50 protein-coding genes and 2 pseudogenes (2 of these 52 only partly in view) are annotated in these 57,671 nt (G+C 42.5%); 42 read left to right on the top strand and 10 right to left on the bottom strand.

Annotated elements, in window-relative coordinates; all coding sequences use genetic code 11:
* On the bottom strand, positions 1-563 hold the beginning of the coding sequence (locus K5J94_RS08145) for a dihydrolipoyl dehydrogenase family protein (protein ID WP_221912857.1). It extends 787 nt beyond the left edge of the window; only the first 563 of its 1,350 coding nucleotides appear in the window; the start codon lies at positions 561-563; its stop codon lies off the left edge, out of view.
* Positions 564-751: 188 nt separating this feature from the next.
* Between K5J94_RS08145 and K5J94_RS08140 the strand changes: the two genes are divergently transcribed.
* The 4 genes and pseudogenes from K5J94_RS08140 (at position 752) to K5J94_RS08125 (ending at position 6,387) form a co-directional block, all read left to right on the top strand.
* Positions 752-1,192, top strand: a complete 441-nt coding sequence (locus tag K5J94_RS08140; protein WP_221912855.1) for a MarR family winged helix-turn-helix transcriptional regulator — start codon at positions 752-754, stop codon at positions 1,190-1,192.
* 896 nt (positions 1,193-2,088) lie between these two features.
* Complete coding sequence (locus K5J94_RS08135) at positions 2,089-4,647, top strand: pneumococcal-type histidine triad protein (RefSeq protein ID WP_221912853.1); 2,559 nt, start codon at positions 2,089-2,091, stop codon at positions 4,645-4,647.
* Positions 4,648-5,066: 419 nt separating this feature from the next.
* Positions 5,067-5,566 (top strand): annotated as a pseudogene (locus K5J94_RS08130) (phage tail protein).
* A gap of 101 nt (positions 5,567-5,667) precedes the next feature.
* Entirely contained in the window at positions 5,668-6,387 is a 720-nt protein-coding gene (locus tag K5J94_RS08125) for an alpha/beta fold hydrolase (protein WP_221912851.1), read from the top strand.
* Between the two features lie 170 nt (positions 6,388-6,557).
* On the opposite strand, the gene K5J94_RS08120 is transcribed toward K5J94_RS08125, so the two are convergent.
* Complete coding sequence (locus K5J94_RS08120) at positions 6,558-8,270, bottom strand: catalase (RefSeq protein WP_269437326.1); 1,713 nt, start codon at positions 8,268-8,270, stop codon at positions 6,558-6,560.
* A 200-nt stretch (positions 8,271-8,470) separates the two neighbouring features.
* On the opposite strand from K5J94_RS08120, the gene K5J94_RS08115 reads away from it, so the two are divergent.
* The 7 genes from K5J94_RS08115 to K5J94_RS08085 all read left to right on the top strand — a co-directional run bounded on the left by K5J94_RS08115 (position 8,471) and on the right by K5J94_RS08085 (position 13,530).
* The gene (locus K5J94_RS08115) at positions 8,471-8,659 is read left to right on the top strand and encodes a helix-turn-helix transcriptional regulator (RefSeq protein WP_159545133.1); all 189 of its coding nucleotides are present in this window, start codon (positions 8,471-8,473) and stop codon (positions 8,657-8,659) included.
* A 1-nt stretch (position 8,660) separates the two neighbouring features.
* Complete coding sequence (locus K5J94_RS08110) at positions 8,661-9,176, top strand: hypothetical protein (protein ID WP_159564851.1); 516 nt, start codon at positions 8,661-8,663, stop codon at positions 9,174-9,176.
* A gap of 42 nt (positions 9,177-9,218) precedes the next feature.
* Positions 9,219-9,668 (top strand): GNAT family N-acetyltransferase, encoded by a 450-nt coding sequence (locus K5J94_RS08105; RefSeq protein WP_159564853.1) that lies wholly within the window; start codon positions 9,219-9,221, stop codon positions 9,666-9,668.
* 219 nt (positions 9,669-9,887) lie between these two features.
* On the top strand, positions 9,888-10,301 hold the full coding sequence (locus K5J94_RS08100; RefSeq protein ID WP_159545138.1) for a PaaI family thioesterase: 414 nt from the start codon (positions 9,888-9,890) through the stop codon (positions 10,299-10,301).
* 160 nt (positions 10,302-10,461) lie between these two features.
* Complete coding sequence (locus K5J94_RS08095; RefSeq protein WP_159548755.1) at positions 10,462-11,118, top strand: ABC transporter ATP-binding protein; 657 nt, start codon at positions 10,462-10,464, stop codon at positions 11,116-11,118.
* Positions 11,115-11,888 carry an ABC transporter permease gene (locus K5J94_RS08090; protein WP_159564855.1) on the top strand — a complete coding sequence of 258 codons (774 nt, stop codon included), beginning with the start codon at positions 11,115-11,117 and terminating at the stop codon, positions 11,886-11,888. The genes K5J94_RS08095 and K5J94_RS08090 overlap by 4 nt, the downstream gene beginning before the upstream one ends.
* A 400-nt stretch (positions 11,889-12,288) precedes the next feature.
* Complete coding sequence (locus tag K5J94_RS08085; protein ID WP_221912849.1) at positions 12,289-13,530, top strand: MFS transporter; 1,242 nt, start codon at positions 12,289-12,291, stop codon at positions 13,528-13,530.
* Between the two features lie 315 nt (positions 13,531-13,845).
* Here K5J94_RS08085 and K5J94_RS08080 read toward each other — a convergent pair whose 3' ends face one another.
* Positions 13,846-14,217, bottom strand: coding sequence for a thioesterase family protein (locus K5J94_RS08080; protein WP_159545146.1), 372 nt, complete (start codon positions 14,215-14,217; stop codon positions 13,846-13,848).
* Positions 14,218-14,344: 127 nt separating this feature from the next.
* Here K5J94_RS08080 and K5J94_RS08075 point away from each other — a divergent pair, with 127 nt between their 5' ends.
* Positions 14,345-15,064: a pseudouridine synthase gene (locus K5J94_RS08075; RefSeq protein WP_159564859.1), complete on the top strand. Its 720-nt coding sequence runs from the start codon at positions 14,345-14,347 to the stop codon at positions 15,062-15,064.
* A gap of 358 nt (positions 15,065-15,422) precedes the next feature.
* Here the strand turns inward: K5J94_RS08075 and K5J94_RS08070 are convergent.
* Positions 15,423-16,664, bottom strand: a pseudogene (locus tag K5J94_RS08070) (aminopeptidase).
* 161 nt (positions 16,665-16,825) lie between these two features.
* Between K5J94_RS08070 and K5J94_RS08065 the strand changes: the two are divergent.
* The 3 genes from K5J94_RS08065 (at position 16,826) to K5J94_RS08055 (ending at position 18,563) form a co-directional block, all read left to right on the top strand.
* Positions 16,826-16,954, top strand: coding sequence for a DUF4044 domain-containing protein (locus tag K5J94_RS08065; protein ID WP_159545152.1), 129 nt, complete (start codon positions 16,826-16,828; stop codon positions 16,952-16,954).
* Between the two features lie 62 nt (positions 16,955-17,016).
* Positions 17,017-18,330, top strand: coding sequence for a GTPase ObgE (gene obgE / locus K5J94_RS08060; RefSeq protein WP_159545153.1), 1,314 nt, complete (start codon positions 17,017-17,019; stop codon positions 18,328-18,330).
* 68 nt (positions 18,331-18,398) lie between these two features.
* The gene (locus K5J94_RS08055; RefSeq protein ID WP_159561496.1) at positions 18,399-18,563 is read left to right on the top strand and encodes a hypothetical protein; all 165 of its coding nucleotides are present in this window, start codon (positions 18,399-18,401) and stop codon (positions 18,561-18,563) included.
* A gap of 143 nt (positions 18,564-18,706) precedes the next feature.
* Here K5J94_RS08055 and K5J94_RS08050 read toward each other — a convergent pair whose 3' ends face one another.
* Complete coding sequence (locus K5J94_RS08050) at positions 18,707-19,447, bottom strand: amino acid ABC transporter ATP-binding protein (protein WP_159545157.1); 741 nt, start codon at positions 19,445-19,447, stop codon at positions 18,707-18,709.
* On the bottom strand, positions 19,447-21,624 hold the full coding sequence (locus K5J94_RS08045) for an ABC transporter substrate-binding protein/permease (protein ID WP_159564863.1): 2,178 nt from the start codon (positions 21,622-21,624) through the stop codon (positions 19,447-19,449). The genes K5J94_RS08050 and K5J94_RS08045 overlap by 1 nt, the downstream gene beginning before the upstream one ends.
* Before the next feature lie 258 nt (positions 21,625-21,882).
* Between K5J94_RS08045 and K5J94_RS08040 the strand changes: the two genes are divergently transcribed.
* The 7 genes from K5J94_RS08040 (at position 21,883) to dltD (ending at position 30,419) form a co-directional block, all read left to right on the top strand.
* A complete protein-coding gene (locus K5J94_RS08040) occupies positions 21,883-23,628 on the top strand; it encodes an IS1634 family transposase (RefSeq protein WP_221912771.1) in 1,746 nt (581 codons plus the stop codon).
* A 117-nt stretch (positions 23,629-23,745) separates the two neighbouring features.
* A complete protein-coding gene (uvrB, locus tag K5J94_RS08035; protein ID WP_221912847.1) occupies positions 23,746-25,737 on the top strand; it encodes an excinuclease ABC subunit UvrB in 1,992 nt (663 codons plus the stop codon).
* Positions 25,738-25,946: 209 nt separating this feature from the next.
* Positions 25,947-26,090 carry a teichoic acid D-Ala incorporation-associated protein DltX gene (locus K5J94_RS08030; protein ID WP_159545163.1) on the top strand — a complete coding sequence of 48 codons (144 nt, stop codon included), beginning with the start codon at positions 25,947-25,949 and terminating at the stop codon, positions 26,088-26,090.
* 11 nt (positions 26,091-26,101) lie between these two features.
* The gene (gene dltA / locus K5J94_RS08025; RefSeq protein WP_221912844.1) at positions 26,102-27,640 is read left to right on the top strand and encodes a D-alanine--poly(phosphoribitol) ligase subunit DltA; all 1,539 of its coding nucleotides are present in this window, start codon (positions 26,102-26,104) and stop codon (positions 27,638-27,640) included.
* On the top strand, positions 27,637-28,896 hold the full coding sequence (dltB, locus tag K5J94_RS08020; RefSeq protein ID WP_159565193.1) for a D-alanyl-lipoteichoic acid biosynthesis protein DltB: 1,260 nt from the start codon (positions 27,637-27,639) through the stop codon (positions 28,894-28,896). Before dltA ends, dltB begins: the two co-directional genes overlap by 4 nt.
* Positions 28,897-28,912: 16 nt before the next feature.
* Positions 28,913-29,152: a D-alanine--poly(phosphoribitol) ligase subunit DltC gene (gene dltC, locus K5J94_RS08015; RefSeq protein ID WP_159545169.1), complete on the top strand. Its 240-nt coding sequence runs from the start codon at positions 28,913-28,915 to the stop codon at positions 29,150-29,152.
* Complete coding sequence (dltD, locus tag K5J94_RS08010) at positions 29,145-30,419, top strand: D-alanyl-lipoteichoic acid biosynthesis protein DltD (RefSeq protein WP_159565195.1); 1,275 nt, start codon at positions 29,145-29,147, stop codon at positions 30,417-30,419. The genes dltC and dltD overlap by 8 nt, the downstream gene beginning before the upstream one ends.
* Before the next feature lie 300 nt (positions 30,420-30,719).
* On the opposite strand, the gene K5J94_RS08005 is transcribed toward dltD, so the two are convergent.
* The 3 genes from K5J94_RS08005 to K5J94_RS07995 all read right to left on the bottom strand — a co-directional run bounded on the left by K5J94_RS08005 (position 30,720) and on the right by K5J94_RS07995 (position 34,387).
* Positions 30,720-31,556 (bottom strand): sugar ABC transporter permease, encoded by an 837-nt coding sequence (locus tag K5J94_RS08005; RefSeq protein ID WP_159561506.1) that lies wholly within the window; start codon positions 31,554-31,556, stop codon positions 30,720-30,722.
* Positions 31,556-32,917 (bottom strand): carbohydrate ABC transporter permease, encoded by a 1,362-nt coding sequence (locus K5J94_RS08000; RefSeq protein ID WP_221912842.1) that lies wholly within the window; start codon positions 32,915-32,917, stop codon positions 31,556-31,558. Before K5J94_RS08000 ends, K5J94_RS08005 begins: the two co-directional genes overlap by 1 nt.
* 219 nt (positions 32,918-33,136) lie before the next feature.
* Positions 33,137-34,387 (bottom strand): extracellular solute-binding protein, encoded by a 1,251-nt coding sequence (locus tag K5J94_RS07995; RefSeq protein WP_221912840.1) that lies wholly within the window; start codon positions 34,385-34,387, stop codon positions 33,137-33,139.
* Positions 34,388-34,637: 250 nt separating this feature from the next.
* On the opposite strand from K5J94_RS07995, the gene K5J94_RS07990 reads away from it, so the two are divergent.
* The 4 genes from K5J94_RS07990 to trhO all read left to right on the top strand — a co-directional run bounded on the left by K5J94_RS07990 (position 34,638) and on the right by trhO (position 41,156).
* Complete coding sequence (locus tag K5J94_RS07990) at positions 34,638-35,693, top strand: LacI family DNA-binding transcriptional regulator (RefSeq protein WP_159544920.1); 1,056 nt, start codon at positions 34,638-34,640, stop codon at positions 35,691-35,693.
* Positions 35,694-36,203: 510 nt separating this feature from the next.
* Positions 36,204-37,694 (top strand): 4-alpha-glucanotransferase, encoded by a 1,491-nt coding sequence (gene malQ / locus K5J94_RS07985; protein ID WP_159544918.1) that lies wholly within the window; start codon positions 36,204-36,206, stop codon positions 37,692-37,694.
* Positions 37,695-37,731: 37 nt separating this feature from the next.
* The gene (gene glgP / locus K5J94_RS07980) at positions 37,732-39,996 is read left to right on the top strand and encodes a glycogen/starch/alpha-glucan family phosphorylase (RefSeq protein WP_159564207.1); all 2,265 of its coding nucleotides are present in this window, start codon (positions 37,732-37,734) and stop codon (positions 39,994-39,996) included.
* 173 nt (positions 39,997-40,169) lie between these two features.
* Positions 40,170-41,156, top strand: coding sequence for an oxygen-dependent tRNA uridine(34) hydroxylase TrhO (gene trhO / locus K5J94_RS07975; RefSeq protein WP_159564209.1), 987 nt, complete (start codon positions 40,170-40,172; stop codon positions 41,154-41,156).
* A 242-nt stretch (positions 41,157-41,398) separates the two neighbouring features.
* Here trhO and K5J94_RS07970 read toward each other — a convergent pair whose 3' ends face one another.
* Entirely contained in the window at positions 41,399-41,593 is a 195-nt protein-coding gene (locus tag K5J94_RS07970; protein ID WP_159544912.1) for a DUF3042 family protein, read from the bottom strand.
* A gap of 98 nt (positions 41,594-41,691) precedes the next feature.
* Here K5J94_RS07970 and miaA point away from each other — a divergent pair, with 98 nt between their 5' ends.
* The 16 genes from miaA to K5J94_RS07890 all read left to right on the top strand — a co-directional run.
* Entirely contained in the window at positions 41,692-42,594 is a 903-nt protein-coding gene (gene miaA / locus K5J94_RS07965; RefSeq protein WP_221912837.1) for a tRNA (adenosine(37)-N6)-dimethylallyltransferase MiaA, read from the top strand.
* A gap of 75 nt (positions 42,595-42,669) precedes the next feature.
* Positions 42,670-43,914, top strand: a complete 1,245-nt coding sequence (hflX, locus tag K5J94_RS07960) for a GTPase HflX (protein WP_221912836.1) — start codon at positions 42,670-42,672, stop codon at positions 43,912-43,914.
* Positions 43,907-44,548, top strand: coding sequence for a cystathionine beta-lyase (locus K5J94_RS07955; protein ID WP_221912833.1), 642 nt, complete (start codon positions 43,907-43,909; stop codon positions 44,546-44,548). The genes hflX and K5J94_RS07955 overlap by 8 nt, the downstream gene beginning before the upstream one ends.
* Positions 44,549-44,569: 21 nt before the next feature.
* A complete protein-coding gene (gene rnz, locus K5J94_RS07950; protein WP_159544904.1) occupies positions 44,570-45,499 on the top strand; it encodes a ribonuclease Z in 930 nt (309 codons plus the stop codon).
* Positions 45,499-46,263, top strand: coding sequence for an SDR family NAD(P)-dependent oxidoreductase (locus tag K5J94_RS07945; protein ID WP_221912831.1), 765 nt, complete (start codon positions 45,499-45,501; stop codon positions 46,261-46,263). The genes rnz and K5J94_RS07945 overlap by 1 nt, the downstream gene beginning before the upstream one ends.
* Entirely contained in the window at positions 46,260-48,494 is a 2,235-nt protein-coding gene (gene recJ / locus K5J94_RS07940; RefSeq protein WP_221912828.1) for a single-stranded-DNA-specific exonuclease RecJ, read from the top strand. Before K5J94_RS07945 ends, recJ begins: the two co-directional genes overlap by 4 nt.
* A 76-nt stretch (positions 48,495-48,570) precedes the next feature.
* The gene (locus K5J94_RS07935; RefSeq protein ID WP_159548701.1) at positions 48,571-49,089 is read left to right on the top strand and encodes an adenine phosphoribosyltransferase; all 519 of its coding nucleotides are present in this window, start codon (positions 48,571-48,573) and stop codon (positions 49,087-49,089) included.
* Positions 49,090-49,148: 59 nt separating this feature from the next.
* Positions 49,149-49,841, top strand: coding sequence for a DnaD domain-containing protein (locus K5J94_RS07930; protein WP_221912825.1), 693 nt, complete (start codon positions 49,149-49,151; stop codon positions 49,839-49,841).
* Positions 49,841-50,503 carry an endonuclease III gene (gene nth, locus K5J94_RS07925; RefSeq protein WP_159544894.1) on the top strand — a complete coding sequence of 221 codons (663 nt, stop codon included), beginning with the start codon at positions 49,841-49,843 and terminating at the stop codon, positions 50,501-50,503. The genes K5J94_RS07930 and nth overlap by 1 nt, the downstream gene beginning before the upstream one ends.
* Positions 50,504-50,925: 422 nt before the next feature.
* Positions 50,926-51,612, top strand: coding sequence for a tRNA (adenine(22)-N(1))-methyltransferase (locus tag K5J94_RS07920; protein WP_159583940.1), 687 nt, complete (start codon positions 50,926-50,928; stop codon positions 51,610-51,612).
* Positions 51,599-52,390 carry a Nif3-like dinuclear metal center hexameric protein gene (locus K5J94_RS07915; protein ID WP_221912823.1) on the top strand — a complete coding sequence of 264 codons (792 nt, stop codon included), beginning with the start codon at positions 51,599-51,601 and terminating at the stop codon, positions 52,388-52,390. Before K5J94_RS07920 ends, K5J94_RS07915 begins: the two co-directional genes overlap by 14 nt.
* 180 nt (positions 52,391-52,570) lie before the next feature.
* Positions 52,571-53,668, top strand: a complete 1,098-nt coding sequence (locus tag K5J94_RS07910; RefSeq protein ID WP_159544888.1) for an NAD(P)/FAD-dependent oxidoreductase — start codon at positions 52,571-52,573, stop codon at positions 53,666-53,668.
* A gap of 182 nt (positions 53,669-53,850) precedes the next feature.
* The gene (gene rfbA / locus K5J94_RS07905; protein WP_159544886.1) at positions 53,851-54,720 is read left to right on the top strand and encodes a glucose-1-phosphate thymidylyltransferase RfbA; all 870 of its coding nucleotides are present in this window, start codon (positions 53,851-53,853) and stop codon (positions 54,718-54,720) included.
* Positions 54,720-55,313, top strand: coding sequence for a dTDP-4-dehydrorhamnose 3,5-epimerase family protein (locus K5J94_RS07900; protein WP_159583934.1), 594 nt, complete (start codon positions 54,720-54,722; stop codon positions 55,311-55,313). Before rfbA ends, K5J94_RS07900 begins: the two co-directional genes overlap by 1 nt.
* 351 nt (positions 55,314-55,664) lie before the next feature.
* Positions 55,665-56,711 carry a dTDP-glucose 4,6-dehydratase gene (gene rfbB / locus K5J94_RS07895; protein ID WP_159564227.1) on the top strand — a complete coding sequence of 349 codons (1,047 nt, stop codon included), beginning with the start codon at positions 55,665-55,667 and terminating at the stop codon, positions 56,709-56,711.
* On the top strand, positions 56,708-57,671 hold the 5' portion of the coding sequence (locus tag K5J94_RS07890) for a glycosyltransferase family protein (RefSeq protein ID WP_231700351.1). Its footprint extends 776 nt past the window's final position; the window shows 964 of its 1,740 coding nt (coding positions 1-964); the start codon lies at positions 56,708-56,710; its stop codon lies beyond the right edge, outside the window. The genes rfbB and K5J94_RS07890 overlap by 4 nt, the downstream gene beginning before the upstream one ends.

Here is a 57,671-nt window from a genome sequence, read left to right as displayed (position 1 = left end):
GTGCCTAATTTGGTTGCCATAGTAGCAAACTCTAAGGAAATAATCCCAGCTCCGATGATAGTCATGCGTTTTGGCATCTTATCTAGACTCAAAAAGTCACGACTGTCATGAAATTGCTCATTGCCAGGCACATTGAGACGCGCAGAGCGTTGACCTGTCGCAATAACGATTTTATCACTGGTGATTTCTTGCTTGTCCACACCGACCGTATGGTCATCAATCAGATGTCCTTTGCCTTTGATCAAATCAATGCCTTGCGCCGCAAATAGTTGTTCCATAGCTGGTGCGTAGCTATTGATCTCTTGCTTCTTATAGTCCATTAATTTTTCCCAAGAAATGTGACCAGAAGTTGCGATACCAGCTTTTTCATAACGAGAAAGTCCATCTAGATACTCAAAGGGGCTCTCTAGCAAGAACTTGGCATTACAACCATAGTTGGTACAGGTACCAGCCGTTAAGTCGCTTTCAATAATCGCAACTTTTTTACCAAATTTTCTAAGCAAAATGGCAGCGTGCCATGATGCATGTCCAGAACCTATAAAAGTAACGTCATATTGATACATATCTTTCTCCTTTTTTTGAAATGGTGGTCCCTTAAGAGTTGTTTAAACACTCAAGAGATGGTAATATTAAATGCGTACATAAGTCGTGCACGATTTATTTAACACAAATTTTAGTATAGTTAAGATTTTTTGTCAACGATTAGACATTTCTGCTATGATATATCCTATATAAAGACCAGGAGGGGCGTATGACATCAGATTTAAAACTTTCACAGCAACTCTGTTTCTCATTTTATACTATTAATAAACTGTTTCACCAACTCTACAAGCAGGTGTTAATGCCTTATGATTTGACCTATACCCAATATTTGGTTTTATTAGTATTATGGGAGAAAAATGACCGGCAACTACACGAAGTGGGAGAATGCCTCAATCTGGCGAGCAATACGTTAACACCATTGCTTAGGCGGCTCGAACAAAAGCAGCTCATTACAAGAGTACGCTTAGAGACCGATAAGCGCCACCTGCACATTCACTTGACCAGTCAGGGGTTACAATTATACCAGCAGCTGCAACCAGAAATCACTAATTTTTTTGCACAACTCCAGGTACTAGAGGATTATCAGCATGATCAGCTACTGCAAAATAACCAAAAACTGATTAAACTATTAGAAAATCGTTTAAGCTAGTCCCGAGCTAGAAAGAGCTTAGCTATTACCTAAAAGCAGTAAGAACCTGCGAGGAGCTTTTCTCTCTTAGGAATCAAGCTCTCAGAGCACAAAAAGGCCAAGAGCTTCCATGAGGTGCTTGGCTAAAAGGTGGTACGTCTGCTAGCTGGTGTGGGGCTGCCTGTTTACCAGTCAAGGGCAGTGTCTTTTTTAGACAAAGCACGTGTGTCACTGTCGCTGGCCACTGATTTTTCCGCTGATTTTGCAGCTTAAAGTTCTACTAGTATGTGCTTTCTAGGTGTCTGGCAGTGTTCAGACAATGAAGTACTAGTAGGCAAAGCTGACATTAAAAAACGCTTTCAAAAGACTAAAAAATCTCTGGCGAAATTGGAATGAGATGGTTAAAAAATAAGATAAGTTGCTCATCTAAGCCGCTATTTTATGGTCATTTCCTTATTTAGTTTGAATTTTTCAGAATTGTCTTATGATTACGGGCCTGGTCTGGCTGTTTCTGCTGGGCGTGCTGGTTGGCAGGAAGGGGAGAATTTCCTTATTTTTTCTCTGTTTTTCTACTTGTCAAAGTGGTTTTGGAGTGATATAATTAACCAGTAAAACGTTAACTAGTTAATTACAAAACCACTTATCTCGCTATTGACATTTAGTTGGCCTGCCAATTTCCTTAGGAAATTGACGTGGTTTGTAAGCAATAATATTTAATTTTTAGCATTCATTTAGTTAATCTTATTTTTAATTAATAACAAACAATCTAAAAGTTCCTTGCCTTGTGCCCTTTTAATTAGCAATGGCCGGGCCTGCGCAGCTATTTTTGCTAGAAAACCTTTGTTACAAACCAATGAATGAGACCAAGTTTTTGACCCTAATTAACGACATTACTTATTATATTAAGGAGATTTTAATTGAACAAAACGTCACGACACAAGCGTCTTTTGTACTTGGCTGGAGTGCTCTTGAGCTGTAACCTTGCTTTGACAGCTTGTTGGTCACCTAATCAAAAGCAAAATACACAGGAGCCTAAAAAGCACCAAAAAGTTTCCAAAGCTAAAAAAACTAAGCAAAAGAAGAGCACAAAAAAATCTTCCCGTAAAGAAGTTGCTGGGATTGATAAACCAACTGATGATGGTTTTTTATTAACCAGTGAATCGCAGATTGAAGGAAGAACAGATCTAGGAATCATTGTTAAACATGGTGATCACCAACATTTCTTCTTTTATTCTGATTTGAAAGGGACCAAGTGGGCCTACTTAATTCCTAAAGATTATAAAGAAGGACCAAAAGCTAGTTATGCACAGTCTCATCACAGCAATGCTCATGCTGGATTTGGGCAAACAGGAGACGGCTACGTCTTTAATCCTAAAGATATTGTCGCTGAAGATGCTAATGGCTATACTGTTCGTCATGGTGACCATTATCACTATATCCTTAAATCTAGTCTTGGTGTACCAACCTTGCAGCAGATCGCGTCTAGCAACCGTCATATCCCGGCAGCGCCACCAATCCTTTATCGTAAGGGCGGTATACCAGGAATTGATTTTAAAACAAGTGATGGCTTTTTATTTGATGGCAAAAACATCAGTGGGATAACGTCAACGGGGATCTTGGTCAAGCATGGTCAACACTACCACCCAATTAGCTTTGAAGAGCTAAAACATAGTAAGTGGTCACACCTGGTCGATCGCTATAAGCCAAACAAACCAGCTGTTAAGCCAGCAGCTAATGCTGACGAAGCAGATTATCAAGCTAAGCGTGCTTACTTGGCCAAAGAGCTGCATATCGATCCATCACGGATTACCAAGGTGGTGACCGATGGTCAGGTTGGTTTAGAATATCCGCATGAGGATCATAAGCACGTTGTGCTACTCAAGGATCTTGATATTCATAAGCCTTTTGAGACGCCAGAAGATCATATTCTGCGTCAGGAAAAGGGTGAAAGCTTTGAGCAACGTAAGGAACGCCTCATCAAGGAATACATGGAGCACTTCAAAGTTAAACGTGAAGACATTACCGTTGATGGCAACTACATGAGTGTGCGTCATGGTGACCACGCTCATGTCTACAAGATTGACCCAAATCTACCAGATGACCCTGAACGGGATGTCAAAACAGAAACTACTAACCTTGAAGCGGAAGACCAATTGGTTTATGGGCCACTTTATAGTCCAAATTCCACCGAAAATCTCAGCCGTAATGGCGTGTATGCCAAATACAAACCAGCTGGTATCAAAAACATCAAGAACTTTGTCTTGTTAACCTTTAACACCAATAGTCATGATGGGGACTTGCTGGTAAATGGCCAAAAGACCAAGCGTGTCTATTATCTGGTGCGTAAGGATTTGGACTGGAGTACTCTCAAAATCCAACGTCCACAAACCATTACACATGATGGCCGGATCTTTAAGGGCTGGAGTGAGGACCTACCAACCTCTGGTATCATGGCGCGTGAAAATAAAGGCTACTATGCTGACTTTTCAAAAGAACTGAATAAGCCAACCAAGGAAGTCTACGGACCTAATGACAATACAAAAGACATTGATCTGTCCAACTATGTGCCGATCCGTTACACGACCTTAGCCAATGGTAAACTGCAACTTGGGGATAAGTTACAGGGTGGTTTTATCTACTTTGTCAACCCTGAATTGACTTGGCGTCAAGCAAAAATTAAGGGTCTTGTGCTACCAAAACCAGTACCAAATGCGGGCTATGAATTTATTGATTGGCGGACAACATCTATCGGCGATGATGGCGATGATAGCAAGGTCAGCGTGACAAATAGCTTAGCAGCTTTTGGCTCAACTGCTCCATACTTAGGCCCATACCAGGCTAAAAATCCTGCTAATCCAACAGATAAGCATGACCCAAGTCGTCACCGCAATTACTACTGGCATAATCCAGACCACTATGTGGCTGTGGCCTTTAAGGTAGATGGTGATGGACAGTTAGTCAGCTCAGCTGGTCGAGGTAAGACCTTGGTTTATCTGGTTCGCAAGGGCATGAGCCTGACGCAAGCTGGTATTTTGGCTCCAGCTTCCCAAGGTCAAAATGGTGCAAGACTTGATCCAAATGCTTCAAGCAAGATTGATTATTCAGCGCCAGTCAACCAAGACACCACCTATACATTTACCTTTAAAAAGACTGTAGACAAACCGGCTGCGAAAAAACGCGAAACGGTTAAACCAGCTGCTCCGGCTGAGCCAGCTAACAAGGCAGCAAAAGCCGATGAAGCCAAAGAAGCAGATAAGCCTAAGGCAGCTGAAACCTCTCCTTCAAAAGCACCTGCAGCGCAAAGCCCAGCGGCACCAGCGGACTCTCCTCTTAAACCCGAAGTGCCTCAAGTGACTGAGCCAAAAGGCGATGCTAAGGAAGAAGAAGGTCATTATCCAACTTTTGAAGACTTAGCCGGTGGCCCTGTTGATATTAATCTAAATAATATTGATCCAAACAATCCATTCTTTTCCTAAGCTAGTCTAAGCTAAAAAGCTTGTTAACCATGTCTAACACCATGGTTGATAAGCTTTTTTTGCTTGCCTCAGCTGCCAGCCGGGCCCCTGTCATTGCAAGCTTTGCTGCTCAGGCATACGAAACAGCCACCTGCAGTTTCAGACATTGAGGTCTGGTTCAAAACGGTGCAGGCCGATTTTTGCTGTCTCCTGACCTTGCTAATTTTTTTGCTGGCACTTGGGAAACAAAATGGTGCAGGGCTATAGCAGGCTGTCTCCTCAAGCTGGCTATCACAGCGCAGCGATTTCCCTTCAAAAAGGCACCCTTTTTGCGAATGGGCGCTGGGATTAGCTAAAAAGTCAGGCATCATGCGGAGTATCGGTGGTGTTTTAGTGTATAATGGGTCTATTAAAGATTTTGAAATTTATGGAGAACTGAGATGAGAATTGATTTTAAGCAGGTTTCGGCCCAAGGTCTAGAGAGCTCGCCGGTGGCTTAGGCTTTAGCGGGCCTACGCGCCAATGAGGCACGCTATTTTTGGAATAAATTTAAGCTGCCCTTTGAGACTGGCCCAGTGAGTGAGCAGCCTGAGGTGATGGCAGATATTGCTAGGCTTCTAAAAGAGGAGCGGGATTTGGTTTTTGCGGCTAGACCTTTGGAAATTGCCCAGCAGTTAGTGGAGGGCGGATTCTATGGACGCATGTATTTTATGAAGATGGCTTAGCCATCAATGTTCTGTATGAATTAGACAATCCTAAAAAGCGGGCAGTTGGTTTGAAGCTGTCCGATGGGATGGCTATTCCGACTGAATTAGTGGAGACATTTAAGTTTGCCCGCCAAAAATCAAAGCTAGCAGGAACGATTCGTGGCTCTTACTTTACCTTGAAGGGGGATCATCAAGCCATGATTGATCGCTGGCTCGAGCACTTAAAAAAATAAGACCGTACGTGACCTGCTAAAGTATTAGAGGTTGGGATTTCTGGGCCTGTTAGTGGTATAATAAGGTGAGTAAAGGCTTATGCTCAGGGAGGATGATCACCATGAAAGAGCGATTTGAAGACGGGGAGTTTTTTATCTTGTCTGATGGGACGCCGCTATATTATCAGCAGCTTGGTCAGGGTCACCCGCTTTTGATGCTGCATGGTAATGGAGGGAGCCATCATTATTTTCGTGGGCAAATAGCCGCCCTAGCCCAGCACTTTCGGCTGATTTTGGTGGATTGTCGCGCCCGCGGTGCCAGTGGCAACTACAAGCATGCCCTGACCTTTGCCATGATGGTCGAAGATATGCGGGAGCTTTTAGATTTTTTAGGAATCGCAGAGCTGTCTATCTTAGGCTTTTCTGATGGTGCCAATATTGCCTTGCTTTTTGCGCACCGCTATCCCAAACGCATCAAAAAACTAGTCCTGAATGCACCAAACACCCGCTTTAGCAATCAATACCATGCTTATCTTAAGGTTGGTCTAGCCTTTTGCCAACGCTGGCTTTCTGAAAGCCACTACCAGCGTTACCTCATTAGTCGGCTCTTGCTGGCTAATCTGCCTCTGGGTAAGAAAGACTTGCAAGCATTGAATCGGCCCTGTCTCTTAATCGTCGGTCAAAAGGACATGATTAAAAAAAGCCATAGTCAACGATTAGCGACTAGTTTGCCTAACTGCCAGTTTATTGAAGTACCTGCAGCTAGGCATACTTTTGCAAAGGCTAAGCCTGAGCTCTTTAATCAATTGCTAGTGCCGTTTTTGCTTGATCAACAAACGTAAATGGCAGCAAGGCTATCATGTAATGAAAGCTTGAGTTGATAGCCATTTACAGATATGTGATGTCTACTATCTAAAACCAGGATACCAGTTTCGTTTTTGAAGACGAAGCTGGTATCCTGGTTTGTTTTGTCTTGCTCTGGCTGAAGCTTATCTGCTTATCAGTTCAGGCTTTATAAGAGATAGGGGTCGTTTTCCCAAGAGCTGAGGTCTTTAGGGTTTGCCACATTGGTATCACGCCCTTGGATTGGTAAGTCCTTGGCAGATTCGGGGTTGGCTGGTTGACTTGGTTTTTGCAAGTGTTGGTAACGAGCATTGTCTTGGTCGTGCTCTTTGCGTGATTTGTGTTCCATTGGTGTTAAATCAATATCCTCAAGTTTGATGCCAAGGGCCTTAGCTAGTCCTTGACCATAGGCTGGATCAGCTTGGTAACAATGGTTAATGTGACGGTACTTAATTTGCAGACTGGCATCACCCATGTTACGTGCCGTATTTTCACATAGGACTAATTGCTGTTCAGGGGTCATAGCCCGAAAGAGTTGGCCAGGTTGAGTGAAGTAATCATGGTCATCTTCGCGAAAATCATAGGCAAAAACATCACCGCCTTCTTGTGGGGGTTCTTTTAGCTCAGGGTGATCAAGCCAGTTTTCATAAGAATTGGGCTGATAGTGGTTTTCTGAGCCCAAGTTGCCATCAACTCGCATTTGACCATCACGATGGAAGGAGTGGTAGTGCTTAACACCTCGTGGGTAATTGACGGGAATCTGATGATGATTGACGCCTAAGCGGTAACGTTGAGCGTCAGCATAGGCCATTAAACGTGCCTGGAGCATGCGATCAGGTGAAAAGCCAATGCCAGGAACGATATTAGCTGGAGAAAAGGCGGCCTGCTCAACATCGGCAAAGTAGTTTTCTGGATTACGGTTGAGCTCAAACTCCCCAACTTCGATCAAAGGAAAAGCTTTTTTGTACCAAATTTTGGTTAGATCAAAGGGGTTATAAGGTAGGGCGCGTGCTTCTTCTTCGGTCATAACCTGAATGTACATTTTCCATTTTGGATATAGGCCCTTTTCAATGGCCGTATAGAGATCGCGCTGTGCTGCTTCGCGGTCTTTGGCCACGACTAGTTCTGCTTCTTGATCGGTGAAATTTTGAATTCCTTGTTGAGAACGAAAGTGGAATTTCACCCAGACGCGCTCATTTTGAGCATTAATGAGGGAATAAGCGTGGGAAGAAAAGCCGTGCATATAACGAAAAGAAGAAGGGATGCCACGATCAGACATGGTAATTGTTACCTGGTGGAGCGCCTCAGGTAGTGAGGTCCAAAAGTCCCAGTTGGTATTTGGTGAGCGCATGTTAGTCCTTGGGTCACGCTTGATGGCATGATTAAGATCAATGAAATGCTTGCCATCTCTAAAGAAGAAAACTGGAGTATTATTACCAACCATATCCCAGTTGCCTTCTTCGGTATAGAATTTAAGGGCAAAGCCACGAATATCACGTTCTGTATCAGCGGCGCCTCGTTCGCCAGCGACAGTGGAAAAGCGGGCAAACAGTTCAGTCTGCTTACCAAGCTCTGAGAAAATGCTGGCTTTGCTATAGTGACTAATGTCATGGGTTACGGTAAAGGTCCCAAAGGCGCCTGAACCTTTGGCGTGCATCCGACGTTCTGGGATGACTTCGCGATTAAACTGAGCTAGTTTTTCCTGTAACCAGACATCTTGTAACATGGCGGGACCACGCTTTCCAGCAGTCATGGTATCTTGGTTATCTTCGACGGGTCGGCCAGCAGCAGTGGTCATGCCTGGATATTTGCCAGTGCGGGGATTTTCTGAAGCTAAGGGATCGCCGAGCCCATTTTTGGTTCTTGGATCATATGATGTCATTATTTACCTCCTTTGTGACGTCTTAACAAGGTATTTAACATCAACATCAGTTGTCACCTTGATTATAACAAAAGAAAGCGATTACTTGAAAAATAAAGCTGCTTATTTTTAGCGTGCAATCAGATGTCGCTTATAATTGACAGGCTTAGCCTAAAGCGTTATACTGGATATGTCAATTATATTTGACAGGAAAGATGAAAATGAATCGTGTAAGAGAATATCGTCAAGCTCTAGGCTTGTCACAACTACAGTTAGCTAGGATGATTGCAGTATCACGGCAGACGATTAATATGATTGAAAATGCTAAATACAACCCGTCATTGGACTTATGTTTACGGCTTGCAAAGGCCTTACAGACAGATTTAAATAGACTATTTTGGGAGGAGTAATATGCAAGAGCGTAATTGGTATCTGACACTGTTAACCTTATTTTATGACATTTCAGCTGATCTTGATGAGCTGACGCAAAGAGAATTAATGACCTTTGGTCATAATATGTACCTGCTATTTTCTGTGGTGATTTTCCTGCGCCTGGTCTGTGAGCTCTTTGGTTATGGCCAATACATTGATTTACTGCTGGTCTTAGTTTTTGTTTATGCACAGTTTAAACAGGAACGTTTAATTAAAAGCTTGCACTTAGACCGGCTAGAAGTCAGCCAAGCAGAGCTTTTGTCTGCCAAGAAAAAACAGACAAAACGAGCTTTTTACAAGGCTCTTGTTGTTGGCAGTCTGACCTTCTTGCTCTCTTTGCTCTTTTGGCATACGACAGTTATCGTGGATAGCGAGATGGATAAGAACAGCTTCTTTCTTGTTTTCACACCGCTTGCCACACTCTTGTTCACCTTGGCTAGCTTTTGGCTTTTTGTTCGTGAGTTGCAAAAAAAGATTGTTGTTATTGAAGACTAGTCCTGGTTTAGAGCAGGTGTTACATAGTAGTGAGGTAGTGATATGATTCGTTTAGCTCAAGTTGCAGATGCTCCTCAGTTGCAACGCATCTGTGAACAGGCGCTTGGCTACCCAGCCAGCCTTGAATTGGTCGAGCAGCAACTGTTGAAATTATTGCAAGATAGGGATAATCATATGATTTTTGTTGCGACAAAAGGATGTGACGGGACAGAGCAAGTGCTTGGCTTTGTCCATGCGCAGCGCTATGAGACTTTTTATACTGAGAGTGGTGTCAATATCCTTGGTTTAGCCGTTTTACCGACCCATCACCATCTGGGAATTGGTCGCGCCTTAATGGCTAAGATTGAGCACCTAGCAAGCCAAAAAGGCTTGGCCTTTGTTCGGCTTAATTCTGGTTCACAGCGCAAGCAAGCCCATCATTTTTACCAGCGGTTGGGGTATCGTTCAGATAAGCTGCAAAAGCGGTTCCTTAAGAAGCTGCCTATGGATTGATGATGGTGGTTCTTGTGGTCTAGCTAATGCTGTTAGCTAGGCTTATGCTTGAGCTAGGCTTAAGTCTGTAAAGGCTTGGCCCATGTCAGGCTCGTTTAGAAGATAGGAGGCGTTTTTGGACGCCTTTTTTGGTGCCTGGCGTGAGCGATTTAAGAAAAAACAGGGGCTTTGTAGTATAATAACTTTTGGGCTTTTTTGAGCCAGAAATGGAGGAGAGAGATGAAAAAGACCTTTACTTTTTCAGAAATTATTGCTTTTGATAACTATGAGATTGAAGCGGTTACACCCGGTGATGTCATGGTTAAGACTAAGGTAACAGCCAGTGCTTTGAATTACCATCATACCGCGCATGGCGGCTATTTATTTGCCTTGAGTGATCAGATTGCAGGTTTGGCTAGTGTGTCAACGGGCTATGATGCTGTGACACAACAGGCCAATATACATTATTTACGACCTGGTAAGCTTGGTGATTGTCTGCATATTCACGGGATCTGTCTTCACAATGGCCGTACGACTAAGGTTGTGGAGGTAACGATTACTAATCAGGCCCAAAAAACCTTAAGTAAGGCTAGTTTTACCATGTTTGTAACAGGTAAGCGGCAAGAAGAGACTGGAGTAACTCAGCAAAGCTAGTGTTTCGTTTTTTTAGCAATTAAGCAAGGAAGCTGGAAATTTTCTGGCTTTTTTGGCTATTTATAAGGCGTCAAACCTGACAATTTGGTTAAATGGTGTTAAACTATTATTGAGAATGATTATAAATAAGCAATTTGCTATCTCTAGGTAAGGAGTCAATATGTCTTTTTTAGAATTTAAACAAGTCCAATTTGACGCCGACGATAAACAAATCCTAAAGGATATTTCCTTTACAGTAGATCAGGGGGATTTTGTTTCGATTGTTGGCCCTTCAGGAAGTGGGAAAAGTACCCTTTTGAAATTGGCCAGTGGCCTGATTAGCCCAACCAGTGGTCAGGTGCTTTTTAAAGAGCAGTCCTTGGAAGCACAAGACCCGATTGCTACTCGAAAGACTATTTCTTACTGCTTTCAAGCACCAAATCTATTTGGTGACACAGTAGAAGATAACATTGCCTTTCCTTTTACTATTCGCCATCAAGAAGTTAATCAGACCCGTGTTGCTGAGCTCTTTAAGCTCTTACAAATGGATACTTCCTATTTGAAGCAAGAGGTGACAAAGCTCTCTGGTGGTGAGAAGCAGCGGATCGCTCTGATTAGACAGCTCTTGTTTGAACCTAAGGTTTTGCTTTTAGATGAGGTGACCTCTGCGCTTGATGCCGCCAATAAGGGCATTGTGGAAGAGGTCATTCAGTCTTTGCATGATAAGGGCTTAACCATTCTTTGGATAACCCATGATGAGGAGCAAAGTCATAAGTTTGCTAATAAGTTGTTAACGATTAAAGAAGGCCAAGTGGCATCTATGGAGGTACTTAAATGAGCGGCGCAAATTCAATTTCAGTAACGTCACTTCTTATGGCTTCATCGCTGGTTTTGATTACCCTCTTTTTCTCATACTGGCAAAAGCTACGTTTGGAAAAAGAAATCCTTGTCGGTGCGGTGCGAGCAGTCGTCCAATTGCTCTTAGTCGGCTTTGTCTTGAATTATGTATTTGGCTATGAAAATCCGATTTTTACGACCTTATTATTGCTCTTTATGATTATTAATGCTTCCTACAATGCTGCTAAGCGTGGTAAAGGGGTGGCACATGGTTTTCAGATTTCCTTTGTGGCTATCACACTAGGTACGGTCATTACCCTTTCAATGCTCATTTTTTCAGGCATCCTTAGGTTTGTGCCCAACCAAATGATTCCTGTTGGGGGGATGATTATCAGTAATTCCATGGTTGCGATTGGCTTGTGCTATAAGCAATTATTAGCAGACTTTAAAAGCAGACAAGAAGAAGTGGAAACCAAGTTAGCCTTAGGAGCAGATATTTTGCCAGCTTCTATTGATATTATTCGTGATGTCATTAAGACTGGGATGGTGCCTACTATTGATTCAGCAAAAACGTTAGGGATTGTTTCTTTGCCAGGTATGATGACCGGGCTAATTCTTGCTGGGACATCGCCCATTCAGGCAGTGAAGTACCAAATGGTAGTTACCTTTATGTTGCTTGCGACCACATCAATCGCCTCCTTTATCGCTACCTATCTGGCCTACCGTCTTTTCTTCAACAAGCGCAAGCAATTGTCCATAAAACACCAGTAAGTAGCCAAAACCAAGCTTAGGGGTGGAGGTGGCAACTCGACAGGTCAAGAATAACTGAAACATTGAGTAGTTTTCATAAGCTATTAGGCAGTTTAAGCAGGCGAAGGCCACAAAAACATGCAGCGAGAAACTTCTCTGCGGATGGTGTGGTGTAATTGTCTAATTCGCTTGACAATTCACAGAAAATAAACTATACTAAAAACAATTAAATACTGCTTTAAACATGTTCCGTGAGACGTGAAAGCCCAAAAAAGAGGACTGCTTTTTGCTGTACTCTGATTAGTTGTAACTGGAGTGACTCATGGAAAAAACTTTTTTCGTGGGTCTTTTTTTGGTCTTTGCTAAAGCGTATTCAATTAATTAAGGTAGTCAGAGAGCTACTATTAAAGGAGAAAAGTATATGCTAAACTTGTCTTTAGACAGAAACAACCAGCGAGCCTTGGCAGCAGCCATTGTTGCCTCAGGCACAGATGACCTCAATGTCATGTTCCTGGCTTTTTCGATGTCGTCAATCATTGCTGAATTGGGCATAACAGGAGCCCAAGCTGGCTGGATTGCAACAATTACTAATCTAGGCATGTTGGCTGGCGGTCTGTTTTTTGGCTTATTAGCCGATCGCTACCAAAAATTTAAAGTATTCAAATGGACCATCCTTGTCTTTTCCTTGGCAACGGGCTTGATTTTCTTTAGCACATCGATCCAATCACTCTATCTTTTGCGGTTCTTGGCAGGAGTAGGAGTTGGTGGTGAATATGGCGTAGCCATCGCGATTATGGCAGGCATCGTTCCACCCCATAAGATGGGCCGTATCTCATCACTAAATGGCATCGCAGGCCAAATTGGTTCGATCAGTTCAGCACTCTTAGCTGGCTTTATTGCGCCGGCACTTGGCTGGCGCGGCCTCTTTCTTTTTGGACTTTTGCCCATCCTACTGGTTCTTTGGATGTGGCTGGCTATTGATGACAATGCTATCTGGGACCGTGGAGCTATGACTCAGGAGCAGGACCAACCGATCAAAATGAGTCAGCTGTTTAAAACCCCTACTTTAACCGCGCAAACTTTGGCTTTAATGGTGATGACAACAGTCCAGATTGCTGGGTATTTTGGAATGATGAATTGGTTACCAACGATTATCCAAACTAGTCTGAACGTTTCAGTCAAAAATTCTTCCTGGTGGATGGTAGCGACCATCCTGGGCATGTGCTTGGGGATGCTCACCTTTGGGCAAATCTTAGATCGGTTTGGTCCTCGCTTGGTTTACAGTCTGTTTCTCTTGACCTCTGCTGTCAGTGTTTATCTCTTTCAGTATGCTAATTCCCTTATCAGTATGGTGATTGGCGGAGCTATTGTGGGTTTCTTTGTGAATGGCATGTTCGCAGGTTATGGCGCAATGATCACCCGACTCTATCCACATCATATTCGCGCAACAGCCAATAATCTCATCTTAAATGTAGGCCGGGCCCTTGGTGGCTTTTCCTCAGTCATTATTGGGCAAATTCTTGATGTTTCGGGTGTTGCGACTGTCATGGTTTTTTTAGCAACGCTGTATGTGATTAGTTTTATGGCTATGCTAACCATCAAGAACTTAAAGCCCAGCACCTATGCCTCTTTAGGACAAGAAGGAGCTGTGCTGCATTCCTAGTACTGAGGGCTTGCTCATCAGCATAAGCTAGCAGGGCTTTTCAAAAACAAACAATAAATAACTGACGCCAAGCTGTCTTTAGGCATTTAATCTCCAGCCTCAAGCAGTTTGCGCCAGTCATTAACGCTTATCGCCTTTTTCTTGCAGGCATAGCTGACAGCTGACTGGCTTGTAAGCAATCAGCTATAATACAATAAAAGCCCCTTAGGAGCAACTGTTACAGACGTTAGGCCGGGACAAAAAAGCCTAACGTTTTTTGCTTAAAGCAGTCGCTTTCTTTGGGGACTTTTGCATGAGTCGGTTACGGTGTCGTTTTTAATCGTTTGAGTTGAGGCGCTGCATAAACCGCTGCCGGTTGACCCTGACACGTGTATGGCAGGCTTTGGCAACTAATCGGTCATGGACATAGGCCTCCAAACGAAAATCATATTTATGGCCTTCTTCTTTGAGGGCGATGATGACAATGGTGACTGTTTCGCCAATAGCAGATGCTGCTAAATGTTGTAGTCCTAATTCGCTCCCAACCGTTGTATGTGCTTCATCCAATTGCTGACTGGCAAATTCAAAGGCTGTATTTTCCATAAAGGCTGCCAGTGCTGGCGTAGCTAAAACGTTTAGGTCACCAGACTTTACAGCGTTAGCAGCGTGTTCTGAGTGAGTATCAAAGGTTTTTGAAAAGATAGCCATGGTGTTTCCCCCTTAATGTGTTACTATCATTATAATATATTAAACGCTTACAGTCATCTCCTGGCCGTCACGTATGGTATACTAATAAAAGTATCAAACAGGAAAGAGAAAGAGTCAACAACTAGCTATGCGATTAGACAAATGTTTAACAGATCTAGGCTTAGGTACCCGAAGTCAGGTCAAACTTCTCTTGAAGCGAGGCGAGATTGCGGTGAATGGTCGCACAGAAAAATCAGCCAAGTTTCAACTGGATCCAGAAAAAACCGAGATTAGCTACCAAGGGCAGGTGTACCGTTATGAAAGCTTTTTATATTACTTGCTTAACAAGCCAAAAGGAGTTGTCTCTGCAACCGAAGATAAGGTGCACAAGACTGTTTTAGAGTTGCTTGATCAGCAAGCTAGGCACCGGCAGGTCTTTCCGGTGGGGCGTTTGGATAAGGATACCCATGGGCTTTTGCTGCTTACAAATGATGGCCAGCTGGCGCACCAACTCTTGTCACCTAAAAAACATGTTGCTAAGGTTTATCGTGCCTTGGTTTCTGGCATCATGACCCAAGCAGACCAAGAACATTTTGGCTCTGGGATAAGGCTCAAGGATCATCATTGCTTGCCTGCTCGACTGAGCATTTTAGCAACTGATCAGGCTAAGCAACAATCAAGTGTAGAGATTGTCATTCAAGAAGGTAAGTTTCACCAAGTTAAGCGAATGGTGCAAGCTTGTGGTAAGGAAGTCCTGGATTTACAACGCACCCAAATGGGGCCGTTAAAGTTAGACCCTGCTTTGGCTTTAGGGGAATACCGTCGGTTAACCCCTCATGAATTAGCTCAACTGAAAAATACGCTGTAAAAAAGAGAGCTCCTCTGTTATGAATACCTTAGCTTGTGAAAAAGAGCTAGTCTCATCAAAGGCACTTGTTGCAATCATTTTTTATAGTGAAAAAGGCTATTGCAGATGCAAAAATAGTGATCGCTCCCAAAAATAATCACAGGATAGCCGTAGGGATGATTTAATTTAGGCATGTATTTACAGTTCATACCATATCAGCTAACTAAGAGTGCTAAAGGCATGCACCATGTCGTTACGATAGGAAGGGCAGGATTTTATATTGCTTGAGCTCTGCTTGGCTAGTTGCTCTGCTTAAACAGCAAAAAAGCTTGAAACAAAGCGTTTTTTGCCTCAAGCGGGATTTACTGATAAGCGTTTCTTATAGGGCCCATTCGCCAGCACGGAAAATCGGAATAACTCGGCCATCTTTGGTAATACCATCAAGGTCCATATGTTCAGATCCAATCATAAAGTCCACATGAGCTGTAGAGCGATTAAGCCCAGCAGCTTTTAATTGGTCTTGACTCATTTCAGTGCCTCCTTTAATACTAAAGCCATAGGCTGCGCCAATAGCAAGATGGTTAGAGGCATTTTCATCAAAAAGTGTATTAAAGAAGGTTAAGCCAGATAGTGAGATAGGAGTTTTATGCGGTACAAGGGCTACCTCACCAAGGGATTGTGCTCCTTCATTTTCTGCGATTAAGCGTTTAATGGTTTCTTGCCCTTTTTTAGCTGTCACATCAACGATTTGGCCATCTTTAAAGGTGAAGGTCATATCTTCAATGACTACACCAGCATAGGATAAAGGTTTGGTTGAAGTCACATAGCCATCAGCACGTCGATAATCTGGTGCTGAAAAGACCTCTTCTGTTGGCATATTGGCGATAAAGGCTTCGCCCTGAGCATTAAGACTTCCTGGCCCTTCCCAGATATGATTTGCTGGCATGCCCAGCCTCAGGTCGGTCCCTTTGGCCTTGTAGTGCAACTGGTCGAATTGATAGCTATTGAGCAGCTCAGCTTTTTTAGACAGCTTGGCCTGGTGTTCTTCCCAAGCTTTAATGGGATCGGCCTCGTAGATGCGGTTCATTTTGAAAATGGCATCCCAAAGAGCATCAACTTGTTCTTCTTGACTTGTTAACTCGGGAAAGACCATAGCCGCCCAGTCAGGGCTTGCTGCTGCCGCGAGATTCCAGCTGACCTGATTAGCTTGGGTGGCTGTCCGCTGTTCAGCTAGAGCCACTGTATTGGCTTTGGTTGCTGCGGCAAGTCGTTTAGCATCCACACCTGCAAAGGCATTGGGGTCACTTGAGCGCACCACTAGACGGCTAGCTTTTTTCCCTAGGTAATAACGGGAGCGTTCAACCACGTAATCTGGTATCTGAACCAAGCGATCAAAGTCAGCATGTAAGAGTTTTTCTTTGGTTATAATGTCATCGATGTAATCAACAACAACCTCAGCCGCTCCCGCTTCATAGGCTTTTTTAGTTAAGAGACGTGCCAAAGGAAATTGGTCAACAGCAATAGTAATCAATAAGGTATGTCCTTTTTATACATTGACCCCTTTTTTAATTAAGAGGTCAGCATATTTCGCTAGGTAGCGACCAAAGTCAGCAAGCACCATAGTCTATCTCCATCATTTCATTTTGTCGTTCCTAAATGTAGCATAAATGGCTTAAAAGTACAAGTTAACCTGGGGCCTTCTAAAGGGAGATTGGCATTTGCGTATTCTGTTATTTCGTGTTAAGATAAGTAGAGAAAAAATCAATGAAGAGGTAAGATAAAGTGGCATTTGGTGACAATGGACCACGCAAAAAAACAACATTTGAAAAAATGACATTGTTTGTGGTTGTCTTAATGGTTTTAGTAACTGTTGGTGGACTGATTGCAGGAGCACTTGCAGTATTAGTGTAAAAAAACGCTGTCAGGCGTTTTTTTAGAATATTAGAATTAATGAAAGTAAGAGATAAGTAAGTATGAGTATGTTTTTAGACACGGCTAAAATTAGCGTTCAGGCAGGCCGTGGTGGCGATGGAATGGTTGCCTTTCGCCGGGAAAAATATGTCCCAAACGGTGGCCCTTGGGGAGGTGATGGCGGCAAAGGTGGCTCTGTTATCTTTAGAGTTGATGAGGGTCTTCGCACCTTGATGGATTTTCGTTATAATCGCAAATTTAAGGCCAAAGCTGGTGAAAAAGGCATGACCAAAGGCATGCATGGTCGTGGCTCGCAAGACTTAATTGTGCCTGTGCCACCAGGAACAACGGTTAAGGATGCTACAAGTGGCAAAGTCATCACCGACTTGGTGGAAAACGGCCAAGAGTTTGTTGTGGCACATGGTGGCCGTGGTGGGCGTGGTAATATTCGTTTTGCCACCCCTCGCAATCCTGCTCCAGAAATCGCTGAAAATGGTGAACCTGGTGAAGAGCGTGAACTAGCATTAGAATTAAAGATTCTCGCGGATGTGGGACTTGTTGGCTTTCCTTCTGTTGGCAAATCCACCTTGTTGAGCGTGGTTTCGGCAGCAAAACCTAAAATTGGAGCCTATCATTTCACCACTATTGTGCCTAATATTGGCATGATTAGAACTAAAACGGGTGATAGCTTTGCAATGGCTGATTTACCTGGTCTCATCAAAGGCGCTAGCCAAGGCATTGGACTTGGCACCCAATTTTTACGGCATATTGAGCGTACTCGTGTTATCCTTCATGTGATTGATATGTCTGCTAGTGAAGGTCGTGATCCGTACGAGGACTACCTTGCTATTAATAAGGAGCTTGAGACCTATAATTTGCGGCTTCTGGAACGCCCACAGATTATTGTAGCTAATAAGATGGACATGCCTCAAGCACAGGAGAACTTGGAGAAGTTTAAACAAAAGCTGGCTGCCAATTATGATGAATTTGCGGAGCTGCCGCTGATTTTTCCAGTGTCAACTTTGGCCAAACAAGGTTTGGATAATCTCATGAATGCTACCGCAGAGCTTCTTGAAAAGGCGCCTGAGTTTCTCCTTTATGATGAAAGTGACATGGAAACCGAAGAAGTTTATTACGGTTATGAGGCACAGGAGCGTCCCTTTGTTATTAGTCGCGCTGATGATGCTTCTTGGGTCTTATCTGGTGAGAAGCTGGAGAAACTTTTTGTCATGACCAATATGGAGCGTGATGAGTCCATCATGAAATTCGCCCGCCAATTGCGCGGAATGGGTGTTGACGATGCTCTGCGCGAGCGCGGTGCTAAGGATGGCGATCTTGTGCGGATTGGTAAATTTGAATTTGAGTTTGTGGATTAATTGGCTGCCTAGCAATGGTTCTATGGCAAAGCCAGCTTAGCTCATCATTTCTTTAAGTGGAGGTGTTTATGGGAGATAAACCAATATCGTTTCGAGATGAAAATGGTCATTTTGTCTCAGCAGCCGATGTTTGGAATGCTGAAAAGCTAGAAGAATTATTCAATACGCTTAATCCCAATCGTAAATTACGGTTGGAGCGCGAGCGTTTAGCCAAAGAACAGAAGTCGACCTAGGTCACTTCGCTGAGATTGAGGTTGGGTACCCAAAAGGTGCCTTGCCTCAATCTTTTTTTGTTTGCCCTCGCTGTTTTTAAGCATTACGGGACCACAAAAAGACGCAACGAAAGCCTTTAGGCTTAGCTGCGTCTTTTGGTTGATTATACATTTAACACTTTGTCGAGAAATTCAATCAAACGCGGGTGTTTTGGGGCATCAAAAACCTCTTCAGGGCTACCATCTTCTAAGAATTGACCGCCATCCGTAAAGATAACCCGGTTGGCTACTTGTCTTGCAAAGCCCATTTCGTGCGTGACAATCAGCATGGTCATGCCTTGCTTGGCGAGGTCACGCATGACGTTTAAGACATCACCAACCATTTCGGGGTCAAGAGCTGAAGTTGGCTCGTCAAATAGCATAATGTCAGGATTCATTGCTAGACTGCGGGCTATCGCCACCCGTTGTTTTTGACCACCTGAAAGACTGGCAGGGTAGGCATCTGCCTTTTCACTTAGTCCAACCTTTTCCAGTAAACTTAAGCCATGTTTACGGGCCACTTCTGGTGTTTCCTTACCCAGTTCGGTTGGAGCAAACATGATATTTTCCAGAACAGTCATATGGGGAAAGAGATTGAAGTGTTGGAAAACCATGCCAATATTCTCACGCGCCTTATCAATATTGGTGTGAGGGTCTGATAACTCATAACCATCCACGACAACTTTACCACTAGTAATGGTTTCTAATAAGTTGAGTGTTCGAAGGAAGGTTGATTTACCAGAGCCTGATGGGCCAATGATACAAACCACATCTCCTTCATAGAATTTGGCGTTGATTCCTTTGAGTACTTCATTATGGCCATAGGATTTATGAAGGTCTTGAACATCAATTTTTAATTCTGCCATTAGTTAAGCCTCTTTTCTAAGCGTTTTGCTAAGCGTGTTAAGAGCGTAATCATAATTAAATAGATAATTGCTAAAATTGCGTACATCCGGAAAGATTGATAGTTACGGGCAATAATAATCTTTCCTGTTTGGAAAAGTTCAACCAAGCCAATTGCAGAGACAATCGTTGTGTCTTTTAGGGAAATGACAAACTGATTGATGAAGTTTGGCAGCATGACCTTGACTGCCTGTGGTAGGATGACCTTTTGCATGGTTTTGTGGTAGGGGATACCAAGGCTACGGCTTGCTTCCATTTGCCCTTTAGAGATAGCGTCAATACCACCACGAACTATCTCAGCGATGTAGGCTCCTCCATTTAGGGAAAGAGCAATGGTTGAAGCAACAAAATCATTAATCGGTGATTGGTGACCTGTTAGGGTTTCAATCAGATTAGGTAAGCCCCAAAAGATAAAGGCTGCCACAATCATTAGGGGAATACCGCGGACAAGATCAACAAAAATCGTGGAGGTTAAGCGAAGCCCTTTACTTGGAGACACTGCCATCATACCAAATAAAATCCCAATCAGCATGGCAATGGCAAATGAAATTAAGGTTAGGCTAAGGGTTGTTCCCAAACCTTGAAGGAGTTGTCTATAGTTGTTGGAAAGCAAACCAAAGATGGTTGACTCATCAGCGTTTTTGGCATGGGCATCGGTCTTGTCTTCACTTGCTAAGTATTTATGAATGATGGCGTCATATTCACCAGATTTTTTCAGTTGTGCTAAGCCATTATTAAACATTTCGATCAGTTCAGGATGGCTCCCTTTTTTAACAGCAAAGCCATATTCACCTGAAGCTTCTCCCTTGAGAGGGGTTTCGAATTTGCGGCCTTGCTTAATGGCGTATTTGAGGATAGCCTCATCATCCATTAGGGCGACAATCGAGCCAGAATTTAGGCTGTCATACATTGATGATGCTTCATCAAAAGCCTTTAATTTATAGTCATAAGTCGCTTTATTCTTTTCCAAAAAGTCATAAGAAGCAGTGCCTTTTTTAGCTCCGACTGTTTTGTGACGGAGGTCTTTGTAAGAGGTGATAGAGCTGCCTGCTTTTGTACCTAGGCGAATTTTTGAAGTATAGTAGGAGTCTGAAAAATCAAAAATAGCTTGACGCTGTTCTGTCACAGACATTCCGGCGATGGCACCATCAGCTTGGCCTGATTGGACAGCATTAAGCGCCGCGTCAAAACCTGGATTTGAAATATCAAGTTTGAAGCCTTGTTGCTTAGCAATGGCTTTTAAAAGCTCCATATCAATGCCGACATATTTGCCTTGACCATTTTGAAATTCAAAGGGGGCAAAGGATGAATCGGACACAATTTTATAAGTTGCTTTTTGTGGGCTGGCTTTTTTAGAGGCATCACCGGTGCTTGAGAGGCTTTTTGTGGCACTAGAAGCGCCGAGCCATTTTGTCATAATATCTTGATAAGTGCCATCTGCTTTCATTTCTCTAAGAGAAGTGTTAAACTGCTTGACTAACTCATCATGGCCTTTTCCTTTTTTGACGGCAAACCCAAAGCTACCAATTGCTTCACCGGGCATATTGATAGCCAGATTTTGATTTTGCTTAATGGCATATTGGATGACGGGTTGGTCATCCATGACGGCGTCGATTGAGCCAGAAGAAAGACTGTTATACATGAGGTCACCCGTGTCAAAGGTTTTAACATGGTAACCGTAGGTTTTTTTATGGTCATCAAGAAAACTTTGTGCAGCAGTACCATTTTTGACACCAACTGTTTTTCCTTTTAAAGCATTGTACTTTTTGATTGGTTTTGCTTTTTGAGTGGCAATGACAATCTTAGTATCATAATAAGGATCTGAAAAAGTAAACACCTTTTCGCGTTCCTTAGTAATTGTTGTGCCTGCCATTAAAGCATGGGCTTGTCCAGATTGGACAGCGTTAACAGCCGCATCAAAGCCGGGAAAGGACATTTTTAAGTCCCAATGTTGGCGTTTAGCTACTTCATTTATAATATCAACATCAATGCCTTTATAGATTTGATCAGCATCCTTAAACTCAAAGGGAGCATAAGCTGTATCTGAAACAACAGAGATAGTTTCAGCTTTGGCAAGTCCCGGGACAAGAAAAAGAATGGATACTAGTGACAGAAAACCTGCCTTAAAAAACTTTTTCATGGTGTTCTCCTTCATAAAATATGACTCATTATACCAAAAAATAGGTGTCAAGGCAAGTCAAGTGGTAGTTTCATGTTAGGTTTTATAACATCATTTTGCCAAAGGCAAATCAAGGCATTTCTAAAAAACTATGTTAAAATCCCGAGTTTATCAGTTAATTGACTTCGCAGGGGTTGTTTTTGCGATAACAGCGGTATTTCTTTTGATTTTTTATCTCTATTTATTGTTGTGAACGGCAATGTATGTTATACTATAGTTATGGCATTTATTCGAATTACAAAAAACAGAGAAGGTCGTAAGCATGTTTATCTTGTTGAAGGATATCGTGAGAACGGAAAGTCAAAACAACGGATTCTTCATAAATATGGTTTGTTGGATGAATTAGAAGCGAAAGAGCCAGGTATTCTTGAGCGATTAAAACGTGAGGCAAAGGAGGAATCACACGCTAAATCTGAAGAATTTCTGATTAAGCTTTCTCTAAAAGACCCAATGAACGCACCTGATGAAAACATTGGTTGGAAGATTTTAGAAGACCTTTACACAACCCTCAAGCTAAATAGATTCTTTAAAAAAAATAAACCGTCAAAAATGACGATTGACTTAGATCAAACGGTTAAGCTTCTGCTCTTTCAACGAATTCTGAACCCAGGAAGCAAATATAGAACTTTCTACCATCAAACTTCCCTATTTGGAAATTGGAATGTTCCATATAATTCAGTATATCGGTCACTAGATGTCTTGAACAATCTTCAATCAGAACTTCAATACCACCTCCATCAAGAGGTCAGTCAATTAACGAATCGAACAGGAACGTTAGTGTTTTACGATGTTACCAACTACTTTTTTGAAATTGATGTTCCGGATGAGGATAGACACGATGAAAATGGAGATATCCTTGTAGAGGGCCTTCGTCGAAGAGGAGCCAGTAAAGAATACAGGAGAGACCCCATTATCCAAATGGGATTATTCATGGATATAAATGGTATTCCCATAGCTTATAGACTTTTTAGAGGTAACGTTACAGACCCTATCACCTACATCCCTGCAATTGAGCAAGTAAAGAAACAATTTGGGATTGAACGGTTGGTAGTGGTCGCAGACAAGGCCATGAACAGCACAAATAACCTACAAGCTACTATAAAGAATAATGACGGTTGGCTTTTCTCTCAAAAGCACCGTGGGAAACGTGGCGCTCCAAAGGATATTCAAGAAAACATATTGGAAGAATCTGGTTGGCAGTTTAATCAAAATCTCACTTTTGCTAAAAAGTCTTACATTCGGGAGAGAAAACTTGGGACAAAGAAGGATTCCCCAACTGTTAAAGAAAAAGTGCTGATGACATGGTCTAAAAAATATGAAGATAGAGAACGGATTCGACGCGAAGGAGCTCTCGACTATGCCAATAAGTTAACCAATGCAGAACTATTTCGACAAACGAGTAAGAAGGGAGGGAAGAAATACCTTGAATTGAGCTACTTGGATACCGAAACTGGAGAGGTTAAACCATTTTCACCACTTATCCGACTTGATCAAGAACAGGTGGAATATGATGCTCAATTTGATGGAGTTCATGTCCTTGTAACGAGTGAAATTGAGATGGAGGATGATGCTATATTAGCGGCCTACAAAGAACTATCCTCTATTGAAAGTTGTTTTCGAATAACCAAAACAGAGTTTGAAACTAGACCTGTTTACGTAAGGAAAAAGGAACATATTGAAGGCCATTTCCTAATCTGCTTTATCAGTTTAGTAATGATTCGCTTATTGTATTACATTAGCGATAAGAAGATGAGTCCTGCTAGAATGATTGACAGCTTAAACAGTATGTTAGCTTCAACTATGGGACAAGGAATATATAGAGTCCAGCAAAATCATGAAGCAAGTGAATTCCTTCGTTTATTAGGTATTACTTGGGACCGTGGAACAGTCAGACACGAAGATATTCAAAAGTTAGGGAAAAACTGCATACACAACACGATTTACAACTTAAAAAAGCTTCAATAACGTTGATTTGACAGCGTTTATAGAGATTTTTTTATTTTTTAACTGATAAACTCGGGAAATCAAGGCATTTCTAAAAAACTATGTTAAAATAGGACATGTTAAGAAAGAGGACAGATTATGATTGATCGAAAAACTACAAATCGCTTTCACTTGGTTTCCCAATATGCTCCTTCAGGGGATCAGCCGCAAGCAATTGAACAACTCGTTGATAATATCGAAGGCGGCGAAAAAGCGCAAATTTTACTTGGTGCAACTGGTACTGGTAAAACCTATACCATGAGTCAAGTGATTAGTCAGGTTAATAAGCCAACACTGGTCATTGCACATAACAAGACTTTGGCGGGGCAATTATACGGTGAATTCAAGGAATTTTTTCCAGATAATGCCGTTGAGTACTTTGTTTCTTATTATGATTACTATCAGCCAGAAGCCTATGTTCCCTCTTCTGATACCTATATTGAAAAAGATAGCTCGGTGAATGATGAGATTGATAAACTACGCCATTCAGCTACCTCCTCTTTGCTTGAGCGCAATGATGTGATTGTTGTTGCTTCAGTTTCTTGTATCTATGGTTTGGGTTCACCAAAAGAATATGCCGACTCAGCTGTAAGTTTGCGGCCAGGCCAAGAACTCTCTCGTGATCAGTTATTAAACCAACTAGTCGATATTCAGTTTGAACGTAATGATATTGACTTTCAGCGGGGGCGTTTTCGTGTGCGCGGTGACGTGGTGGAAGTTTTCCCAGCTTCACGCGATGAGCATGCTTTTCGCGTTGAATTTTTCGGTGATGAGATTGACCGCATTCGGGAAATTGAAAGTCTAACGGGAAAGGTGCTAGGTGATGTTGACCACTTGGTCCTATTTCCGGCTACCCACTTTGTGACCAACGATGAACAGATGGAACACTCTATTTCGAAAATCCAGGCGGAGTTGGAACAACAATTGGCCCTTTTTGAGTCCGAAGGAAAATTGCTTGAAGCTCAGCGATTGAAACAAAGAACCGAGTATGACATCGAAATGCTGCGGGAAATGGGCTATACCAATGGCGTGGAAAACTATTCTCGCCATATGGATGGTCGGTCGGCCGGAGAGCCGCCATTTACGCTTTTGGATTTCTTTCCGGAAGATTTCTTAATCATGGTTGATGAAAGTCATATGACCATGGGGCAAATCAAGGGCATGTACAATGGCGACCAGGCCCGTAAGCAGATGCTTATTGACTATGGTTTTCGCCTCCCATCGGCCCTAGACAATCGGCCACTACGCCGCGAAGAATTTGAAAGCCATGTCCATCAGATTGTTTATGTCTCTGCCACACCTGGCGACTATGAACGACAGCAAACAGATACCGTGATTGAGCAGATCATCCGGCCAACTGGTCTCTTGGATCCTGAGGTTGAAGTACGCCCAACCATGGGCCAAATGGATGATTTGTTAGGTGAAATTAATCTTCGTAGTGAAAAAGGTGAGCGGACCTTTATTACGACTCTCACTAAGAAGATGGCTGAGGATTTGACAGACTATCTCAAAGAGATGGGGGTGAAAGTCAAATATATGCACAGCGATATTAAAACGCTTGAGCGAACAGAAATTATTCGTGATTTGCGTTTGGGCGTTTTTGATGTGCTGATTGGCATCAATCTGCTGCGCGAAGGCATTGACGTGCCTGAAGTGAGCCTCGTTGCAATCCTTGATGCTGATAAAGAAGGATTTTTACGAAATGAACGCGGCCTGATTCAGACTATTGGCCGCGCAGCCAGAAACAGTCAAGGCCATGTCATCATGTATGCCGATAAGATGACAGAATCCATGCAAAAAGCAATTGATGAAACCGCCCGCAGACGGGAGATTCAGATGGCTTATAATCGAGAACATGGTATTGTTCCACAGACAATTAAAAAAGAAATCCGGGATCTCATCGCAATTACTAAAGGCACTGACAGCCAAGTAGCTGAAGAAACTATCGATTATTCTGCTATGAATAAGAGTGAGCGTCAGACTGCTATTAAGCAACTGCAACAGCAAATGCAAGAAGCAGCAGAGGTGCTGGATTTTGAACTGGCAGCCCAGATTCGTGACATGGTCCTTGAATTGAAGGCAATGGATTAAAGCTTGCTCAACAAGCTTTTTTCTTAAGTCATTTTTAAGAAAACTAGGTTAAAACTAAAGATAACCCAAAATGAGCTTCGCAATACGTTAATGGAAGCTAAATGAGAAAAGTGCACTATTCTCATAAATGACATTTTAACTTGCTCTAAGGGATAAAATAAGGTAAAATCTTCCTAGCGCATTATTAACTTAATACAAGAGGTAAGCTAATGAAAAGTGAGAAGACCACTTTAAATACCGTCCTAATTTTTATAGGCAAAGTACTTTTATTTTATATCATATTGATGCTGCTAGTTTACTTTTTTGGATATGTTGGACATGGACAAGGTTCATTTATTTACAATGAATTTTAAGGAGAAAGAGCATGATTGATAATATGATTACACATCTTGATCAGTTTGCTGCAAGGCAACCTGATACCTTGGTTTATAACTGTTTAGGACATTGCCAGACTTATAAAGACCTAAAAGAAGATTCTGATAGTATTGCGGCTTATCTGGACACCTTAAGCCTACCAGCCAAGTCTCCGGTGCTTGTTTTTGGAGCACAATCCTATGAAATGCTTGCTACCTTTGTGGGCCTTACAAAGTCAGGCCACGCTTATATTCCAGTTGATAGTCACACAGCCCTTGAACGCTTACAAAATATTATTGAAATTGGTAAACCTAGTCTGATAGTAGCAATCGAACCCTTGCCTATAGACATTGCTGGTACACAAGTTATCACCCTCAAAGAGATTGAAAAGGCCAAGGCTCAAAAATCAGCCTATGCATTGACCCATCCAGTTACTGGCGATGATAACTATTATATTATTTTCACTTCTGGTACCACGGGCAAACCTAAAGGGGTACAAATCTCACATGATAACCTGCTCAGTTTTACCAACTGGATGATTACTAGTCCAGAGTTTGCAGTGCCAAAAGAGCCACAAATGTTAGCTCAGCCTCCTTACTCTTTTGACCTTTCTGTGATGTACTGGGCACCTACTTTAGCCATGGGTGGAACCTTATATGTCGTACCAAAAGACATTGTTGCTGACTTCAAACGCCTATTTGATACGATTATTAACTTACCGATTGGTATTTGGACGTCAACTCCTTCCTTTGCGGAAATGGCTTTGCTTAGTGAGGATTTTTGTCAGGAAAAAATACCTTCTTTGACTCATTTTTATTTTGATGGGGAGGAATTAACGGTCTCTACCGCCAAAAAACTAATGGCACGTTTTCCGGAGGCGCGAATCGTCAATGCTTACGGACCAACCGAAGCAACGGTGGCTTTGTCGGCGATTGCAATCACAAAAGAAATGACGGCCTCTTATGCACGTTTGCCAATTGGCTATCCCAAGGCAGACTCTCCAACCTTCATCCTTGATGAAGCGTTAGCCATTTTACCAACTGGTGAACAGGGGGAAATCGTTGTCACCGGACCTGCGGTGTCAAAGGGCTACCTCAATAACCCAGAAAAAACTGCAGAAGCTTTCTTTGAATTAAATGGCCAACCAGCTTATCATACTGGTGATATTGGCTCGATGACCGAAGATGGTGTTTTACTGTATGGCGGCCGCTTAGATTTTCAGATTAAATACGGTGGGTATCGGATTGAGCTTGAGGATGTTTCGCAACAATTAAATCAATCGCCGTTCGTCGAATCTGCTGTGGCAGTGCCGCGTTATAATAAAGACCATAAGGTTCAAAATCTATTAGCCTATGTTGTGGTTAAAGGCGATGCGCGCAAGCAATTTGCAAATGACCGAGAATTGACCAAGGCTATTAAGCAATCTGTAGCCGACAATATGATGTCTTATATGATGCCAAGTAAATTCCTCTTTAGAGATGAATTGCCACTGACACCAAATGGCAAAATTGATATAAAAGGCTTGATTAATGAGGTGAACGGCAGATGATGGGCCTATTTGAAAAAATTCCATATTTAGATGCCTATGCCAACCCTCAGTACTTTGTTTATCTCCTCTTGGCCCTTTTTCCAATCACTCTTGGCTTGTTAAAGGGGAAAAGACTTCCCTTTTATGAATGGGTTGTCAACCTCCTTTTTATCTGTTTTTTATTTGGTGGAGATAACGATCATCAATTAATAGCCTTTTTATTTTATTGTATCTGGCAGACAGCCTGTGTCTGGCTGTACAAGAACTACCGCAAAAACCGCAACAGTAGTGTCGTCTTTTACTTAGCCTCCGTTGGGGCCCTTTTTCCCTTGCTTTGTGTTAAATTAGTGCCACTTTTAAGTTTTGATGAACGACCATCTTTACTAGGTTTTATTGGTATTTCTTATCTTACCTTTAAAACAGTGGGGATGATTATCGAAATGCGTGATGGGACCCTAACCGATTTCTCACTACCTGCTTTTCTACGTTTTTTGATTTTTCTACCTACTTTTACGAGTGGACCGATTGATCGCTTCCGACGGTTTGAGTCAGATTATCAAAACGTTCCTGATCGTGATACCTATTTGACAATGCTTGATAAAGCTGTCATGTATCTCATGTTAGGAGCCCTTTATAAATTTATTATTTCTTATCTCTTGGGCGGGGTTATGTTACCAATTGTCCAAGGCAAGGCGCTCTCACTTGGGGGTTACTTTAATTTGCCAACGGTCTTGGTGATGTATTTGTATGGCTTGAATCTCTTTTTTGATTTTGCTGGGTATTCCATGTTTGCGATTGCCATTTCTTACATTATGGGGATCAAAACACCGGAAAACTTTCATAAGCCTTTTTTGGCCAGCAGTCTCAAAGATTTCTGGAATCGTTGGCATATGACGCTGTCATTTTGGTTTAGAGATTACGTTTTTATGCGGTTAGTTCATACTTTTATCAAGAACAAAACTTTTAAAAATCGTAATCATACTTCTAGTGCGGCTTATCTGATTAATATGCTTTTGATGGGCTTTTGGCATGGCTTGACTTGGTACTACATTGCCTATGGTCTTTTCCATGGGATTGGCTTAATCATTAACGATGCTTGGTTGCGTAAGAAAAAGGCTCTTAATCGAGAACGCAAAAAAGCAGGCTTAGCACCGCGGTTTGAAAGTAAATTCTTCCACGTATTTTCTATTATATTCACTTTTCATGTAGTTATGTTTTCCTTATTGATCTTCTCAGGCTTTTTGAATGATTTATGGTTTACAAAACTACCTAAGTAAGATTGAGGTATTTATTATGACAACACAAGAAACAGTAATTGAATTGTTTGACCGGTTATTTATGGAAGATGTTTCTGACATATTAGATGACGATTTATTTGATGCCGGAGTTCTCGACAGTTTAGGAACGGTCGAGTTGATTGTTGAGTTAGAGTCAGCCTTTAACATCAAGGTTCCCATCTCTGAATTTGGCCGCGAAGACTGGAATACTGTGAATAAAATTGTAGAAGGGGTAGAGGAACTTCGTCATGCTTAAGAGGCTGTGGTTAATTTTTGGACCATTGCTAACGGCTATCTGCTTAGTCATAGTAACTATTGTGGCTTTTCCAACTCATTTACCTCATAACCTAAGTCAAGAAAAGCGTAATGCCGTTGCTCTGACTGATACTTCCTTTAAAAATGGTGTAACGAAAAAACAAGCCCTAGCAGATAAGCATCACCATTTCATACCCTTTTTTGGTTCTAGTGAGTGGAGCCGGATGGACAGCATGCATCCTTCGGTGCTGGCAGAACGCTATCACCGGCCTTATATTCCCTATTTGATTGGAAAAAGAGGGACGCAAAGCCTATCACAATACTATAGCATTATGCAGATGTTACCAGAGCTGCGCAACCAAAAAGCTGTATTTGTCATTTCACCACAGTGGTTTTCCCCACAAGGGACAGAAATTACAGCTGTGCAAAAGTATATGTCAAACTCTCAAGTGATTAGTTTTCTCTTACAAGCTCACGGCAATGATCCAGCTTCGCAGATGGCTGCTAAACGGTTGTTACATATCAATCCGGGAGTTGTTTTCAATACGTGTTTGAAAAAAATTTCTCGCGGACAAGACTTATCAGCGTTGGATAAAAATATATTAAAAGTTTCAGAGGCAGCTAGCTTAAGAGAAGAGACCATGTTTAGTCATTTTAGTTCTTCTGATAATTACGAAGAGCACATTTTGCCACGGGTTGCCGGTTTGCCTAAAACGTTTTCTTATGAACGACTCCATGTCTTGGCAACGCGTCGTGGTCAAGAAGGAACTAATAATAATCGCTTTAGAATTCAAAACTTTTTCTACACTAAGCGCATAGCGCCAGGTTATCGTACGTTTAAAAACTTCCAAAGTAAAAATTCATATATTGTTTCACCAGAGTATAATGATTTTCAATTAGTGCTAGATGCTTTTGCAAAGCAAGATATGCAGGTCTTGTTTGTGATTACTCCTGTGAACCAAGAGTGGGCTAAGTATACTGGCTTAAACATGGACAAGTATCAAGCAGCTGTTAAAAAAATCAAATATCAATTAGAATCACAGGGTTTTACAGATATTGCTGATTTATCAAAAAAAGGCGGCGAGCCTTACTTTATGCAAGATACGATTCATATTGGTTGGAACGGTTGGTTGGCTTTTGATGAGCATCTACAGGCTTTCTTAGCTAAGAAAACTGACAAACCCAACTATGACATACATCCCTACTTTTTTAGTAAAGAATGGGCCAATTTAAATAACCCACCTGTGAAAGAAAGCCCGAAACAATAATTTGTTTTTTCTGGCTCATTGTCAACTGTAGTGGGTGACTTATAACTTATAACTAAGCGCGAGAGGAGACGAAGTTCGTCTTCTCTTTTGCTATGTTCAAAGGCTCTATAATATCTGTAGTGGGTAAATCGACTTTGTATTATAGAGTTTTTGACTGTGTGAAAAAAGTCGCTCATTGTTACCACTACAGTTGACAATGAGCCAGAAAATCTAACTCTTAAGCGGCGGTAAACTTGTAGTAACACTTATAAAAAAACTTCTAAAGGAATAGCCCTTTAGAAGTTTTGAAAGCTTGCAAGTTTATTTGACAGAACCACCCGTAATACCTTCAACATAGTATTTTTGCATAAAGATAAATAAGAGCGTAATTGGAATGGCGATTAAGACCGAACCAGCGGCAAAGGCCATAAACCAGTTATTGATAGTGTCAACCTGTAGCATTGAAAAGAGTCCGATCGCTACGGTGTATTTGCTGGTAGCGTCTCCAAGGATAACTTGTGCAAAGATAAAGTCAATCCAAGGTCCCATAAAGGAAATAAGAGCTGTGTAAACAATGATTGGTTTTGACAGTGGTAGGGTGATTTTTAAAAAGATGTCTAGCCGGCTAGCCCCATCGATCATTGCTGACTCATCAAGTGAATAAGGAATGGTATCAAAGAATCCTTTAGCAATGTAAAAGCCTAAAGCGGCACCAGCAGAATAAACTAGCACCAAGGCCGTAAGTGTTTGGGTTAAGCCAAGGGCCTTAAGAATGTAGTAGACAGCAATCATGCTCATAAATCCTGGGAACATGTTGAGTATGAGTGCTAGTTTTAAAAAGCCATTGCGGTGTTTAAATTTAATCCGGCTTAAGGCATAAGCCATGGCTACAGTAATGAGGGTTGAGATGATACAGGTGAAGGTAGCAACCACAAAGGTATTCATAAACCAACGACCAAATGGGAAGGAATTGTTGGTAAAGAGCTTGATGTAGTTATCTAGTGTAAATGTTTTGGGAATGAAGTAGTTAACATAGGCTGTGCCTTCTGCCCGAAAACTTGTTAGGACCACCCAGACAATAGGGAAGAGCCAAATGATTGAGAGGATGATTAAAGTGGCATAAACTAAGCCAAGTTGAAATCGACGTTTGTTTTTCATTATTTAGCCGCTCCTTCCTTGTATGATGCTGTTCTAGTATAGGCAAGTAAGCTAAAGATAGCTGAAACGGTAAAGATTAAGATTCCGATTACCGAAGCCAAGTTATAATCAGCAGCGGTAAAGGTTAATTTATAGAGCCAAGTAACGAGCAAGTCAGTGGTTCCTGCTTGGTAGTAGTGTGAATTAGTTGGGCCACCACCAGTTAGGAGGTAGATAACGTTGAAGTTATTGATGTTACCAATGAATTGTTGGATTAGATTAGGCGTCATGATGAGGAGAATCTGTGGAAATGTGATTGATTTGAAGACTTGGAATTTGCTTGCGCCATCAATCTCAGCGGCTTCGATTTGCTCACTAGGAAGATTCATGATAATACCTGTTGCAATCAACATGGTAAAAGGAATACCAATCCACATATTAACGAGGATAATCGAAAATTTTGCCCAGATTGGATCAGATAAAAATGGTAAGGAATGCGAAATGAGGCCTACTTTACTTAAGAGGGCATTAACCGGTCCTTGGTCGTTAAGCAAGTTTCGCATGATTAAAAGCGAGATGAATTGGGGAACGGCAATGGTAATAACGAAGATTGTTCGCCATAGCTTTTTGAGCTTAAGTCCTTTGGTATTAATCAATAAGGCTAAGATCACACCAAAGAAGAAGTTGGTCGCGGTGGCAAAGACAGCCCAAATCAGTGTCCAAGAAAAGACAGGAAAGAAGGTTCCGGCCATTCGTCCGGTAAAGACATTACCAAAATTGATCAAACCGACCCAATCAAATAGTGATTTGGGTGGTAAGTGGTTATGGTCATAGTTGGTAAAGGCCAAACAAATCATATAGACCAAGGGTAAAATCGTAAAGAGTAAGATGCCAATAAGTGGTACAATCATAAGTGTTATATGGAAGCGACCATTGGCTAAGGTTTTAAAATCCTCAATGAAAGTTGGAATCTTTTGGTTTGTTGTCTTTAAGATATAAATGTGGCGGGCGCTTTTTAAGTTACACCAATAGACATAGGCAAATAAGAGGCAGAAAATGAGGGAAGCCAAGCCGAAAATTAGCATGAGCATGGAGTTATCACCCTCCACAGAAACTTGGAGTTTGATACCATCAATAACCTTAGTCTCCATGCCCTGCGTGTGGGTTCCTAGGGTGATCAGTCCTTTAAGTGCAGGTATAATCTGAGAGAAGAAGGCGATCAAGAAGATAATTTCGCCTCCTAAAAAGAGTATCCCTTTGGTTAGTTGTTTATTTGCCAGGTTTGCAAAGCCCATAATTAATGTTGATAATTTAATATCAAGGCCTCCTTTTTGGAGAGCTTCTTTAACGGTAACCTGTTTGTGTGCTGAAGTGGCAGTCATAAGTTGGGTACCTTTCTAATTAAAAATAATTGAGGTGAGAAAGCGAAATGTTACGTAAACTTTTAATTTCTTAAAAATTTACGTAGCACCTGGCTAACTCATAAAATAAAGAATGGAACCAAGTTTCCAAATGGAGCCTAGTTCCACTCCTTAATGATGAGTGAAAGACTAAACCTCTATAGTAATTAAGCAGTCGAGGCACTAGTCACAGGATGTGTCTTATTTAGTCGCGGCAATGTCTTTGTCGAACTGTTGCAATTTAGTGAGGTAATCAGCTTCGCTAATTTTACCATTGTAGGTATCACTTAAGATAGCAGCACTTTCAGTCCAGAATGTTGCCATTTGGCTAAGTTTAGGCATAACAACTGTATAGTCTTTGGAACCACCCATTGTAATGACTGTTTTAGCGAGGTCATTTGATTGCACTTCAGAGGAAGCTTGCACATCTTTGTTTACAGGAACGATGTTACGTGTTTTGAATTGATTTTTTTGGCTTTCTGCATTGGTGAGGTAAGAAGCAAGTTTGTAGCTTGCTGCGATCCGTTTGGTATCGCCTTTAGCTGGTGCTTGGTTAACGGCATAAAGTTTAACACCTAAGAAGGCTTTTTGTTGAACGATTTGTCCACCAATATTCATTTTTGGATAAACGGCTACACCAAGTTTGTCTTTGCCGATAGCTTTTTGGGCAGCGGCATAGTCCCATGGACCAGACTCAAAGGATGCTACAGCGCCATCACCGAATTTAGACATGATATTGTTAGCATCTAAGTTAACAAAGCCTTTGTTATTTTTTTGGTCTGCAATCCATTTAAGAACAGAGACGCCTTTGTCATTACCCCAGTTAGTTCCTTTAGGATCTTCACCGTTTTCGCCAAAGAGGGTATCTCCTACAGATAAGAACAATGGTCCAGTAATATAAGAGTTAGCTTGTTTGAAGGTACCACCAAAGGTTGCTTTACGGGTGATTGTTTCGTATGAAGCAATATCTTGTTCAGATAGTTTTTCTTTGTTATAGAAAAGAACCTGGGATTCGATTCCAAATGGGAAGGCATAGGTTTTACCTTTGTATTGTGCACCGACAATTGCTTGATCTGTTGCTGTTTTAGCAATTTCTTTCGTGTATTGTTCTGGTATTTCTTGGATAGTACCAGATTCTACAAGTTGTCCAAGTTGATCGTGAGGAAGTGAGAAAACGTCAGCAGCTGTACTAGCATCTTTTTTGATTTTTTCTTGTGCTTTTGGATCTTCAGATTCTATCACTTTAACTTTGTAGCCTGAATCTTTTTCAAATTTAGCTACAGTGTCAGCGTAAGATTCTTTAGCGCCAGTTGGCACCCATAATTTAATCGTTTTAGCATCAGTAGAAGCAGATTGGGATTTATCTTTTGAGTTGGATGAGCATCCTACTAATAATGTTCCAGCAAGTGTGAGACTTGCTCCGCTGACGATAATTTTTTGCCATGATTTCATAGCTATTTCCTCCTAAGAAATATTTGTTAATATTATTATGCAACCGTTTGCAGAAAAAGTCAAGCCTTTTTTAACATTTTTTAGGTTTTCTAAAAATCAACCAGCTTCTTTTTGGCTGAGCGTTAGCTTTAGCAGGATAAGCATTGCATTTTATATGATAAAATGAGTATAATGAATAGGAAGCTATTATGGCAATGACATCCATTGTCCTAAGGACTGATGTCATAAAATGAATAATTAAAGAGGTTATATGGTAACGATTAAAGATGTCGCAAAGGAAGCGGGTGTTAATCCCTCTACGGTTAGCCGCGTTTTAAAAGATAATCATTCTATTTCTCAAAAAACAAAAGATAAAGTTAAAAAGGCAATGCGTGATTTAGGCTATGTCCCTAATGTGGCTGCACAAATGCTTGCCAGTGGTTTAACGCATAATATTGGATTGGTATTTCCTCCTATTACACTTAATGATCGTCTGAGCGAGCCCTTTTTCATGCAGATTCTAACGACCATTACCAATGAAGCCAAGCAGCACCACTTTACTGTTTCTACGGCAACGGCCATGACAGTTGAAGATTTGTTAGCTCAGGTTACCTTGATGCACATGCAAAAAAGAGCCGATGGTTTTATCGTTTTGTACTCTGAAGAGCATGATCCGATTCGACGGTATCTGATGGATAATCATATTCCCTTTGTGATAGTTGGGGCGCCAGAGGGTGATGAAAATCAAATGACCTATATTGATAATGATAATCAGCTAATGGCCAAAACTGCTGTGAATTACCTATATGACAAGGGTCATCGCAATATTTTATTTATTACAGATGAGCTAGATTCTGAAGTGGCTTCTGAACGCTATTTTGGTTACTTAAAAGGCTGTCTCAAAAAAGGCGTGCCTTCGCATGAGATGCTTTTGTTTGACCGCAAGGATCCTTTACGAATCGAGGCCTTGATGCAAACGATTCGGGATCAAAAAGCAACGGCTTTGGTGGTGATTGGGGATATTTTATGTGTCCGTTTAATCCAACTACTATCTTTTTATGCTATTAAAGTTCCAGATGATATGTCCATTATTACCTTTAACAACTCGATCTACTCTAAATTAATTCATCCTTATCTGACAACATTTGATATTAATGTGGAAAACATTGGCCAAACCAGCTTCAAGCAATTGCTAGAATTGATTAATGCCAAAGACGGGCAGCTCAGCCAAAAAATCGTCGTTCCCTTCACCCTCATCCCCCGCGAAAGTGTCCGAGACATCCGTGATCAGAACCAGACAGAACCAGACCGCCTTAGTGCGCACTAAGCAGGCGCAATCTTTAGATGTAGCCAATAGAAAAAGCAGCAGCTGAAAAGGGAGTGCTTTCAACCCTGGCTGCTTTTTTGCTGTCTAGCTCAGGAATGGTTGAAACCCTTTTATAAAGGGGGCATTTGATTAGCAAAACGCACAGCACGGCGCGCCTAGGCTCCTATGGCCCAGAGCTTAAAAGCAGTAAGAGGCCAAACATAACCTCCGACATGACTGCTCACGGGAACTGCCTACGCAGCGCAATTATCTAAGAATGACAAACGAATGATTGATGTTTTGAAAAAGAACAGTTATCACGTCATTCGTTTTTTAGGTGAGGCGTTTTTGGAAGATAATTACTAAAAGTCTATTTTTAGATTCTCGCTATTTTTGAGCCAGCTAGTTCTTTATACCAAGGGCTAGTTTAAAGCGAGCGGAACATTTTGGCAGTCTTTTTTTAATATGCCTTGACTTACGCAACCGCTTGCGCTATAATTTGCTCATAACCTAAATGTCAAGGAGAAACGTATGAGTAAACGAGCAAGCGGAGTTTTGATGCATATCAGCTCCCTACCGGGAAAATTTGGGATAGGTTCCTTTGGCCAGTCTGCCTATGATTTTGTGGATTTTTTAGTTGCTGCCAAACAAACCTATTGGCAAATTTTGCCTTTAACCACAACGAGTTTTGGTGACTCTCCTTATCAATCCTTTTCGGCGGTTGCTGGCAATCCCCATTTTATTGACCTGGATCTGCTAGCTGAGCAAGGCTTATTAGAACCAGCTGACTATGCGGATGTTGATTTTGGCCAGGACTTAGAGGCGGTTGACTATGCTTTGATCTACCAACAGCGTCGTCCCCTCTTACAAAAAGCTGTCACTACTTTTTTGGCGTCTATGCAAAATCGCCGAGCATTGCAGCAGTTTGAGCAAGAGGCATCATGGGTCAATGATTATGCCGAGTTCATGGCGATCAAGGAACATTTTGGCAACAAGGCCCTGCAAGCATGGGATGATATGGCCATTATTAAGCGGGAGGAGGCTGCGCTAGCCCATTATCGAAAAGAACTGACAGATGGTATTGCTTACCATAAAGTTTGCCAATATTTCTTCTTTAACCAATGGTTGGCCTTGAAGGCTTATGCTAATGAGCATGGTATTGAGATTATTGGGGATATGCCGATTTATGTTTCAGCAGATAGTGTCGAAGTTTGGACCATGCCTGAGCTCTTTAAGGTAGATCAGGAGAAAAAACCGCTATATATTGCCGGTGTTCCGGCAGATGACTTTAGTGACGATGGGCAATTATGGGGCAATCCGATCTATAACTGGTTAGAGCATCAAAACACACATTTTGCCTGGTGGGTCTACCGCATTCAAGAAAGCTGCAAGATTTACGACAAGGTTCGCATTGATCATTTCAAGGGCTTTTCTGATTTTTGGGAAATTCCTGCCGGGGACCAAACTGCAAAAAATGGTCATTGGGAGGCAGCGCCTGGTTTGGAATTATTTAAGACTGTGCGTGAACAACTAGGTCAGTTGCCTATTATTGCAGAGAATCTGGGTTATATTGACGAAAAAGCCGAACACTTATTGGCCTCAACGGGCTTTCCCGGGATGAAAATTCTGGAGTTTGGTTTGTATGATGAAACTAGCCAAAGCATGGAATTACCTCATCACCATGAGCGTAACTGCATCGTCTACACGGGGACGCATGATAATGAGGTCGTCAATGGCTGGTATGAAAATCTAACCGTTAAACAAGCCCGATTTGTGCGCCGCTACCTTCACATGCATGAGGGTGAGCCGATTACCAAAGCGATGCTACGGACCATTTTTGCATCGGTTGGCGATACAGCCATCTTTTGCATGCAAGATTTGCTAGATAAGGATGCATCCAGCCGGATGAATAGGCCAAACACCGTTGGTGGAAACTGGCAATGGCGGATGCGGGCTTGTGAGCTGACCCAGGACCATATTGATTACCTGGTGGAACTAACCGAATTGTATGGACGTGCTTAAGCACACTAAAATTTTGAATTGAGGAAAAGAGAATCTAATGAACACATTTACAGTATTTGCCGAAAAACGTACAGGGCATACCCTGAGTCAATTGTCTAATAAAGAACTCTATCTGAGTCTATTAGAGTATGTCAAAGAACAAGCAGCTAAGAAGCCTAAAAATACGACTAAGCGTAAAGTTTACTATATTTCGGCTGAATTTTTAATTGGTAAGCTATTATCCAATAACCTGATTAATTTAGGACTCTATCAAACCATCAAAGAAGAGCTCGCACAAGCTGGTAAATCCATTGCAGAGATTGAAGATGTGGAACTAGAGCCGTCATTAGGAAATGGTGGCTTAGGGCGTCTTGCTTCATGTTTTATTGATTCCATGGCAACACTTGGAATTAACGGTGAAGGTGTTGGCTTGAACTACCATTGTGGCCTATTTAAACAGGTTTTTCGTCACAATCAGCAAGAGGCAGAACCTAATTATTGGATTGAAGACCAGTCTTGGTTAGTTCCTACAGAGGTTTCGTATGATGTGCCATTTCGTCATTTCACCTTGAAATCACGTCTTGATCGCATTGATGTTTTAGGTTACCAACGTGACACTAAAAATTATTTGAACCTATTTGACATTGAGGCTGTGGATTATGGCTTGATTAAACAAGGCATCAGTTTTGATAAAACGGAAATCAAAAAGAACCTAACCCTCTTTTTATACCCTGATGATTCAGATAAAAATGGTGAATTGCTGCGCATTTACCAACAATACTTCATGGTCTCTAATGCCGCTCAGCTCTTGATTGATGAGGCCCTAGAACGTGGCTCTAATTTGTACGATCTTCCTGACTATGCTTATGTCCAAATCAACGATACCCACCCATCAATGGTCATTCCTGAGTTGGTTCGTTTATTAACACAAAAGCATGGCATGACTTTTGAAGAAGCGGTAGCTATTGTTAGACAAATGGTAGGGTATACCAACCATACGATTTTATCAGAAGCCTTAGAAAAATGGCCAATCGATTACTTGCGTGAAGTTGTGCCTCACTTGGTTACCATTATTGAGCAACTAGACCAATTGATTGCGACAGAAGTTGACAATCCTGCTTTACAAATTATTGATAAAGATGGACGAGTTCATATGGCGCACATGGATATTCATTTTGCTACCAGCGTCAATGGGGTTGCTGCCCTTCATACGGAAATTCTTAAGACTAGCGAATTAAAAGAATTTTATCAACTTTATCCTGAAAAATTCAATAATAAAACCAATGGTATTACCTTCCGTCGCTGGTTAGAGTTTGCTAACCAAGATTTAGCTGCTTATTTGAAAGAATTAATCGGTGATGACTATCTTACAGATGGCACCAAATTAGAAAAATTATTGGCCTTTGTAGATGACCCTGCTGTGCATCAACGCTTAGCAGATATTAAGGCTAACAACAAGCTGGCCTTGAAGCGTTACCTTAAAGAGAACAAAGGCATTGATTTGGATGAAAACTCGATTATTGATACACAAATCAAGCGCTTCCATGAATACAAACGCCAACAAATGAATGCGCTATATGTCATCCACAAATACTTAGAAATCAAAAATGGCAAGTTACCTAAACGCAAACTGACAGTGATTTTTGGCGGCAAAGCAGCACCAGCCTACGTGATTGCTCAAGACATTATTCACTTGATCCTTTGCCTGTCCGAATTAATCAATAATGACCCAGAGGTAAGCCCATACCTCAACGTTCACTTGGTGGAAAACTATAATGTCACAGTAGCTGAACACTTGATCCCAGCATCTGATATTTCTGAACAAATTTCCTTAGCTTCAAAAGAAGCCTCAGGCACAGGTAATATGAAATTTATGCTCAACGGGGCCTTGACCTTAGGGACTATGGACGGTGCTAATGTAGAAATTGCAGAGCTGGCAGGTATGGACAATATCTATACTTTTGGTCAAGATTCTGATACCATTATTCGTTTGTATGCTGAAGGTGGCTATGTATCTAAACATTACTATGATAGCCATCCAGCAATCAAAGCAGCGGTTAATTTTATCATTAGCCCTGACATGTTGAAAATTGGTAATGAGCAACGTTTAGAGCGGCTTTACTTGGAATTAATCAACAAAGACTGGTTTATGACTTTGATTGATTTGGAAGATTATATCCAGACAAAAGAACGGATGTTGGCTGATTATGAAGACCAAGATCTTTGGATGACAAAGGTTGTGCATAATATTGCCAAAGCAGGTTTCTTCTCATCTGATCGCACTATCGAACAATACAATCAAGACATTTGGCAATCTTATTAAGCAATAATCAAAAATAGCCAGCTTAGGGTGACCTGTGAGAGGTCTACCTTGGCTGGTTTTTGCGAGTTGGTATTGTGATAAAATGTACAAGCTAATTTGTTGCTTGTCTGGCTTTTGGCAGGTTATAATAAAAGATAAAGCAAAAGAATAAAAGAATTGGAGATAACTTAACTGTGTCTGAAAACATTCGTGTTTTACTCTATTACAAATACGTTCCTATTGAAAATGCTAAAGAATATGCTGCGCAGCACTTGGAATTTTGTAAATCCATTGGTCTTAAGGGCCGGATTTTAATTGCTGACGAAGGCATTAACGGTACCGTCTCTGGTGATTATGAAACCACCCAAAAATACATGGATTGGGTGCACAGTGATGAGCGTTTTGCTGATCTTTGGTTCAAAATTGACGAAGAAAAAGAACAAGCTTTTCGGAAAATGTTTGTGCGTTACAAAAAAGAAATTGTTCATCTAGGCTTAGAAGACAATGACTTTGATCAGGATATTAACCCTCTAGAAACCACGGGAGCCTATTTAAATCCCCAAGAGTTCAAAGAAGCCTTGCTAGATGAAAATACTGTTGTCCTTGATACGCGCAATGACTATGAATATGATTTAGGTCATTTCCGTGGGGCTATTCGTCCTGATATTCGTAATTTCCGTGAATTACCCCAATGGGTACGTGATCATAAAGAACAATTTATGGAAAAACGGGTAGTTGTTTATTGTACCGGTGGTGTGCGGTGTGAAAAATTCTCAGGTTGGATGGTTCGTGAGGGCTTCAAGGATGTTGGGCAATTACACGGCGGCATCGCTACCTACGGTAAGGATCCAAAGGTGCAAGGAGAACTATGGGACGGTGCTATGTATGTCTTTGATGAGCGCATTTCGGTGCCTATTAACCATGTTGACCCTACCATTATCGGTAAGGACCATTTTGATGGTTCGCCTTGTGAACGCTATGTGAATTGTGCCAACCCATTTTGCAATAAGCAAATTTTTGCTTCTGAAGCAAATGAAGCCAAATACTTGCGCGGCTGCTCACCAGAATGCCGAGCTCATGAACGTAATCGCTACGTGCAAGAACATGGCTTAACGCGCACGCAATGGGCTGAGCGCTTAGCTGTTCTTGGGGAAGTCTTGCCTGAGGCAGTAACCGCCTAAGCTTGGCTACCTAACAGATAGGTTTTAACCTCAACTATCAGCGTAAAGAAAAACCTTTTGGTTCATTGGCAATGATAGCGAGTGACTGATACGATAACTAAGTAGGAGAGCAGCTAAAAAGCAGCTTTCCTTTTGTGCTTCTATAAGACCTGCGGTGCTATTATCTGCGACAAAATTGCTAGCGCTTTTTGCAAGCCAATAAAAAAAGAAACTGGGGAAGTCTCCAGTTCTTTTGTTGCTGCTTAACGGGATACACGACGACGTGCTGCCTTTTTGCGGTTTTCTTCGATGAATGCTTCTTTTTCTTCTTCGGGTTCAATAATCGTTTTTTTGATGGTCAAGAGCGCGCCAGCTACTGTAGCAGTAGTGGCAAGGACACCTGTAATGAGACCTTTGGCAAATGGGTATTTTTTCATAACGCTATTCTCCTGTAACATTTATTCTAACCTTTAGAGTGGTAACATCTATGGTATAATATATGTTAGCGAAAAAAGACCGAAATAGCAAGTGAAAGGGTATGCTTTGAAGATTTGACATGACAATAAAAGAACCAAGAAAAAAACTAATTGCAGTGGTCGGACCAACTGCCGTGGGAAAGACAGCTCTAGGGATTGAGTTGGCTAAGATGTTTAATGGCGAGATCATCTCTGGTGATAGCCAACAAGTCTATAAGGGGCTAGATATTGGTACCGCCAAAGCCAGTGCTAGGGAGCAAGCGCTGGTGAAACACCATTTAATAGATATTCGAGAGCCCTGGGAAAATTATTCTGTTTATGATTTCGTCCAGGATGCGACCAGGGCGCTAGATGACATTATGGCCGCTGGTAAGTTGCCGATTATTGTTGGGGGAACGGGCCTTTACATCCAAAGTTTGATTGAAGGTTATCACCTTGGTGGAGAGGTTGATCAGGCGGCTCTCTTAGCCTACCGCGCAGCCTTATCGAAACTGACAAACCAGCAACTCTATCAGCAAGTCAAAAAGGCCAGGCTTGCCATTAATGAGCCCAATCGCCGCCGAGCTATCCGGGCCTTGGAGCGCCATCGTTTTGCCACTAAGCAGCAAAATAAGCCTTTTCCCTATGAGGTCTTGCTCCTTGGGCTGACTGATGAAAGAGCCTCCTTATATGAGCGTATCAATCAGCGTGTTGATGGGATGGTGGAGCAAGGACTGTTAGCAGAAGCTGAGGACCTCTTCACGCATTTTCCTCATGCCCAAGCCAGCCGGGCGATTGGTTATAAAGAATTATTCCCTTATTTTGCCAGCGAAGCTAGTCTAGATGCGGCCCTAGCTCAGCTCAAACAAAATTCCAGACGATTTGCAAAGCGGCAATTGACCTGGTTTAGAAATAGGATGGCAGTGCCTTTTTACCAGATTTCTGAGCCGACCTACCCAGCTGAACTGGTGGCGGACGCGCAAGCCTTCTTGACTAAGAACTAGCCGATTAGCTGGTAATACCTAATCTTTGCTTAGATTTATGGTATAATAAATGTTACGGTATTTGGAGGTTTGGACATGAGCTTAATTGAGACACAAAACGCACAAGAACGCGTTGTTCTGGTTGGTGTGGCCTTACCAGATACACAACAATTTGAAATGTCAATGATTGAACTTGCTAGCCTTGCCCAAACAGCTGGCGCAGAAGTGGTTGCTAGCTATGAGCAAAAACGTAAAAAGTATGACAGCAAGACCTTAGTGGGCGCTGGAAAATTAAGCGAGATAAGCGCCCGAGTGGCAGCTGATGCAATTGACATGGTTATTGTCAATAACCGGCTCACGCCACGTCAAAATAGCCATTTAGAAGCTGAGCTTGGCGTAAAAGTGATTGATCGCATGCAATTAATTTTAGATATTTTTGCCATGCGGGCGCATAGCCATGAAGGCAAATTGCAAGTGCATCTGGCTCAATTGAAATACCTCTTGCCCCGCTTGATGGGGCAAGGAATTCTGCTTAGCCGTCAAGCTGGTGGTATTGGTAGCCGAGGACCTGGTGAGAGTCAGCTAGAGCTAAATCGCCGCTCAATTCGGCAGCAGATCGCAGATATTGAGCACAAGCTCAAGCAAGTCGAACAGAATCGCCAAATTACTCGTGAAAAGCGTTTGACTTCAGAGCCTTTTCGGATTGGTCTCATTGGTTATACCAATGCTGGCAAGTCAACGATCATGAATCTCATGACCGATCATGACCACTATGAGGCTGATGAATTGTTTGCGACTCTGGATGCTACGACCAAACAGTTATATCTACGAGACCACTTTCAGGCGACTCTAACTGATACAGTTGGTTTTATCCAAGATTTGCCAACAGAGCTTGTTGCTGCCTTTAAATCAACCTTGGAAGAAAGCCGTCATCTGGATTTGCTCTTACATGTCATTGATGCCAGTGACCCGCACCAGCTAGAGCAAGAGCAGGTCGTGTTAGAGATTCTTCGTGATTTAGGGATGCAACACATTCCTCGCTTGACCATTTATAATAAAATGGATTTAGCTCAAGCCTTTACAGCGTCAGCTTTTCCTAATATACAATTGAGCGCGCATGATCACTCTAGTCGAAAACGCTTACGTACATGGCTAGTTGAGCAGATTTGTGAATTGTTTATACCTTTTTCCATAAGTGTCGATCCGGCTGATTTTTATAAGCTATATGAGCTGCAAAAGGTTGCCTTCTTAGATGACTATCACTTCGAACAAAGAAAAGAAAACATCAAAGGCTATATCGCCTCAAAGAATAAATGGAGATTAGAAGGATTTTATGACTGATTATATTTCTTTGGCAATGCAATATGGGGGCTATACCTCAATGGATCAACAATACTTAACCACCATTATGCAGGGGGTGTCAGATCAAGAAAAGAAGCGGCTGATTACCCCTCCACCTAGTGTTTTAAATGCTTATTTTGCAGAAATATATCAAAAGCAGTCCCCTAAGGCAGCTACAGATTACTATTATCAGATGTCAAAAGCTTTGGGGCTATGCCAAGCTAATCCTAGTTTTTTTAAAGAATCTCTTCCTTTTGTACGTTTAAATGTCTCAGGCAAAGCTTATGGATATGTCTACCAAGAAGCAGAACAAGAAGAAGCCTTGGTTTTTTCTGAGGTGAATGAGCCAGTGACTGAGGCACTCTTATTTGAACTGGCGATGATTTTTCCGCATTATCTGGTTTATCAAGAAGCAAACCAGATTAAAATGTGTCTCAATGGCTTTACTGAGCAAAAGCGGCATAAAGAAGCGTTAGCCGATCACCTTTTGTCGCAAAAGTATCTCTTTGAGGATGGGACAGTTTTGCTGACTTCCTATAATCAAGAGGAGCTAATAGCCCTGGCTAAGTCCTACTCTGGTCAAAGATGCTATGGCTTTCACCAGCGGCAATACCAATTCTATATCAGCAATTAGAAAGTATAAGTTAATTTAATAATGGAAATACAGTTTTTAGGGACAGGTGCTGGCCAGCCGGCTAAGCAGCGAAATGTTTCGAGTCTAGTTTTAAAATTGCTAGATGAAATCAATGAAGTGTGGATGTTTGATTGTGGTGAAGGAACCCAGCGCCAAATTTTAGAGACGCACATTAAGCCTCGTAAAATTAAAAAAATCTTTATCACACATTTACATGGGGACCATATTTTTGGCCTGCCGGGTTTTTTAGCCAGCCGGGCTTTTCAAGCAAGTGAAGAGCAAACCGACATTGAGATTTATGGACCTGTTGGCATCAAGTCCTTTGTGATGACCAGCCTCAAGGTTTCTGGTTCAAGACTACCTTATCGCATCCATTTCAAAGAATTCACCGAAAATGATCTAGGTCTATTGATGGAGACTGATAAATTTTTGGTTTATGGAGAACAATTAGCGCATACGATTTTTTGTATTGGTTACCGTATTGTCCAAAAAGACTTAGAGGGAACCTTAAATGCTGAAGCTTTAAAAGCAGCTGGCGTGCCCTTTGGTCCTTTGTTTGGCCAGGTAAAAAATGGCCAAGATGTCGTCTTAGAAGATGGTAGGCTAATTAGAGCTAGTGATTTTATCTCTGCTCCGAAAAAAGGGAAAATCATTACGATTATCGGTGATACCCGCAAAACCCCAGCCAGCGTTCGGCTGGCCAGAGATGCGGATGTTTTAGTTCATGAATCAACCTATGGTAGAGGTGATGACCGGATGGCTCGTAACCATGGCCATTCTACCAATATGCAGGCTGCTGAGATTGCCAAAGAAGCAAAAGCCAAACGTCTCTTGTTAAATCACGTTTCTGCTCGGTTTTTGGGCCGCGCCTGTCGTCAACTGGAAAAAGATGCCGCAACGATTTTTGAACCCGTTAAGGTTGTCAAAGATTTAGAGGAAGTGAGTATTTAATGGCAAAACGAACTTTTTTGATTACAGGAGCTAGTGGTGGCTTAGCGCAAGCCATTATTCATCAATTGTCCACTGATGATTTCATTATTTTAGTTGGCCGAGATGCCCAAAAGCTGGCAACCTTATATGCTGAGATTCCTCATAAGGCCATTTATGCGATTGATATTAAAGATAGTCAGGCTATTGCTCTTTTAGTGGAAGAGATTGCGCAAAAGCATGGCCAAGTTGATGTATTGATTAACAATGCAGGCTTTGGTGCTTTTAAAAGCTATGATGCCTTTGACAGTGCAGAAATTGCCGAAATGTTTGCCGTCAATACTCTGGCAAGCATTACTTTTGCGCGTTTGATTGGCCATCGGATGGCTAGCAGAGGTCGGGGGCACATTATCAATATTGTGTCCATGGCTGGCCTGATTGCTTCTAGCAAATCAACAGTCTATTCTGCGACCAAATTTGCCATGATTGGCTATTCAAATGCCCTACGTTTAGAACTAGCTGATCAGGGTGTCTTTGTGACTACGGTCAATCCAGGGCCAATTGCGACAGGCTTTTTTGATCAGGCTGATCCGTCTGGTCAGTACTTGGCTAGCGTGAGCCGTTTTACCTTACAGCCCCAGCAAGTTGCAAAGCGGATTGTCGCGGTTCTTGATCGGCCTAAGCGCGAACTCAATCTTCCCTTCTTATTGGCAGCGGCCAACACCTTTTATGCCCTCTTTCCACGGCTCTCAGATTTTTTTGCACGAAAGGTCTTTAATTATAAATGATCACAGCTACTTATCAATGGGCCCTAGCTAAGGAAAAGCCAGATGCTGGCTTTTTTAAGCTTGCTAAGAACCAGGGACTTAGCCAGGCAGCGGCCCAGTTAGTTTATCAAAGGGGCATCCGCACAGCAGAAGATTTAACAGCTTTTTTGACCGCTGATTTAGCTGATTTGCATGATCCCTATTTACTTCATGATATGGCAAAAGCAGTGCCGCGCATTCGCCAGGCGATTGAGCAGGCAGAAACGATTTTAGTGTACGGCGATTACGATGCCGATGGAATGACGTCTGCCTCAATTGTGCAAGAAACACTAGAGATGCTAGGAGCCCAAGTGCGGACTTATTTGCCTAATCGTTTTAGTGATGGCTACGGGCCAAATCAAAGTGTCTACAAATATTTCATAGAACAAGAAGACGTCTCCTTGATTATCACTGTTGATAATGGCGTGGCTGGCCATGAGGCGATTGCTTACGCGCAAGCCCAGGGAGTTGATGTCATTGTCACCGACCACCATAGTTTACCTGAGGCTTTGCCAAAAGCTTTCGCGATTATCCATCCAGAACATCCAGATGCCGATTACCCTTTTCACTATTTAGCGGGCTGTGGCGTTGCTTTCAAATTGGCTTGTGCCCTTTTAGAGAGTATTCCCACAGAGTTTTTAGATTTGGTAGCCATTGGCACCATTGCTGATATGGTGAGCTTGACCGGTGAGAATCGCATTTTGGTTAAAAATGGACTAGCCGTCTTACGCCAAACCGAGCGAATTGGTCTGCAAGAGTTGATGCAGCTCGCTGATGTTAAGCCTGGTGACTGTGACGAGGAAACCATCGGCTTTCAAATTGCGCCTGCCTTAAATGCACTTGGCCGACTGGATGATCCAAATCCTGCTTTGGAATTACTGACAGGTTTTGATGAGGAAGAAACCCATCAAATAGCCCTGATGATTCATGCCAAAAATCAAGAGCGTAAGGAGCTTGTCCAAGCTATTTATCAGGAAGCTTTAGAGATGGTGGACTTGGCCCAGCCTATTCAGGTTTTAGCCAAAAAAGGCTGGCATCCAGGCGTACTAGGGATTGTTGCTGGCCGCATCATGGAAGAAATCGGTCGTCCAGTTATTGTTTTGGGAATTTCTGATGATGAGCTGGCTAAGGGCTCAGCACGCAGTCCAGAAAGGATTAATATTTACCAGGCTCTAGCTGCGGCCAAAGAACATCTGCTCGCCTTTGGTGGACATGCTGGAGCTGCTGGTATGACCATTGATGCGGCTGAATTGCCCCTCTTGCGTCAGGCCTTGGCTGATTATGTGGCCAACAAGCACTTAGCGATTGATCAAAAGAGTCAACTCAGCTTAGATGACGAATTAGACCTCAAGCAGCTCAGTTTAGCAACCCTTAAGGAATTGAGTGTTCTAGCGCCTTTTGGGATGGATAATAAAAAGCCTCTTTTTTGGTTACGGGATTTTCAGGTCTTACAAGCTCGCAGCATGGGGCAAAATAATCGCCATTTGAAATTAAAAATTGCCAAAGATGGTGTCGAAATTGACGTGGTTGCCTTTCAAAAAGGTTCCTTTTGGCAAGAATTTCAGCAGGCTCGCGGTCTGGAGTTGGCTGTGACCCTCAGTGTGAACCAATGGAATGGTCACACTAGTATCCAATTATTTTTGGTTGATGCACGAGTATCTGGGATTCAATTGATCGATGTCCGTAAGCGCAATGCGGTAATTCCTAAGCATTTGCCTAGCTTAGCTGAAGCTAAAGATGGGCAAGCTGCCTTACTTGAACTTATCCCTGATGAGCCCAATCAGCTGCGCCAGCAATTTGCCCAAAAACACCTAACGGCTATTTACTTTAAAAATAAGATTGAGCAACCTCTATACTTGTCTGGTTATGGCAGTAAGGAGCAGTTTGCTAAACTATATAAAACTCTCTACCAATTTCCAGAGTTTGATATCCGCTATAAATTGCTTGATTTGGCCAGCTATTTGAACCTTGATCAGCAGCTTTTAACAAAAATGATTCAAATTTTCGAAGAGCTTGGTTTTGTAAACATTGCCGATGGAGTAATGACGGTGATTAAGGATGCACCAAAGAAGGATTTAACTGAGAGTTTGATTTATCAAAACTTAAAAGCCAAGGTGGCTTATCAAGAATTAATGGCTCTAGGCAGCCCGCAGGCTATTTATGATTGGCTAAGAGCAGCAGATGAGCCAAATAGTAGGTTTGGGGATAAATAAGTTTTACGAAACAAGGCTTTCATGGTATAATGAAGAGTATTTTATGTTGACCGAAAGTCGCTAGAAAGAAAGTATTATGGATTTAACAAATTATATTGCAACCATTGAAAATTATCCCAAAGAAGGCATCACTTTTCGAGACATCTCTCCTTTGATGGCAGATGGCAAAGCTTATAGTTATGCGATTCGGGAAATTGCCCAATACGCTTGCGATAAGGACATTGATATGATTGTCGGCCCAGAAGCACGGGGCTTTATCATTGGCTGTCCGGTCGCTGTTGAATTGGGAATTGGTTTTGCACCTGTTCGTAAACCAGGGAAATTACCACGTGAGGTGGTTTCAGCTGATTATGAAAAAGAATATGGTTTAGACACCTTAACCATGCATGCCGATGCTATTAAACCTGGACAACGTGTCTTGATTGTTGATGACTTATTAGCAACCGGTGGAACCGTTAAAGCAACGATCGAAATGGTTCAGCAATTAGGTGGTGTTGTTGCAGGATGTGCCTTTCTTATCGAACTCGATGGCTTAAATGGCCGCCATGCTATTGGTGATATTGATGTTAAAGTTTTGATGAACTTCCCAGGCTAAGGTCAGTTGCTTGACTGACTCAATACCTAACTACTAATGACTAGTGAGAATGGGGGATTATGAGTTATTTAGAGCACTATAAATCAGGCAACTTGGTTTTTCCAAGTGCCTTGCTTTTTCATTATAAGGATCTTTTTAATAATCCAGATGATTTTTTGGTGTGGCAGTTTTTTTACCTGCAAAATACCACAAGCAAAGAGGAGATTGTTCCCAGTCAAATTGCTAAGGCGCTGGGAAAAACAGTAGCTGACATCAATAAAGCCATTGCTAGTTTAAGCCAGCAGCAGCTTTTAGATATGAAAACCATTGAGTTGGCCGGCGAGATTGAAACCATTTTTGATGCAACCCCTGCCTTGGCTAAATTAGATGAAGTCATTGCAAAGGCTAAACAACCCCATGCAACTGATACCGACGTTGCTACACCAATCAATCCCCTGCGCAGCCTGGTGACCGATTTTGAACAAGAATTAGGGCGTTTACTTAGTCCCTTTGAGTTAGAAGACTTGCAAAAAACTGTCAGTGAGGATAAGGTTGACCCTGATTTGATCCGCGAAGCCCTTCGCGAAGCTGTTTTTAATGGCAAAACCAATTGGAAATACATCCAAGCAATCCTGCGCAATTGGCGCAAGGAGGGTATTGCTAATTTGCGGCAAGTCAAAGAAAAGCAGCAAGAACGTGAGACAAAAAACCAGCAGGTGGCCGTTTCAGATGACTTTTTAGCGGCGATGAATTTATGGAGTGATGATGAGTAATGCGCATCGGTAAAGAACGGTTACGTAAAGTTTTAGCAATTATTGCGGAGATGTTTCCAGAGGCAAAGGGCGAACTAACTTGGCAACCTGATCGCCCCTATCAGTTATTGATTGCTGTCATCTTGTCAGCCCAAACAACGGATAAGGCCGTAAATAAGGTAACACCAGTTTTATGGGCTAAATATCCAGATTTGGCTGATTTGGCGGCAGCTGAGCTTTCTGATGTTGAAACCTGTCTGCGTACCATTGGCCTTTACAAAAACAAGGCCAAAAACATTATCAGAACAGCGCAATTACTACTAGAGGAGTTTGACGGGCAAGTCCCTAAAACGCACGCCCAACTCGAAAGCCTGCCAGGAGTTGGTCGCAAAACAGCAAATGTGGTACTAGGTGAAGTTTATAATATTCCAGGGATAGCTGTTGATACTCATGTCGCGCGCGTGGCCAAGCGGCTCAACATCTCAGCCCCTGATGCTTCTGTTACCCAAATCGAAACGGATCTAATGGCAAAAATTCCTAAACGAGACTGGGTCAAGACCCACCACCGCTTGATTTTCTTTGGGCGATATCATTGCCTGGCTAAGAATCCCAAATGTCAGGAATGTCCCGTCCAAAGCTACTGCCATTATTACAAACAATTGCAGAAAAAAAGTCTGAGTTGACCTGCATTCCAAAAGCTAGCCAAATTTTCCAAAACCTTTGCGAGTCTTAAGAAGGTAATACAGTAAATAAATGAGTGATTACTCTTAGAAATGTTGATAGGACAGACTTCTAAGAGTTTTTCATTTTCAGTGATAAAGCCCCCTGATGCCACAGCCGCAAGCCCGTTGAGCTGCTCGCTGATATAGTCACTAACACGCCATCTTTACAAGGCGAGCAGCATCCTTTCTTACCAACACAGCAGTGAGATGGGCGAGCGCAGCAAATTTTGTTATAATGGTAAAAAGGTTGCACGCCTTGGGCTCAAAGGGCTTGTGCTTGATGTTGAAGGCACTACCTTCCACCAAGTAGCCGTGCCAGTTGCCTTAGCTGCTGCGAAAACACGAAGCAACCTAAAGCCAGAAGAAGAGAAAGTCTAAAAACCATGGAACACTTATCAAAACGTCTCAGCCTTGTTGCTGAAAAAATTCCTCCCGGTAGCCGTTTGTTAGATGTAGGAAGTGATCATGCTTACTTACCCATCTATCTAGCGTCCCAAGGCCTTATCGATAGAGCGGTAGCTGGAGAAGTGGTCAAAGGCCCGTACGAATCTGCTTGTCGTAATGTCGCTGCGCATGGCCTGCAACAAGTCATTTCGGTTCGCCTGGCCAATGGCTTAGCCGCCATGCAAGCTGAAGATGGCATCACAGCTGTGAGCATCTGTGGCATGGGTGGCCGTTTGATTGCTGATATTCTTGGAGCAGGCCAGGCCCAGTTAGCGACAGTAAAAACCCTGGTGCTCCAACCCAATAATCGTGAAGATGAATTACGCCAGTGGTTAGTGGCCCATCAATTTGCCATTGTTGCTGAAACCATTCTTATGGAAAATGATAAATATTATGAGATTATAGTGGCCCAGCCCGGCCACCAAATGCTTGATGCTAAAGCTTATCGCTTTGGGCCATTTTTGTCCCAGGCCAAGACAGCTGTCTTTAAGGCCAAGTGGCACAGAGAATATGTTAAATTAGCCGAGGCACTTGCTTGTGTGCCCCACGCCCGCACCAAAGACCGCGCAGCCATTACCCAAAAAATGGCTGCTATTAAGGAGATGATTGAAGATGAAGGCAAGTGATATTATTGAACGCTACGAAGCATTTTGCCCGCCAGACTTATCCCTTGAGGGAGACAGTGTTGGGCTACAAGTTGGGCGGTTGACTAAGGATGTTGAGCGGGTCATGGTGACCTTGGATATTCGGGAACAAACAGTCGCAGAAGCCATCGCGTGTGGTGTGGATCTGATCATCACAAAACACGCCCCTATTCATAAAGGCTTGAAGGACTTGGTTGCTTCTCCCCAGCGTGATATTGTCTTAAGCCTCGTTAAGCATGATATTGCAGTCTATGTCAGTCACACCAATATTGATGTGGTTCCTGGTGGATTGAATGACTGGTTTTGCCAAGAATTGGGAATTGAAGAGCCGCGCCCGCTGGCTGAGACAAAAAATGGCTTTGGCCTTGGCCGCATTGGCCATATTCAGCCCCAAAGCTTAGAAGCCTTCGCGCATAAAATCAAGACTGTCTTTGGATTAGACAGCATCTGCCTGGTGCGCTACGGAAAGGCCAATCCGCTGATAGAGACAGTGGCCATCTGTGGTGGCTCTGGCGATAAATTTTATCCGCAGGCCCGAGACAAGGGAGCGGATGTTTATGTGACCGGCGATATTTATTATCATACTGCCCATGAGATGTTAACCGATGGCCTGGTGGCCATTGATCCTGGTCACCACATTGAAGTTCTCTTTATTGATGGTGTTTTGCGAAAATTAGAAGAATGGAAAAAACAAGAAGGCTGGTCAGTCAGCTTTCTAGCCAGTCAGCGCTCCACTAATCCCTTTAGCCACTTATCTTAGGAGCAGGCCGCAAGACACACCCCAGACTCAGGCGGGTTAGCAACGGATTAGATATAAGGCCCTATCAGGGAAGTCATAATGATTAAACCATAAAAAGCAAAAACCTCAAGTCTGCTTGCCTTAACAAGATAGGGCAAAGCATTAGCCAGTGTTTTTAGCTTACCCATACCAGGAGGAAAGATGCGCATTGCAATTATTGGAGCGGGCATTGTCGGCTCTACCGCAGCCTACTATTTATCCCGTCTCGGACAAGCAGAAGTAGTCCTATTTGATGAAGGTCTTGGCCAAGCTACCAAGGCTGCAGCAGGCATTATTTGCCCTTGGTTCTCCAAGCGTCGCAATAAAGCCTGGTATCAGTTAGCCGATGCGGGGGCCAAGTTTTACCCACGCCTCATACAAGATTTGCTGGCTGATGGCTATCCTAATACTTCTTACCAGCAGACCGGAGTTTATGTTTTAAAAAAAGATTCCAGCAAGCTAGAGGAGCTCTATCACATCGCTTTGCAGCGTCAGCACTCCTCTCCTATTATCGGACAGCTATCACTGCAAGATTATGCCCAAGCTAGCGGTGCTTTTCCAGAATTAAAGGGCTATGAACGCACCCTGGTTGCCCAGGGTGCTGCCCGTGTTGATGGGCATGACCTTTGCCGCTTATTGCAAACAGCAGCAGGTTACCCTCTTTATCAGCAAAAGGTCAGCCTTAGGCAAAAAGGCCAGGGCTATGAGATTGCAGGACACTATTTTGATCGGGTGATCCTAGCTTGTGGCGCCTGGCTTGGTCAGTTGCTAGAGCCTTTGGGTTACCACGTAGATGTCCGGCCGCAAAAAGGACAATTATTGGATTATCACCTACCGAATCAAGCAAGCGACCAGTGGCCGGTAGTTATGCCAGAAGGAGAGATTGATATTATTCCTTTTACACAGGGAAAAGTAGTGGTCGGTGCCAGCCATGAAAATGACCAGGGCTTTGATATTAGTCCAGATCAAGACATTCTTGATAGCTTAGCTGCTCAAGCAAGTCCCTTTTTACCAGCCTTAGCTACTGCGCCTCTACCTACCAGTCGAGTAGGCATTCGGGCTTATACTCGAGACTTTTTACCTTTTTTTGGGTCAGTACCCAACAAACCCAGACTATATGTCGCAAGTGGTTTAGGCTCAACCGGCTTAACAGTAGGGCCAATCATCGGACAGCAATTGGCCAAGTTGGCACTTGATCAAGAGCTAGATATGGCGATTGAAGCTTATAATCCTGCTGCCTATCTAACGCTTCTAGCCTAAGAACTAAAGCTGGCTTTTGCCTCTTGTGAGGGACAACCAAGCTCTTAAGGTCAAGGTGATCAGTATTTGTGTTACGTGCTAGGATTGTTTGTTGGTCATCTGCACAGGCTTACAGTAAAACATGACACTGCTTCTAAAAAATGGTAGAATGGTAACGATATAGAAACTGAAGGAGACCTATTATGAAAGGTATAATACTGGCTGGCGGATCAGGAACACGTTTGTATCCGTTGACACGGGCGGCATCTAAGCAATTGATGCCCATCTATGATAAACCAATGATTTATTATCCCTTGTCAACCTTAATGTTAGCTGGCATTAAGGACATCCTCATTATTTCCACGCCACAAGATTTACCGCGTTTTGAAGAATTGCTTGGTGATGGTTCAGAGTTTGGCATTTCCTTGTCTTATGCTGAGCAACCTAGTCCAGATGGCTTGGCGCAAGCCTTTATCATTGGCGAAGAGTTTATTGGGAATGATCATGTAGCCTTGATCCTTGGCGATAATATTTACCATGGTAATGGCCTGACTAAGCTCCTTCAGAAAGCTGCGGCTAAAGACAAGGGAGCTACTGTCTTTGGCTACCAGGTCAAAGATCCCGAGCGTTTTGGTGTGGTTGCATTTGATGATGATATGAATGCTATCTCCATTGAGGAAAAACCGGCAGAGCCAAAATCCAACTACGCAGTAACCGGCTTGTATTTTTATGATAATGATGTCGTTGATATTGCTAAAAGCATCAAACCCAGCCCGCGCGGCGAGTTGGAAATTACAGATGTGAACAAAGCCTATTTGGAACGCGGCGACCTCTCGGTCGAATTAATGGGACGTGGTTTTGCCTGGCTTGATACAGGAACCCATGAAAGCTTACTTGAGGCAGCTCAATACATCGAAACCGTTCAACGCTTGCAAAATGCCCAGGTCGCAAACTTAGAAGAGATTGCCTACCGTATGGGCTACATTACTAAAGAACAAGTCTTGCAGCTAGCTCAGCCATTAAAGAAAAACGAATACGGTCAATATCTACTTCGTTTGATTGGAGAAATGTAATGTCAGAACAATTTTTTGAAAAGCCACTAGCCGCGCGACCCGTCAGCGGAATCCCTGGCATGCTCGAATTTGATATTCCAGTTCATGGAGATAACCGTGGCTGGTTTAAAGAAAACTTTCAAAAGGAAAAAATGCTACCTCTGGGCTTTCCAGAAAGTTTTTTTGCGGCCGGCAAGCTGCAAAATAACATTAGCTTTTCACATAAAAATGTCCTACGGGGCTTGCATGCAGAACCATGGGACAAGTACATTTCAGTAGCTGACGGAGGCAAAGTATTAGGAGCTTGGGTTGACTTACGCCAAGGCGAGAGTTTTGGTAATACCTATCAAGCAATCATTGATGCCTCAAAAGGTATCTTTGTCCCGCGCGGTGTGGCCAATGGCTTTCAAGTGTTGACAGATACGGTGTCTTACAGCTATTTGGTCAATGATTATTGGGCTCTTGAACTCAAACCCAAATACGCCTTTGTGAATTACGCGGACCCAAGCCTCGGGATTGAGTGGCAAAATCTGTCAGCTGCTGAAGTCTCAGCGGCAGATAAAAAACATCCCTTTTTACAGGATGTAAAACCGCTCATTATAACCGCACGCTAGCCTTCTTTACTTGCTAGTAACAAGCACACAGTGGTGGGCTGTTAGGCTGTGAAATAGCTAGCGCGACCACCAGCTGGTCTAAAAGCCATTAGCCTGCAGCACTCGCTTTGATGAAAAGCAACAGCTCCGCCAAGCTTATTTTTAGAGCAAAACATATGGTAGCAAAAAGCCTAATAGCTTTGTAACCCAAGCTTTCTCACGCAGCTAACCTTAGGAAAGCTTGACGTGTCAGGACAAGTGTTGTCGTATGGCTTTTGCTTCTAAAAACCAAGTGCTTTGATTTGCTTTTTGGGGTGTTTGAACCAGCATCTAGAAAGTAAGGCATTAAAAAATATTGTTAAGGAAATAACTATGTCAGACTATAAAAAGATTATCGTTACAGGGGGGGCTGGTTTTATCGGCTCTAACTTTGTGCATTATCTCTATAATAACCACCCTGATGTCCAAGTGACCGTTCTGGATAAATTAACCTACGCTGGAAATCGCGCCAACATTGAAGCCATTCTTGGTGATCGGGTCAAACTTGTTGTAGGCGATATTGCTGATGCAGAATTGGTCAATAAGCTTGCAGCTGATGCGGATGCTATTGTTCACTACGCAGCTGAGAGTCATAATGATAATTCCCTTAAAGACCCAAGCCCCTTTATTCATACGAACTTTATCGGGACCTACACCTTGTTAGAAGCAGCCCGCAAATTTGATTTGCGTTTTCATCATGTGTCAACAGATGAAGTCTATGGTGATCTGCCGCTGCGCGAAGATTTACCTGGACACGGAGAAGGTCCAGGGGAAAAATTCACTGCCAAAACCAATTACAATCCCTCATCGCCTTATTCTTCCACCAAAGCGGCATCTGACTTGATTGTAAAAGCTTGGGTGCGTTCTTTTGGTGTCAAAGCGACCATTTCCAATTGCTCAAACAATTACGGCCCTTACCAGCATATTGAAAAATTCATTCCCCGCCAAATTACGAATATCTTATCAGGTATCAAACCAAAACTTTATGGGGAAGGAAAGAATGTCCGTGACTGGATCCATACCAATGACCATTCAACTGGAGTGTGGGCGATCTTGACAAAAGGAGTCATTGGCCAAACTTATCTGATTGGTGCAGATGGTGAGAAAAGCAATAAAGAAGTCTTAGAACTCATCCTTGAGAAAATGGGGCAGCCCAAAGACGCTTATGATCACGTGACAGACCGAGCTGGCCATGATTTGCGCTATGCTATTGATGCCACTAAGCTACGTGAAGAGCTGGGCTGGCAACCAGAATTTACCAATTTTGAACAAGGCTTAGAAGAAACCATCAAATGGTATCGTGACCATCAAGCATGGTGGCAAGCAGAAAAAGCTGAGGTCGAAGCTAACTATGCTAAAACCCAAGAGATACTAAAGTGAGGCTTGATGTGTTTCATAATGATTACTCACTAAACAAAGAACATGACAAAAAAGTAGCAGCGCCTTTTGCTCTACTCTTTTTGTATACAGTTGTCATCATCGCTTGTTCCTACCAAGTCATCACTAGGCAGGATTCTGACCTTGCCTTTCATATGGCCCGCATTGCAGGGCTCGCCCAGTCCTTGCGCCATGGCGATTTCCTTCCTAATTTGAATTTTCTTTTTGGTAATGGTGTGGGCTATGCTGTTCCGATGTTCTATGGCCAATGGCTGCTCTATCTACCGGCCGGTCTCTTTCTTTTGACCAAGTCCATCACCTTTGCTTATGTTGGTTATGCTTTCTTTTTGACCTTGGTCAGTGTCTATGGGACTTTTATCGTCTTTAGGACCATCAGTCACAACCAAAGCTTGGCCTTTGTACTAGCCTTGTACCCTCCCTTGGTCTATGCCAATTTTGGCTATGGCATGACAGCTGCCACTCCCTTGATTCCTTTTTTGATTCTGGCTATTTATCAGATTGTCTTTGAAAATCGCCAAGCAGCGCTCTTATTAGGCATTGTGATTGCTTTATTGATCCAAACGCACATTATCTCAACCCTGGTTCTAGCAATCATGTCCCTCTTTTTCTTGGCACTAAATTATCAGTATTTAAACTGGCAAAAGCTACTCGAATGTGTTAAAGGTGGCCTACTTGGCCTGGTATTAAGCATTGGGTTTTGGCTACAATTGCTGGAGCAAACGCATAGCCAAGTCTTTTATGCCAATTGGACCACCCGGCCCTTCATGGGGATGTCTGGCGCTGCACGGAGTTTTTATGAAATCCTGCAGATGTTCTTTGATAGTAATTCAAGTGGCATCAGTATTGCCTACCATTCTCCTTTGATTATCTTTGTGACCTTGCTGCTTTCGAGCCAATTGGTCAAATGGCCAAGGCTGAGCGTGCAAAGTAAAAGGCTAGCTG

Source organism: Streptococcus halichoeri (assembly GCF_019774635.1).
GTDB lineage: Bacteria > Bacillota > Bacilli > Lactobacillales > Streptococcaceae > Streptococcus > Streptococcus halichoeri.
Note: the sequence above shows the minus strand (reverse complement) of the source record. Positions and strands in the feature narration are given on the sequence as shown.

What these genes read in the sequence shown, in the direction of transcription:
- dltB (WP_159565193.1), top strand. Translation starts at nt 27,637, where the DNA reads ATGATGGGCCTATTTGAAAAAATTCCATATTTAGATGCCTATGCCAAC.
- K5J94_RS07945 (WP_221912831.1), top strand. Translation starts at nt 45,499, where the DNA reads ATGGCAAAACGAACTTTTTTGATTACAGGAGCTAGTGGTGGCTTAGCG.
- dltC (WP_159545169.1), top strand. Translation starts at nt 28,913, where the DNA reads ATGACAACACAAGAAACAGTAATTGAATTGTTTGACCGGTTATTTATG.
- K5J94_RS07955 (WP_221912833.1), top strand. Translation starts at nt 43,907, where the DNA reads ATGACTGATTATATTTCTTTGGCAATGCAATATGGGGGCTATACCTCA.
- K5J94_RS07990 (WP_159544920.1), top strand. Translation starts at nt 34,638, where the DNA reads ATGGTAACGATTAAAGATGTCGCAAAGGAAGCGGGTGTTAATCCCTCT.
- K5J94_RS08080 (WP_159545146.1), bottom strand. Translation starts at nt 14,217, where the DNA reads ATGGCTATCTTTTCAAAAACCTTTGATACTCACTCAGAACACGCTGCT.
- K5J94_RS08085 (WP_221912849.1), top strand. Translation starts at nt 12,289, where the DNA reads ATGCTAAACTTGTCTTTAGACAGAAACAACCAGCGAGCCTTGGCAGCA.
- K5J94_RS08050 (WP_159545157.1), bottom strand. Translation starts at nt 19,447, where the DNA reads ATGGCAGAATTAAAAATTGATGTTCAAGACCTTCATAAATCCTATGGC.
- K5J94_RS08005 (WP_159561506.1), bottom strand. Translation starts at nt 31,556, where the DNA reads ATGAAAAACAAACGTCGATTTCAACTTGGCTTAGTTTATGCCACTTTA.
- K5J94_RS08090 (WP_159564855.1), top strand. Translation starts at nt 11,115, where the DNA reads ATGAGCGGCGCAAATTCAATTTCAGTAACGTCACTTCTTATGGCTTCA.
- K5J94_RS08100 (WP_159545138.1), top strand. Translation starts at nt 9,888, where the DNA reads ATGAAAAAGACCTTTACTTTTTCAGAAATTATTGCTTTTGATAACTAT.
- dltA (WP_221912844.1), top strand. Translation starts at nt 26,102, where the DNA reads ATGATTGATAATATGATTACACATCTTGATCAGTTTGCTGCAAGGCAA.
- K5J94_RS07915 (WP_221912823.1), top strand. Translation starts at nt 51,599, where the DNA reads ATGAAGGCAAGTGATATTATTGAACGCTACGAAGCATTTTGCCCGCCA.
- K5J94_RS08075 (WP_159564859.1), top strand. Translation starts at nt 14,345, where the DNA reads ATGCGATTAGACAAATGTTTAACAGATCTAGGCTTAGGTACCCGAAGT.
- K5J94_RS07970 (WP_159544912.1), bottom strand. Translation starts at nt 41,593, where the DNA reads ATGTTACAGGAGAATAGCGTTATGAAAAAATACCCATTTGCCAAAGGT.
- hflX (WP_221912836.1), top strand. Translation starts at nt 42,670, where the DNA reads ATGAGCTTAATTGAGACACAAAACGCACAAGAACGCGTTGTTCTGGTT.
- K5J94_RS08000 (WP_221912842.1), bottom strand. Translation starts at nt 32,917, where the DNA reads ATGACTGCCACTTCAGCACACAAACAGGTTACCGTTAAAGAAGCTCTC.
- glgP (WP_159564207.1), top strand. Translation starts at nt 37,732, where the DNA reads ATGAACACATTTACAGTATTTGCCGAAAAACGTACAGGGCATACCCTG.
- K5J94_RS08120 (WP_269437326.1), bottom strand. Translation starts at nt 8,270, where the DNA reads ATGACATCATATGATCCAAGAACCAAAAATGGGCTCGGCGATCCCTTA.
- rnz (WP_159544904.1), top strand. Translation starts at nt 44,570, where the DNA reads ATGGAAATACAGTTTTTAGGGACAGGTGCTGGCCAGCCGGCTAAGCAG.
- dltD (WP_159565195.1), top strand. Translation starts at nt 29,145, where the DNA reads ATGCTTAAGAGGCTGTGGTTAATTTTTGGACCATTGCTAACGGCTATC.
- miaA (WP_221912837.1), top strand. Translation starts at nt 41,692, where the DNA reads ATGACAATAAAAGAACCAAGAAAAAAACTAATTGCAGTGGTCGGACCA.
- obgE (WP_159545153.1), top strand. Translation starts at nt 17,017, where the DNA reads ATGAGTATGTTTTTAGACACGGCTAAAATTAGCGTTCAGGCAGGCCGT.
- K5J94_RS08055 (WP_159561496.1), top strand. Translation starts at nt 18,399, where the DNA reads ATGGGAGATAAACCAATATCGTTTCGAGATGAAAATGGTCATTTTGTC.
- K5J94_RS08045 (WP_159564863.1), bottom strand. Translation starts at nt 21,624, where the DNA reads ATGAAAAAGTTTTTTAAGGCAGGTTTTCTGTCACTAGTATCCATTCTT.
- K5J94_RS08030 (WP_159545163.1), top strand. Translation starts at nt 25,947, where the DNA reads ATGAAAAGTGAGAAGACCACTTTAAATACCGTCCTAATTTTTATAGGC.
- K5J94_RS07930 (WP_221912825.1), top strand. Translation starts at nt 49,149, where the DNA reads ATGAGTTATTTAGAGCACTATAAATCAGGCAACTTGGTTTTTCCAAGT.
- K5J94_RS07935 (WP_159548701.1), top strand. Translation starts at nt 48,571, where the DNA reads ATGGATTTAACAAATTATATTGCAACCATTGAAAATTATCCCAAAGAA.
- nth (WP_159544894.1), top strand. Translation starts at nt 49,841, where the DNA reads ATGCGCATCGGTAAAGAACGGTTACGTAAAGTTTTAGCAATTATTGCG.
- K5J94_RS08140 (WP_221912855.1), top strand. Translation starts at nt 752, where the DNA reads ATGACATCAGATTTAAAACTTTCACAGCAACTCTGTTTCTCATTTTAT.
- rfbB (WP_159564227.1), top strand. Translation starts at nt 55,665, where the DNA reads ATGTCAGACTATAAAAAGATTATCGTTACAGGGGGGGCTGGTTTTATC.
- K5J94_RS07995 (WP_221912840.1), bottom strand. Translation starts at nt 34,387, where the DNA reads ATGAAATCATGGCAAAAAATTATCGTCAGCGGAGCAAGTCTCACACTT.
- K5J94_RS07910 (WP_159544888.1), top strand. Translation starts at nt 52,571, where the DNA reads ATGCGCATTGCAATTATTGGAGCGGGCATTGTCGGCTCTACCGCAGCC.
- K5J94_RS08125 (WP_221912851.1), top strand. Translation starts at nt 5,668, where the DNA reads ATGAAAGAGCGATTTGAAGACGGGGAGTTTTTTATCTTGTCTGATGGG.
- recJ (WP_221912828.1), top strand. Translation starts at nt 46,260, where the DNA reads ATGATCACAGCTACTTATCAATGGGCCCTAGCTAAGGAAAAGCCAGAT.
- uvrB (WP_221912847.1), top strand. Translation starts at nt 23,746, where the DNA reads ATGATTGATCGAAAAACTACAAATCGCTTTCACTTGGTTTCCCAATAT.
- K5J94_RS07900 (WP_159583934.1), top strand. Translation starts at nt 54,720, where the DNA reads ATGTCAGAACAATTTTTTGAAAAGCCACTAGCCGCGCGACCCGTCAGC.
- K5J94_RS08095 (WP_159548755.1), top strand. Translation starts at nt 10,462, where the DNA reads ATGTCTTTTTTAGAATTTAAACAAGTCCAATTTGACGCCGACGATAAA.
- K5J94_RS07920 (WP_159583940.1), top strand. Translation starts at nt 50,926, where the DNA reads ATGGAACACTTATCAAAACGTCTCAGCCTTGTTGCTGAAAAAATTCCT.
- K5J94_RS08110 (WP_159564851.1), top strand. Translation starts at nt 8,661, where the DNA reads ATGCAAGAGCGTAATTGGTATCTGACACTGTTAACCTTATTTTATGAC.
- rfbA (WP_159544886.1), top strand. Translation starts at nt 53,851, where the DNA reads ATGAAAGGTATAATACTGGCTGGCGGATCAGGAACACGTTTGTATCCG.
- malQ (WP_159544918.1), top strand. Translation starts at nt 36,204, where the DNA reads ATGAGTAAACGAGCAAGCGGAGTTTTGATGCATATCAGCTCCCTACCG.
- K5J94_RS08105 (WP_159564853.1), top strand. Translation starts at nt 9,219, where the DNA reads ATGATTCGTTTAGCTCAAGTTGCAGATGCTCCTCAGTTGCAACGCATC.
- K5J94_RS08115 (WP_159545133.1), top strand. Translation starts at nt 8,471, where the DNA reads ATGAATCGTGTAAGAGAATATCGTCAAGCTCTAGGCTTGTCACAACTA.
- K5J94_RS08040 (WP_221912771.1), top strand. Translation starts at nt 21,883, where the DNA reads ATGGCATTTATTCGAATTACAAAAAACAGAGAAGGTCGTAAGCATGTT.